Annotated in this window: 49 protein-coding genes and 5 pseudogenes; 26 read left to right on the top strand and 28 right to left on the bottom strand. The window is 66.0% G+C overall.

The window, feature by feature from the left end:
- Nucleotides 1-790 precede the first annotated feature (790 nt).
- The 13 genes from DR046_RS19260 to DR046_RS19310 all read left to right on the top strand — a co-directional run bounded on the left by DR046_RS19260 (nucleotide 791) and on the right by DR046_RS19310 (nucleotide 12,197).
- Nucleotides 791-2,338 carry a winged helix-turn-helix domain-containing protein gene (locus DR046_RS19260; protein ID WP_115384003.1) on the top strand — a complete coding sequence of 516 codons (1,548 nt, stop codon included), beginning with the start codon at nucleotides 791-793 and terminating at the stop codon, nucleotides 2,336-2,338.
- Nucleotides 2,339-2,447: 109 nt separating this feature from the next.
- A complete protein-coding gene (locus DR046_RS19265; RefSeq protein WP_167767190.1) occupies nucleotides 2,448-3,008 on the top strand; it encodes a YybH family protein in 561 nt (186 codons plus the stop codon).
- A gap of 123 nt (nucleotides 3,009-3,131) precedes the next feature.
- Nucleotides 3,132-3,767: a sulfotransferase family protein gene (locus DR046_RS19270; protein WP_115384005.1), complete on the top strand. Its 636-nt coding sequence runs from the start codon at nucleotides 3,132-3,134 to the stop codon at nucleotides 3,765-3,767.
- A gap of 89 nt (nucleotides 3,768-3,856) precedes the next feature.
- Nucleotides 3,857-5,356, top strand: coding sequence for a hypothetical protein (locus DR046_RS19275; protein WP_115384006.1), 1,500 nt, complete (start codon nucleotides 3,857-3,859; stop codon nucleotides 5,354-5,356).
- A 348-nt stretch (nucleotides 5,357-5,704) separates the two neighbouring features.
- The gene (locus DR046_RS19280) at nucleotides 5,705-6,187 is read left to right on the top strand and encodes a hypothetical protein (RefSeq protein ID WP_115384007.1); all 483 of its coding nucleotides are present in this window, start codon (nucleotides 5,705-5,707) and stop codon (nucleotides 6,185-6,187) included.
- A complete protein-coding gene (locus tag DR046_RS19285; RefSeq protein ID WP_115384008.1) occupies nucleotides 6,184-6,840 on the top strand; it encodes a hypothetical protein in 657 nt (218 codons plus the stop codon). The genes DR046_RS19280 and DR046_RS19285 overlap by 4 nt, the downstream gene beginning before the upstream one ends.
- Before the next feature lie 622 nt (nucleotides 6,841-7,462).
- Complete coding sequence (locus DR046_RS19290; protein WP_115384009.1) at nucleotides 7,463-8,083, top strand: DUF6634 family protein; 621 nt, start codon at nucleotides 7,463-7,465, stop codon at nucleotides 8,081-8,083.
- Nucleotides 8,083-8,970: a hypothetical protein gene (locus DR046_RS23795; RefSeq protein WP_167767191.1), complete on the top strand. Its 888-nt coding sequence runs from the start codon at nucleotides 8,083-8,085 to the stop codon at nucleotides 8,968-8,970. The genes DR046_RS19290 and DR046_RS23795 overlap by 1 nt, the downstream gene beginning before the upstream one ends.
- Nucleotides 8,971-8,996: 26 nt before the next feature.
- Complete coding sequence (locus DR046_RS19295; RefSeq protein ID WP_167767192.1) at nucleotides 8,997-9,815, top strand: metallophosphoesterase; 819 nt, start codon at nucleotides 8,997-8,999, stop codon at nucleotides 9,813-9,815.
- Complete coding sequence (locus tag DR046_RS23800; RefSeq protein WP_167767193.1) at nucleotides 9,808-10,134, top strand: hypothetical protein; 327 nt, start codon at nucleotides 9,808-9,810, stop codon at nucleotides 10,132-10,134. The genes DR046_RS19295 and DR046_RS23800 overlap by 8 nt, the downstream gene beginning before the upstream one ends.
- Nucleotides 10,070-10,948 carry a metallophosphoesterase gene (locus tag DR046_RS19300; protein ID WP_167767194.1) on the top strand — a complete coding sequence of 293 codons (879 nt, stop codon included), beginning with the start codon at nucleotides 10,070-10,072 and terminating at the stop codon, nucleotides 10,946-10,948. Before DR046_RS23800 ends, DR046_RS19300 begins: the two co-directional genes overlap by 65 nt.
- A complete protein-coding gene (locus DR046_RS19305) occupies nucleotides 10,945-11,619 on the top strand; it encodes a hypothetical protein (protein WP_115384012.1) in 675 nt (224 codons plus the stop codon). Before DR046_RS19300 ends, DR046_RS19305 begins: the two co-directional genes overlap by 4 nt.
- Nucleotides 11,616-12,197: an HAD family hydrolase gene (locus tag DR046_RS19310; protein ID WP_115384013.1), complete on the top strand. Its 582-nt coding sequence runs from the start codon at nucleotides 11,616-11,618 to the stop codon at nucleotides 12,195-12,197. The genes DR046_RS19305 and DR046_RS19310 overlap by 4 nt, the downstream gene beginning before the upstream one ends.
- A 94-nt stretch (nucleotides 12,198-12,291) precedes the next feature.
- On the opposite strand, the gene DR046_RS25060 is transcribed toward DR046_RS19310, so the two are convergent.
- The 3 genes and pseudogenes from DR046_RS25060 to rarD form a co-directional block, all read right to left on the bottom strand.
- The gene (locus DR046_RS25060; protein ID WP_503100235.1) at nucleotides 12,292-12,588 is read right to left on the bottom strand and encodes a JAB domain-containing protein; all 297 of its coding nucleotides are present in this window, start codon (nucleotides 12,586-12,588) and stop codon (nucleotides 12,292-12,294) included.
- Between the two features lie 435 nt (nucleotides 12,589-13,023).
- Nucleotides 13,024-13,368, bottom strand: a pseudogene (locus DR046_RS19320) (transposase); the annotation flags it as partial.
- A gap of 263 nt (nucleotides 13,369-13,631) precedes the next feature.
- Nucleotides 13,632-14,555 (bottom strand): EamA family transporter RarD, encoded by a 924-nt coding sequence (rarD, locus tag DR046_RS19325; RefSeq protein ID WP_115384015.1) that lies wholly within the window; start codon nucleotides 14,553-14,555, stop codon nucleotides 13,632-13,634.
- A gap of 556 nt (nucleotides 14,556-15,111) precedes the next feature.
- Here rarD and DR046_RS19335 point away from each other — a divergent pair.
- A pseudogene (locus DR046_RS19335) lies at nucleotides 15,112-15,255 on the top strand (IS5/IS1182 family transposase); the annotation flags it as partial.
- A gap of 198 nt (nucleotides 15,256-15,453) precedes the next feature.
- On the opposite strand, the gene DR046_RS19340 reads toward DR046_RS19335, so the two are convergent.
- The 4 genes from DR046_RS19340 to DR046_RS19355 are packed head-to-tail and all read right to left on the bottom strand — an operon-like array spanning nucleotide 15,454 to nucleotide 18,071.
- Nucleotides 15,454-16,461 (bottom strand): alpha/beta fold hydrolase, encoded by a 1,008-nt coding sequence (locus tag DR046_RS19340; protein ID WP_115384017.1) that lies wholly within the window; start codon nucleotides 16,459-16,461, stop codon nucleotides 15,454-15,456.
- Nucleotides 16,462-16,487: 26 nt separating this feature from the next.
- On the bottom strand, nucleotides 16,488-16,703 hold the full coding sequence (locus DR046_RS19345) for a DUF1127 domain-containing protein (RefSeq protein WP_115384018.1): 216 nt from the start codon (nucleotides 16,701-16,703) through the stop codon (nucleotides 16,488-16,490).
- Between the two features lie 33 nt (nucleotides 16,704-16,736).
- Nucleotides 16,737-17,357 (bottom strand): class I SAM-dependent methyltransferase, encoded by a 621-nt coding sequence (locus tag DR046_RS19350; protein ID WP_115384019.1) that lies wholly within the window; start codon nucleotides 17,355-17,357, stop codon nucleotides 16,737-16,739.
- Between the two features lie 54 nt (nucleotides 17,358-17,411).
- A complete protein-coding gene (locus DR046_RS19355; RefSeq protein WP_167767195.1) occupies nucleotides 17,412-18,071 on the bottom strand; it encodes a TetR/AcrR family transcriptional regulator in 660 nt (219 codons plus the stop codon).
- A 133-nt stretch (nucleotides 18,072-18,204) separates the two neighbouring features.
- On the opposite strand from DR046_RS19355, the gene DR046_RS19360 reads away from it, so the two are divergent.
- A complete protein-coding gene (locus tag DR046_RS19360; protein ID WP_115384021.1) occupies nucleotides 18,205-18,486 on the top strand; it encodes a metal-sensitive transcriptional regulator in 282 nt (93 codons plus the stop codon).
- Between the two features lie 23 nt (nucleotides 18,487-18,509).
- Entirely contained in the window at nucleotides 18,510-19,295 is a 786-nt protein-coding gene (locus tag DR046_RS19365) for a MauE/DoxX family redox-associated membrane protein (RefSeq protein ID WP_306418061.1), read from the top strand.
- A 34-nt stretch (nucleotides 19,296-19,329) separates the two neighbouring features.
- Here the strand turns inward: DR046_RS19365 and DR046_RS19370 are convergent, their stop codons facing one another.
- The 4 genes from DR046_RS19370 to DR046_RS19385 form a co-directional block, all read right to left on the bottom strand.
- Nucleotides 19,330-19,713 carry a GNAT family N-acetyltransferase gene (locus DR046_RS19370; protein ID WP_115384023.1) on the bottom strand — a complete coding sequence of 128 codons (384 nt, stop codon included), beginning with the start codon at nucleotides 19,711-19,713 and terminating at the stop codon, nucleotides 19,330-19,332.
- 108 nt (nucleotides 19,714-19,821) lie between these two features.
- Nucleotides 19,822-20,805, bottom strand: coding sequence for a class I SAM-dependent methyltransferase (locus tag DR046_RS19375; RefSeq protein ID WP_115384024.1), 984 nt, complete (start codon nucleotides 20,803-20,805; stop codon nucleotides 19,822-19,824).
- Nucleotides 20,802-21,584 carry a DJ-1/PfpI family protein gene (locus DR046_RS19380; protein ID WP_115384025.1) on the bottom strand — a complete coding sequence of 261 codons (783 nt, stop codon included), beginning with the start codon at nucleotides 21,582-21,584 and terminating at the stop codon, nucleotides 20,802-20,804. The genes DR046_RS19375 and DR046_RS19380 overlap by 4 nt, the downstream gene beginning before the upstream one ends.
- Nucleotides 21,585-21,652: 68 nt before the next feature.
- Nucleotides 21,653-22,462, bottom strand: a complete 810-nt coding sequence (locus DR046_RS19385) for an AraC family transcriptional regulator (RefSeq protein ID WP_115384026.1) — start codon at nucleotides 22,460-22,462, stop codon at nucleotides 21,653-21,655.
- 90 nt (nucleotides 22,463-22,552) lie between these two features.
- Here DR046_RS19385 and DR046_RS19390 point away from each other — a divergent pair, with 90 nt between their 5' ends.
- Genes DR046_RS19390 through DR046_RS24720 form a run of 3 tightly spaced genes read left to right on the top strand, consistent with a single transcriptional unit; the run spans nucleotide 22,553 to nucleotide 24,808 of the window.
- Complete coding sequence (locus DR046_RS19390) at nucleotides 22,553-22,996, top strand: FixH family protein (RefSeq protein WP_115384027.1); 444 nt, start codon at nucleotides 22,553-22,555, stop codon at nucleotides 22,994-22,996.
- 8 nt (nucleotides 22,997-23,004) lie between these two features.
- Nucleotides 23,005-24,408, top strand: coding sequence for a cytochrome-c peroxidase (locus DR046_RS19395; RefSeq protein ID WP_209313622.1), 1,404 nt, complete (start codon nucleotides 23,005-23,007; stop codon nucleotides 24,406-24,408).
- Entirely contained in the window at nucleotides 24,299-24,808 is a 510-nt protein-coding gene (locus DR046_RS24720) for a response regulator (RefSeq protein WP_115384028.1), read from the top strand. The genes DR046_RS19395 and DR046_RS24720 overlap by 110 nt, the downstream gene beginning before the upstream one ends.
- A 104-nt stretch (nucleotides 24,809-24,912) precedes the next feature.
- Here the strand turns inward: DR046_RS24720 and DR046_RS19405 are convergent, their stop codons facing one another.
- Genes DR046_RS19405 through DR046_RS23300 form a run of 3 tightly spaced genes read right to left on the bottom strand, consistent with a single transcriptional unit; the run spans nucleotide 24,913 to nucleotide 27,246 of the window.
- Nucleotides 24,913-25,377 carry a luciferase domain-containing protein gene (locus DR046_RS19405; RefSeq protein WP_115384029.1) on the bottom strand — a complete coding sequence of 155 codons (465 nt, stop codon included), beginning with the start codon at nucleotides 25,375-25,377 and terminating at the stop codon, nucleotides 24,913-24,915.
- 49 nt (nucleotides 25,378-25,426) lie between these two features.
- Nucleotides 25,427-26,623: an FAD-dependent oxidoreductase gene (locus DR046_RS19410; protein WP_115384030.1), complete on the bottom strand. Its 1,197-nt coding sequence runs from the start codon at nucleotides 26,621-26,623 to the stop codon at nucleotides 25,427-25,429.
- The gene (locus DR046_RS23300; RefSeq protein WP_135227336.1) at nucleotides 26,620-27,246 is read right to left on the bottom strand and encodes a hypothetical protein; all 627 of its coding nucleotides are present in this window, start codon (nucleotides 27,244-27,246) and stop codon (nucleotides 26,620-26,622) included. Before DR046_RS23300 ends, DR046_RS19410 begins: the two co-directional genes overlap by 4 nt.
- An 89-nt stretch (nucleotides 27,247-27,335) precedes the next feature.
- On the opposite strand from DR046_RS23300, the gene DR046_RS19420 reads away from it, so the two are divergent.
- Nucleotides 27,336-27,992, top strand: a complete 657-nt coding sequence (locus DR046_RS19420) for a CerR family C-terminal domain-containing protein (RefSeq protein ID WP_167767197.1) — start codon at nucleotides 27,336-27,338, stop codon at nucleotides 27,990-27,992.
- Nucleotides 27,993-28,052: 60 nt separating this feature from the next.
- Here the strand turns inward: DR046_RS19420 and DR046_RS19425 are convergent.
- The 5 genes and pseudogenes from DR046_RS19425 to DR046_RS19440 form a co-directional block, all read right to left on the bottom strand.
- A pseudogene (locus DR046_RS19425) lies at nucleotides 28,053-28,751 on the bottom strand (type I restriction endonuclease subunit R, EcoR124 family); the annotation flags it as partial.
- A gap of 70 nt (nucleotides 28,752-28,821) precedes the next feature.
- Nucleotides 28,822-29,685: pseudogene (locus DR046_RS19430) on the bottom strand (IS5 family transposase); the annotation flags it as partial.
- Complete coding sequence (locus DR046_RS25065; protein WP_503100234.1) at nucleotides 29,649-30,065, bottom strand: transposase; 417 nt, start codon at nucleotides 30,063-30,065, stop codon at nucleotides 29,649-29,651. The gene DR046_RS25065 and the pseudogene DR046_RS19430, both read right to left, overlap by 37 nt.
- A gap of 91 nt (nucleotides 30,066-30,156) precedes the next feature.
- Nucleotides 30,157-30,363: pseudogene (locus DR046_RS19435) on the bottom strand (transposase); the annotation flags it as partial.
- 366 nt (nucleotides 30,364-30,729) lie between these two features.
- A complete protein-coding gene (locus DR046_RS19440; protein ID WP_135227337.1) occupies nucleotides 30,730-31,410 on the bottom strand; it encodes a hypothetical protein in 681 nt (226 codons plus the stop codon).
- A 100-nt stretch (nucleotides 31,411-31,510) separates the two neighbouring features.
- Here DR046_RS19440 and DR046_RS19445 point away from each other — a divergent pair, with 100 nt between their 5' ends.
- Nucleotides 31,511-31,774 (top strand): hypothetical protein, encoded by a 264-nt coding sequence (locus DR046_RS19445; protein ID WP_115384035.1) that lies wholly within the window; start codon nucleotides 31,511-31,513, stop codon nucleotides 31,772-31,774.
- 334 nt (nucleotides 31,775-32,108) lie between these two features.
- Complete coding sequence (locus DR046_RS23305) at nucleotides 32,109-32,537, top strand: hypothetical protein (RefSeq protein WP_135227338.1); 429 nt, start codon at nucleotides 32,109-32,111, stop codon at nucleotides 32,535-32,537.
- Between the two features lie 69 nt (nucleotides 32,538-32,606).
- On the opposite strand, the gene DR046_RS19450 is transcribed toward DR046_RS23305, so the two are convergent.
- On the bottom strand, nucleotides 32,607-33,230 hold the full coding sequence (locus DR046_RS19450; RefSeq protein WP_115384036.1) for a hypothetical protein: 624 nt from the start codon (nucleotides 33,228-33,230) through the stop codon (nucleotides 32,607-32,609).
- A complete protein-coding gene (locus DR046_RS19455) occupies nucleotides 33,227-34,117 on the bottom strand; it encodes an SDR family oxidoreductase (RefSeq protein ID WP_115384037.1) in 891 nt (296 codons plus the stop codon). The genes DR046_RS19450 and DR046_RS19455 overlap by 4 nt, the downstream gene beginning before the upstream one ends.
- Nucleotides 34,118-34,214: 97 nt before the next feature.
- Here DR046_RS19455 and DR046_RS19460 point away from each other — a divergent pair, with 97 nt between their 5' ends.
- Nucleotides 34,215-34,580 (top strand): winged helix-turn-helix transcriptional regulator, encoded by a 366-nt coding sequence (locus DR046_RS19460; protein ID WP_115384038.1) that lies wholly within the window; start codon nucleotides 34,215-34,217, stop codon nucleotides 34,578-34,580.
- Nucleotides 34,581-34,585: 5 nt separating this feature from the next.
- Here the strand turns inward: DR046_RS19460 and DR046_RS19465 are convergent, their stop codons facing one another.
- Nucleotides 34,586-35,272 (bottom strand): TIGR00366 family protein, encoded by a 687-nt coding sequence (locus DR046_RS19465; protein WP_115384049.1) that lies wholly within the window; start codon nucleotides 35,270-35,272, stop codon nucleotides 34,586-34,588.
- Between the two features lie 191 nt (nucleotides 35,273-35,463).
- Here DR046_RS19465 and DR046_RS19470 point away from each other — a divergent pair.
- A protein-coding gene (locus tag DR046_RS19470) for an IS5 family transposase (RefSeq protein ID WP_115384039.1) occupies nucleotides 35,464-36,224 on the top strand; the annotation gives its coding sequence in 2 pieces (ribosomal slippage) (nucleotides 35,464-35,800 and nucleotides 35,800-36,224; 762 coding nt in all).
- Nucleotides 36,225-36,984: 760 nt separating this feature from the next.
- Here DR046_RS19470 and DR046_RS19480 read toward each other — a convergent pair.
- Nucleotides 36,985-37,680 (bottom strand): DDE-type integrase/transposase/recombinase, encoded by a 696-nt coding sequence (locus DR046_RS19480; protein ID WP_115384041.1) that lies wholly within the window; start codon nucleotides 37,678-37,680, stop codon nucleotides 36,985-36,987.
- A 590-nt stretch (nucleotides 37,681-38,270) separates the two neighbouring features.
- Nucleotides 38,271-38,594 (bottom strand): response regulator, encoded by a 324-nt coding sequence (locus DR046_RS19485; protein WP_115384042.1) that lies wholly within the window; start codon nucleotides 38,592-38,594, stop codon nucleotides 38,271-38,273.
- A gap of 59 nt (nucleotides 38,595-38,653) precedes the next feature.
- Between DR046_RS19485 and DR046_RS19490 the strand changes: the two genes are divergently transcribed.
- Complete coding sequence (locus DR046_RS19490) at nucleotides 38,654-39,322, top strand: DUF6915 family protein (RefSeq protein WP_135227339.1); 669 nt, start codon at nucleotides 38,654-38,656, stop codon at nucleotides 39,320-39,322.
- Nucleotides 39,319-40,482: a hypothetical protein gene (locus DR046_RS19495; RefSeq protein ID WP_135227340.1), complete on the top strand. Its 1,164-nt coding sequence runs from the start codon at nucleotides 39,319-39,321 to the stop codon at nucleotides 40,480-40,482. The genes DR046_RS19490 and DR046_RS19495 overlap by 4 nt, the downstream gene beginning before the upstream one ends.
- 28 nt (nucleotides 40,483-40,510) lie before the next feature.
- Here DR046_RS19495 and tnpC read toward each other — a convergent pair whose 3' ends face one another.
- From tnpC to DR046_RS19515, 4 genes are all read right to left on the bottom strand, one after another.
- Nucleotides 40,511-42,133 (bottom strand): IS66 family transposase, encoded by a 1,623-nt coding sequence (gene tnpC / locus DR046_RS19500; protein ID WP_115384045.1) that lies wholly within the window; start codon nucleotides 42,131-42,133, stop codon nucleotides 40,511-40,513.
- 65 nt (nucleotides 42,134-42,198) lie between these two features.
- A complete protein-coding gene (gene tnpB / locus DR046_RS19505; RefSeq protein WP_115384046.1) occupies nucleotides 42,199-42,552 on the bottom strand; it encodes an IS66 family insertion sequence element accessory protein TnpB in 354 nt (117 codons plus the stop codon).
- A gap of 154 nt (nucleotides 42,553-42,706) precedes the next feature.
- A complete protein-coding gene (locus tag DR046_RS19510; protein WP_115384047.1) occupies nucleotides 42,707-43,936 on the bottom strand; it encodes a GIY-YIG nuclease family protein in 1,230 nt (409 codons plus the stop codon).
- Between the two features lie 3 nt (nucleotides 43,937-43,939).
- On the bottom strand, nucleotides 43,940-44,281 hold the full coding sequence (locus DR046_RS19515) for a hypothetical protein (protein ID WP_135227341.1): 342 nt from the start codon (nucleotides 44,279-44,281) through the stop codon (nucleotides 43,940-43,942).
- Nucleotides 44,282-44,540 lie beyond the last annotated feature (259 nt).

Below are 44,540 nucleotides of genomic sequence, written 5' to 3' on the forward strand. Positions count from 1 at the left end.
TGGACGAGGGGACACAGATCGTGATCCTGTTGCCGCTGGTCGAGGACAGGGGGCGGGGCGGACCGCCTGCCTGAGGGACGTTGCCTCGTGGACTGTCAGCATCGTGGCCACCCAGTGATCGAATTTGTCTCACGCAGCGGAATGGGCGCGTTCCGGAGACGAACTTGAGCAATTCTTTTCGGAATCTCGCTCAAGCAGTAGCCAGCAAATAAACTTGGCTTTCACGGCGTGGGAGCACGTGATGCGACTGCGAGAGCCACCCTGATCGACAGCGTCAGTTTGGTCTTGGAGCGGTCTCGTGGCCGTGCACGGCCACGCGCCACTACGGCGTCGCCTCACTTTCGGTTCGGACCTTCGCTCGATGTTTCGCCCGCGTTCCCGGCGAATGGCCGGAGTCCGCCGAATCTGCACGTCGATGTCTTCCACGCAACCGGCCCAAAGCGGACATCGTCCGTTTCGTTGTCTCTGCGATGCGGCGTAAGCCGATCGAATCTCGGCTCCTTTCAACAGGTCTTCCGATGGGTCCGGAGCGGAAGAAACGTCCTGCTCGTGGCCCCGCTTCGATCCTCGACCGCGACCCGGACGATAGGACATGCGTCGTGCACGGAAATGGAAGGGGCACCGTAAGGGCGGATCACCGGGTTGACGTAAGGGCGACCCTGTCGGTTAATGCGTGGCCGTTCCGCAGGATCGCGCAGTTCCCGATGCCCAGCCCTTTGACGAAGGCGCGAAAAGGACCCTCGTTCTGTTCGGGACAATCTGGTGAGCGCAACGAGAGGTCCAAGGCGCCATGGAGGACATCCGCTTCGGAAGCTTCGTTCTCGACCGCCGCAAGCGGCGGCTGCTACGGGGCTTCGAGGTCGTCCGGATCGGAGCGCGGGCCCTGGACGTGCTGGAGGTGTTGGCCGTCCACCGCGACCGCGTCGTCGGCCGCGACGAGATCATGGAGACCGTCTGGCCCGACACGGTGGTCGGTGACAACAATCTCAACGTGCAGGTGGCGAACCTGCGCCGCCTGCTCGGGGCGGATGCGATCGTCACCGTGCCGGGCCGTGGGCTGGCTTTCGCGCTCGACGTCCTGCCGGAGGACCCGGAGCTCGCGCTGCCCGACCGGCCATCGGTCGTGGTGCTGCCCTTCGAGACGTTCGTGGGCCCCTCCGATCTCGACTGGCTGGCCGATGGCTTCGTCGAGGACATCACCACCGAGCTGTCGCGCTTTCGCGACCTGTTCGTCGTCGCGCGCAACTCGGCCTTCGTCTACCGGCAGATGCCGCGCGACCTTCGCGCGGTCGCGCGGGAGCTGGGCGTGCGCTACGTTGTCGAGGGAAGCGTCCGGGCGCGGCCGGACCGCGTGCGCGTCACGGCGCAGCTGATCGACGCTACGCAGGGCGTGCATGTCTGGGCCGAGAGCTTCGACCACGACCTCGCCGACCATTTCGAAACGCAGGCGCGCGTGGCGCGGGCCATCGTCACAAGCCTCTCGCCGCAGATCGGCCGGGCCGAGGCGGAGCGCATCCGAGTGCTTGCCCCTAATGACCTGAACGCGCACGGGCTCGCACAGCGCGGCTGGGAGGTGATCTCCTCAGGCGAAATGGCCTACGACCCCGGCCCGCGCGACCATGCCGAGGCCCTCGCGCGGGAGGCGCTTTTGCGCGACCCTGGCTCCGCCCTGGCCTGGCGCGTACTCGCCTGGGTCGCCTGGTGGAACGTCTACCACGCGACGGCCCCGAGCATTCCAGACACGCTCGCCGCGGGCATCGAGGCCGCGACGCGCGCGATCGAACTGGACAGGACCGACCACTCGGCCCGGCGGCTGCGCGCGCAACTTCACTTCATGAACCAGGACGTCGCGGCCGGACTGCCCGAGATGCGGCAGGCGCACGAGATGAACCCGAACTGCGCCGTGACCCTGTGCTGGCTGGGCTTCTACGAGGCCATCGAGGGCGATCCGGGTCTCGGCGTGCCGCGCGTCCAGGCCGGGCTGAGGCGCAGCCCGCGCGACCCAGCGCGGGGCTCGATGCTCTGCGCCCTTGGCTTCTCACAGTTCGCGGCGCGCGACTACGCGGCGACCTCCGAGGCGGCGGCGCGGGCGCTGTCGGAGGCGGCGCAGGGCGCCACGCCGCTGATCCTGGGGACCATCGGCCAGGTCGGGGAGGGGCGGCTCGGCGCGGCGGCCGCGACCTTCGCGAAGGTGCAGGCGATGGCGCCCAAGCTGGTGGAGGCGCGGCTCGCCGGCCGCTGGCTCAGCGCGAATCCGGACTATCGGACCCGCGCGCACACGTTCTTCCGCGTCGCCGCCGGTCTGCTACCGCCGGAGGCCGCCGAGCCTCTGCGGTGACGAAGCGACGATCGTTTAGAACTTTTTATCTCGTCTGGTAGTCCCACGGGCCGACGGCCTCCTACGCTCCCGTTTGTCGAAACGAGTGATTGGAACACCACGGATGTCCTTGAAGGTCATCGAAACCGGGCTGAGCCGGACGGGCACCATGTCGGCCCGGATAGTCCTGGGCCGTCCCTGCCGCAACTGGGAAGACGGATGCAAACCTGTTGGGAGGAAGACGATGAAACCGAAAGGCGGGACGCTCGCCTTGGCCTCCATGCTCGCGCTCGGCGTTCCCGCAGCATCGGCGCAAACTTTCGCTGACGACCCGCGCCCCGCGGAAGATCGGTGGGAGGCGCTCTGGCAGGCCAAGGACGCGGAAGCGCTCGCGGCGCTCTATGCGACGGATGCCATGCGCCTGCCGCCGCATGGCTCCCGCACCGTCGGCCCCGAAGCGATCGAGGCGGTGTTCGAGGAGGAGTTCGCCGCGGGGCTCGAGAACCTGCAACTGGAGGCCACCGAGATCGGCCATGACGGCAATCTTGGTCGGGCGGTCGGCGATCAGAGTGTCGAGTTTCCCGTCGAGGGCGAGATGATGACCGGAACCGGCACCTCTGTCGTCCACCATCGGAAGGAAGAGGACGGCGTGTGGCGCATCGTGATTGGCACGTGGAACGACGCGCCGTGACTGCGCGGGCCGCGGACCGAACGGGCGAAATCTTTGCTCTGCCGACTGGCATCCATTCGCCGGAGCCTGGGCTCGTGGCGCGTCCTCGGGTCCGCCAACCTCAAATCGGAAGGGGCTGCCGCGATGGCGCTGAAGATCATAGGCTCCGGCTTCGGCCGAACAGGAACGATGTCGACGAAGATGGCGCTGGAGCAGCTAGGGTTCGGCCCCTGCCATCACATGGTCGAGGTGATGGGCGACCCCGAACAGCTTCCATTCTGGAAGGCGCATGTCGCGGGCGATCCCGTCGACTGGCACGCCGCCTTCGCGAAGTTCGACGCGCAGGTCGACTTCCCCGGAGCGGCGGTCTGGCCGCAACTGGTCGCCACCTTTCCGGACGCAAAGGTGGTCCATACCGAGCGGCCGGAAGAGGAGTGGTGGGCCAGCTACTCCAAGACCATCGGCAAGTTCTGGCAGCATTACGACACGCTTCCGCTCCCGCCGGACATGATCGACCTTTTTGGGACGATGGACGAATTGCTCGCCCACGGCGTGTTCGCGGGAGGCGATCGCGAGACCTGCATCGCGGCATACCGACGCAACAACGAGATGGTCCGGGAGACGGTGCCGGCAGACAAGTTGCTCGTCTTCACGCCCTCGGATGGGTGGGGGCCGCTCTGCGGGTTTCTCGGCGTCTCCGTCCCGGCCGGTCCCTTCCCGCGCAGCAACGCCCGCGACGAGTTCTGGGCGCTCTTCGGCGGCGAGCCCGAAGTCGCCTGAAGGCCAATCCGACGAATTTACGCGCCGTCCGACCAACCTGAAACAGTCAAGCAGCTTGCGCCGATCCCGCGCCTATCAAGAGGTTATCCATGACCAACTCCGTCTCCGTCCGCCCGCTCGCTGTCGGCCTGTTCGCCGCCGCCTCACTGGGCGTGCCGCCTGTTGCGGCCCAGATGTCCGACATGGGTGTCGTCGCGTTCGAAACCTCCTGCACCTCCGAGGCGCAGGCGGCGTTCGACGAGGCCATCACCCTCTTGCACCACATGATGTACGTCCAGGCAGAGGCAGCGTTCGGCCGCGCGGCCGCCGCGGACTCCGGTTGCGCAATGGCGCAGTGGGGGATCGGCATGGCGAACTTCCACCCGCTCTGGGCCGGGCAACCCTCGGCGGAGGGCGCCGCGCGCGGGCGGGCGGCGATGGAGCGGGCCGTTGCGCTCGCGCCTGGCTCCGACCGCGAGGCCGCCTGGCTCGATGCGGTGCAGGCGTTCTACGGCGCCGCGGATGACGGCTATGGCGCGCAGCTCGTGGCCTGGGCCGAGGCGCAGGAAAAGGTGTTGGAGCAATTCCCGAACGATGTCGACGCCGGCGCCTTCACCGCCCTCGCCCGACTGGCCACGGCGCCGCGCGATCCGGATTTCGTCCTGCAACGGGAGGTCGGCGCCATGCTGGAGGACCTTAACGAACGCGCGCCAGAGCATCCTGGCGTCTTCCATTACGCGATCCACGCCTACGACCACGGGCCGCTGGCCGAGAAGGGACTGCCCTTCGCGCGCGGCTACAGCGCGATGGCGCCCGAGGTGCCCCATGCCCTGCACATGCAGTCGCACATCTTCACGCGCCTCGGCTTCTGGGACGAGTCCGCGGAATTCAACATTCGCTCCGCCAGGGCGGCCCTGATCGGGGATTCGGACGACGCGACGTCGGCCCACTACGCCCATGCCGTGGACTACGCCGTCTACGCCCTGTTGCAGCGGGGCGACATGGACGGCGCCGCGGCGCTAGTCGCCGAAATGCTGGGGCTGGAGCGCCACCAACAGCATTTCGGTGCCGCCTACGCGCTGTCGGCCGCGCCCGCCCGCGTCGCGATGGAGCAGGGCGACTGGGCGGCCGCAGCGGCGCTGTCCGAGACGCCGCATGACAGCATCGACTGGACGCTCTTTCCGCAGACCCGCGCCAACATCTTGCTGGCCCGCGGCATCGGCGCCGCCCGGACCGGAGACGCGGTCGCCGCGCGCGAGGCGGAAGCCGCCCTAGCGGCGCTGCACGACGACCTCGTGGAGCGCGGCGGCGGCTACTGGGCCGAGCTCGCGGATGCGCAGCGCGGAAGCGTCGCGGCCTGGGCCGCCTTCGCGGAAGGCGACGCCGAGGCGGCGGTGGCGCAGATGCAGGCGGCCGCAGAGATCGAGGATCGGATCGGAAAGTCCGCCGTCACCCCCGGCCACGTCGTGCCCGCCCGCGAGTTGCTGGGCGACATGCTGACCGAACTGGGCCGCGAGGCCGAAGCCCGCGAGGCCTATGAGGCCACGCTCGCCCTGTCCCCCGATCGCCGCCGCAGCAGCTTGGCGCTGTCCGGGCTGAAGGAAGGCTGACGCCCGCACCGGGGCCCACCGCGGGGGAGGGCCTCGGTGCGGGCACGAGGATCAAGATCGAGACCGGAGCATCACCATCACGACGACGATGAAGAAAGAAACTCCGACTATCGATGGCCGCCTCCGGGGCGCGCGCGCCCGGGACTGGCCGCGCGGACCGACGCGATGACAGCCTTCCTGACGCCCTATCTGAAGCGGGACCGAGGCATCTCTTTCGGCGCCTCCGCCCGATATCCGGTCGCCACGGTCTGATCGGGCCCGGGTTCGAGGCTGCGGCGCGAAGGCCCCTCAACAAGCGGCGAAGGCCGCCACCATGCTCTCGCGCAACACCAGTAGGAGGAGACGGATATGACACCCATCGCACAGGCCCTGGCCGTCGGTGTGCTCGCCCTCGGCACGGCGGGCGGCGCCGTCAGCGTCATGAGCCGCGACATCCCCGACCTCGCCGTCCCCGACGGGCCTTGGGAGGCGAGCGCGGCGCTGGACGGTAAGATCTTCCACACGATCGACCGCATCACCGGCAGCGACGAGATCCTGCGCGACGAGCTGCATTTCGTGGGCGGGCGCTTCCAGTCGTTGATGTGCCAGGAATACTGCGATTTCGGCTGGTCCGAATACAGCATCAAGGAGGTCGACGGCACACTGCACGTCACCGCGACCACCCGCTGCCCCGACGCCCCCCATACCGTGGTCTGGTATGGCACGGTCACGGGTGACGACATCCGCTTCGAAGCAACCTGGACGACCCGGCGCTGGTACTGGACCTATCAGATCGAGGTGACGGGCTCGGGCTCGACCACGCCCGCGCCGGAAGCCGGCGCCGACACATGACCGTCTCTCCGGCCCGCCTGCCGTCGCTCCGCGTCGCGCTGCGGCTCGTGGCGCTGGTGGCGCTGGTACTGGCGGCAACCTGGGGCGCGCATCTGGTGCGCGACGCGCTCGACCTGCGGATCATGCCCGGCAACGAGCAGAGCGTGCACCGCGCCATCATGCTTGGCGCGCTCGCCTATGTCGGGCTGCTGGCGATGCCCTTCGTGCCCGGCGCGGAGATCGGGCTAGCCATGCTGGCGGCCTTTGGCGCCGCGATCGCGCCTCTGGTCTACGGGGCGACGGTCCTGGCGATGATGCTGTCCTATGGCCTCGGCTGCGCGCTGCCGCCCGCGGCGCTGGCCCGACTGCTCGCGCTGCTGCGCCTGCGCCTCGCGAGCGATCTGGCCATGCGCGCCGCGTCCCTTCCGCGCGAGGAGCGGCTCGCCCTGCTGCTCGACGGCGCGCCGCCTGGCATCGCCGCGCTACTTCTGCGCCGCCGCTACGTCGCGCTCGGCCTGGCGATCAACGTCCCGGGGAACGGGCTGATCGGCGGCGGCGGCGGGATCATGATGATGGCCGGCCTGAGCGGCCTCTTCGCGCCTGTGACGACCCTGCTCACGGTCACGCTCGCCGTGTCGCCCGTGCCCGTGGCGATCATGCTCTTCGGGATCTGACCGGACCGGTTTTTCACTCCACGCTTATGGAGATGCCGCACCTGCGGCGAACGACCGCTTTCCGCTCTCCTTGCCGAATGCTGCGCTTGCGAAGCCAGCAAACCGGCCATTGCGGCGAACGGCAGGAAGGTCCGCATAGCCGCCCTTGCACCTGCGTCCGAGCAAACCGCGGTCGAGAGGCAGCTTGGGAACCTTGTGTCAGGTGGGGAATGCTAGATCCCTTCAGAACGGCCTAGTCCCACGTCAAGGCGGTCGCGAATCAGCGTGCTTCCTCCCGCCAAACTGCCATTTGGCAGGCTTCGTCTCACGCCAGAAACGCAGGTTGCGGAAAACTCGTCTCCGAGCGGGGCATGGCCCTTGCAGGGTTGGCAAGAGGATCATCGAGGGGCCGTGCGAGAAAGAAAGTAACGCGTATAATCAGTATTTTGGGCGGCTTGAGGCCGAGATTTTTCTTCAGCCGACTGTCCGAGCAGACCGCCGCCAATTTCTTCGTTGCTCCACAAATGCTTGCCGGTTGGTTCGCCTCGCCGCGCGGTGCTTTTCCCCCGTACGCGCTCCGCTACCGGCGTTGACAGGGCGCCCTCGCCCGGGCCAGCCCGGTCGCGAGGGTCCGGAACCTCCCATGATGAACCAGATGTCGGCCCGCCGGCATCATCGGGCGCGGCGCAATGTCCGCCCGCGCAAGGGAACCTGGGAGATGCCGACAACTAGTCTGACCCTACCGGAGGGGCTCTCGACCCTTCTCGACGCGTACGACACCGTCCTGGCAGGGGGGCCGAGCGACGACGAACGCCGGGCCGCGCCACGCCTCGACGATTGGATTGCCAGAATGGGCACGGTCTGGCCCGTTCTGTATGGCATCCCTACCGGGCATCCCCGGTTGACTCGCCGGATGCATACCTCGCCGCTCCTGTACATCGATATCGACCGAGGCGTCGCGCGATGCCTGTCCCGCTGGTACGTACTCGGATCGTCCGGCCGCATCGCGGTCACAAAGAAGCCCGCTGACGCGACGTCGGAGTTCGAGGCCGCCTTCATCGCGTTGCTGCGCGAGCATGAGGAAGACATCGACAGGACAAACCAGTCGGTCGCCGCTGCGATCAAGACCAGTCCAAGGCGGTTGCTGCTGAGGTTTGGAGCCGAGATCGAGGCTTCGGTAGCGGACCGACTTCGGACCCTTGTCGCCTGCTGGCCCGATTGCCCCCGCTGCGTCCTGCGGCCGGACGACGCCGGGACATCGTGATGGACGCCTACGCCACCTCCGTCTCGCACGACGCCGTCCCCGACTTCTCGGGCGCCCAGGACATGAACGCGCTGATCGTGATCGTGCACGATTGGGCTGCGCTCACCGAGCAGGATCGACGGGCCGGCATCCCGAGGCTGGCGCGAACCTACTTCGTCGGCATGCCCACGCTGCCGGGCGTGTCGATCCCGCTTGCGCTGACGTTCGCGCAACCGGAGGTTTCCGTAGTTCTTGGTGGGAGAACTTTCGAGGTCGGCCTTCGCCCTCGACTGAGCTGGCCGGGGGCGACGCAGGGCGCGATCCAGCTCTTCCACCATGATGACTGGCCTGGTTGCTACGGCAGCGCCAACGTCAATCCCCAGTTCTGGAACGGCCGTCCCGCGCCACTCGCCGCGGTGGTCACACGCGCGCGGCTTCTGCCGCATCTGCCCATTCGTTTGCCCGAGCTGCCGGAGGACCGGACGAGGGCGTTCTGCGGCGTGTGCCACGCCCGGACCGATACGCGCTTCGCGTTCGGTCATGGCCGTTGGAATGGGTCGGCGTTCGTGCGGGCGGGTACGGACGAGCTCATCACGACCGTCGACGATCAGGCCTGGATCAGGCGGCTGGACGTCGGCCCGGTCTGCCAGGAATGCATCGATGCGGTGCTGCCGTCCGGGGACCCGCGGCCGGGCGTTCCCGAAGGCCATGTCTACGTTCCGGAGCGCAATCGAGCGATGCTCCCAAACGAGGCACCGAAGCCAACCAAGTTCACATGGCCGGACGACCCCGACCCGCTCCTGCGCGGCCCGGCGTGGTACGGCGGGCAGGCGTTCGAGTGGCGGCACCTGGAACGGGAGCCGGACATCCTGGCGCGGCTGGACCGTCTCGAGGGGCGGGACCAATGAGCACCTCGCCGACCCTGCGCCTTCTCGTGCTCGCGGATCTGCATCTCGACCGTTGGCTCCCCCATGGTCTGGACCCGCTCGACCACCTCTCGAACGAAGACCTTGCGCAGGTCGATATCTGCATCCTCGCCGGAGACCTGACGGACAAGGCGACGATCCGTTGGCCCGGCGCCTTCGACTGGCTCTGCCGGCGCCTCGACCTCGGCCGTGTGCACGTCTTCGAGGGCAATCACGACTACTACGCCGGCCGGATCGACGACGGCGAGCGACATGCTGCGATCGCGGCCGCGCATGGCGTCGGCTACGTCCAGAGATCCGAGATCGTCCGGGACGGTCACCGCTTCCTGTGCTGCACGCTCTGGAGCGACTTCGCCCTCAACGGCGAGCGGTTCGGGGCGATGTACGACGCCGGCCGGGTGATGAACGATTACCGGCGCGTTCGGGTCGGCGCGGAGGGCTACCGGAAGCTCTATCCCGAGTACACCGCCCGCCTGCATTCCGAGCATCGCGCTTGGCTCGCGCAGCGGCTAGCGGACCCGTTCGGCGGGGAGACGACCGTGGTCACGCACCATGCGCCGCATCCAAGCTGTGTCTCGCCCGGTGATCCCCTGGGACCTGCCTACGCCTCGGACCTGACGCATCTCATCGAAGAGCACCGACCGGCGTGCTGGATCTACGGGCACACCCATCGGGCGCATCGCATCACCGTCGGCGACACGGAGATCGTCTGCGCGAGCGTGGGGCGGCCTCAGGATCGCGACGATCCCGACGGACCGGCGCGGCCGGCCATCATCGATCTGCCGACGACCGGACGACACGACACGGAGGACGACTGCCATGGCTGACCCGAACGATCTCACGCGCGACGAGCTGATCGCCCGGACCGTGGAGCTTCAGGCGCGATGCGACCAGCTCATCCGCATCCTCCGGCATCTCCTCCCTGAACGGTCGGGGCTGTTCTTCATCTGCGGGGAGGGCGGCGAGCAGGACGAGCATGGTCTACCCGAGGCCGTGGAGATCTGCCCGACCTACGGTGCTGACTGGTCCGTCCTCTACCGTCGGGAAGGTCCGCGATCCGAGCGCGTCCCCTTCGAGGCTGTTGACGCGGGATCGCTGGAATTCGACGTGCCGCCCTCGGAAGGCGGAGGCGACGGACACGGCTGACCTTCGCCTCCTCGTTCTCCCGGATCTCCATCTCGACCGCTGGATTGCGGCCGGACGTGATCCGCTCGATCACCTGACGCCGGACGACTTCGCCGGCGTCGATCTGTGCATCCTGGGTGGCGATCTGACGAACGAAGCCATCAACCGCTGGCCTCGCGTCTTCGGCTGGCTGGCCGAACGGGTCGAGCCGTCGAAGACCTTCGCCTTCGAGGGCAACCACGACTACTACTTCGCCTCGATCGACGACCGCGGCCGTCACGCCGAGATCGCTGCCGCGCATGGCGTGGGCTACGCGCAAATGGGCGAGATCGTCCGCGGGGACCATCGCTTCCTGTGCACGACGTTATGGACGAACTTCGAGCTCCATGGCGATCCGCGCGGCGCCATGGTCGCAGCCGAGCGTCTCATGAACGACTACACGATGATCCGGGCCGCCACGGACGACCATTCACGGCTTCGACCGGAGCACACCGCGCGCATTCACGTGCGGCACCGCGCCTGGCTCGAAGCCAAGCTCACCGAAGACTTCGACGGCGAGACCACGGTCGTGACGCACCATGCGCCGCACCGCAGCTGCGTGCCACCCGCGGTTGCGAACGGACCGGCCTACGCGTCGGATCTGTCGAAGATGATCGAGCAGTACCGCCCCGCCCGATGGCTTTATGGCCATACGCACATCCCTCATCGGACGACCGTCGGTGTGACGGATCTGCGTTGTTGCAGCGTGGGCTACCCCTACGAGGACTCCCGCGGCCGACTGCCCAGCCGCCAGGACGTCATCGTGCTCCCGCAGCCGCATAGGAGGTCATCATGACCAGGATCGAGAGGCTCATGAAGCCGTTCGCGATGAACAGATGCCTCCAACTCTACCATAAGCAGCTGTTCCTCTATCACACCATCGATCATGGGACCGATCCGGCGAGCTACGACGCGCTCCCTCACCTCGTCGAGCTGAAGACCTGGCTGACCGCGAACCTGCCGCCGGACTGGTCGATCAACGATATGGTCGTCGGCGTCGTGAACCGCCCACCGCCAGAGCCATACGAGTACTATCCCGATCGGCATTGGGCGCGTGTCGACGCCATGCAAGAGAAGCTTGAGCAAGCCGGTGTTGCTGGCGCGTCCGAGGTGGTGTCCACGATGGCTGGGTGGGCGACTCCAATGGAGATGGCGGTCGACGGCATCGTTCGAAGGATCGCGCTGCACGAGGGTCCAGCGACCGTCGGAATCCAGCAGATCAAGGAGAAGCTAGGGACGCTACGGTTCTACGTTCGAACGAGGGAAGCGGCGCTTCGGGACGATATCGCTCAGATCGCCCACTGGGCCGAACTCTGCTCGCTCGACAGATGCGCAGCGACCGGGCGGCCGGGGGAGATCTCCGGGCCGGGCTGGCTCTTGGTGCTGTCGCCAGAGATGATCGCGCTACGCAAGACGGATCACGCGCGGCTGGCGCGGATGCTGTATCCGCAGCGAGATGAGCGGTGAAGGTTCACCGCCTGTTGCGGCATCTCGACGGGATCCGGGCCATCTGCTTCGACGCCTTCGGGACCCTCGTCGAGATAACCGCGCGGCGTCATCCATACCGGCTGCTGCTCAAGACCTTGCCGCCTGAAGCCCGGCGCGAGTTCCGGCGGCGCGCGATGCGGGAAGATCGTCCGACGCCGGAGTGGCCGAAGGCCCTCGACGCCGACGTCCCCTCCGAGGTCATGGACGAGGTGATCGATGCGATCCGCGCAGAGGCCGCATCGATCTGCCTCCGGGCGGGCGTGAAGGCCACGCTGACCCATCTCAGGACTATCGGCATGCCAATCGGGATCTGCTCGACCCTTGCCTCGCCCTATGGGCCGCCGCTACGCCGCGCCTTGACCATACGGCCCGACTTCGAGTGCTTCTCTTACGAAGTCGGCTTGGTAAAGCCAGAACCAGCCATTTATGGGATGGTCGCCGACGGGCTCGGAGTGCCAGGTCCGCAGATCCTTTTCGTCGGGGATACTCGGGCGGACGATGTCGATGGACCGCGCCGTAAAGGCATGAGGGCGGTGCAGGTTGGCGCGGTGAGCTAGTAGCCGCTTCGGCTCGGATAGCAAAGCGGTTCAAGGTCATGCTCGGCGCCGCTCGTTCAGCTGCCTTCCGACTTCGGGGGAAGATGCCGCGCCCTCAGGCGTCGAGACCGCCCATCGCTACGTCGAGCCCTTCCATTTGCCCCTCGGACCGGAAGGACGTCACCCCGCTACGACCGATGATGAGACGGTCGTGGACGACAATGTCGAGCACCCGGCATGCTTCCATCACCTTGAACGTCATTGCTCTGACTCCCGATAGCTCCTCCATCTGATACTGGAGTCCGGCCCAATGACAGGACCGGACCATGAAGAGATCGAAGTTCACCGAAGAGCAGATCGTCATCCCGCCGCTACCGTGGCCGACTTTCTCACCGCCGTTCTCGGTCTTCATGTGACCGATAGCGGGCTCGATCGCGCTGCGGCGTCGCAGGGCGCGCTTGAGGGCTCGGGTCATGCCGCGGCGCTGGCCGGAGATGAAGACCTCCGGTTCGGAGGACGCGTCGACCCCGTGACCATCCGCCGGATCCTGAGGGACAACGGCTTTCCCCCGGATCTTCTGTCCGACGCGATCTGGAAGGTCGTGCAGCAGGCAGAGGTGCTGGCGCAGGAAGTGGCCCGGGCCCGGATGCGGGCAGAGAGAGGGGTCTCTGTACATGATCAGGGCGGGACCCTGGATGGAGTGTCCTTGGCCGGTCACGCTTGATCGAAGGGGATCAAGAAGATACCCTCAACCTCAGCAAGGCCAGCATTCTACCGGAACGAACCTTTAGAAACCTCATCAGAGGAATTTCGAAATGGCGTCTGCGGCTGCACTCTCCCGCATTCCCGGGCCGCCCGAGCCCTGGTAGGGCAGTTGCACCGCCAGCGTCCTCTGGCGGCGGCACAGCGTCGCGTAGTCAGGCACCGGCCAGTCCAGCCCAGCCAGCTTCAGCAGGCTTGCGACGAAACCCGTCGTCTGACGGAGCGGCAGGCCGAAAAGCACCTTCACCGTCAGGCAGGCCTGGATCGCAGCGTCGCTATAGACCGGCTGCGCGCCGCGCTTGCCCGAGGGCGCCGCATGCCATGCCGTCGACGGGTCAAACCAGACCGTCAGCGACCCACGCCTACGCAATGCGGCATTGTAGCTGGACCAGTTCAGGGTGCGGTAGCGGGTGGGCGCAGGCTTGGACATCCCGCCCAGCTATGTCCCTGGACTCCCGATGTAACTCCCAGGAGCGGCTTCGTGCAACAACGCACTGAGCCTGTCGTTCCAGCGGGGCGCGGAAAGAAGGCCGCGAGAGAGACGAGCCCTCCGCGTTTCGCGGTTCAGCGTCGAAGCGACTCCCTCCCCCGTACGACTTTGGGTCGAAGACCGGCCTCGGAGAAACTGCATGATGCCGCCAATTCCGAACATCGGCGGTGCGGGCCGAAGCCGCCGTCGGACCGCCCGCGCCGTCAGACCGGATCGGCCGCCACGACCTCGGTCGGGCGCTTGCGCCGCGACTGGCGGATCAGCGAGACGGTGTAGATCACCAGCGCGGTCCAGATCATCGGGAAGGCGATCATCCGTGCCGTCCCGAACGGCTCGCCGAAGACGAAAACGGCAGTCAGGAAGATCATCGTCGGCGCGATGTATTGCAGGATGCCGATGGTCGAGAGCCGGAGCAGCTTCGCCCCCGTGGCGTAGACGATCAGTGGCACCGCCGTCACCACCCCCGCCCCCAGCAGCAGCCAGGTATCCTGCGGCGTTCCTGTAGCAAAGTGGCCTTCGCCGGTCATGCCCGTCCACACGATGAGCGCCAATGCGGGCGGGGTCAGCAGCATCACCTCCAGGAAGAAGCCCTGCGCCGGGCCTACAGGGAGGCTCTTCTTGAAGTAGGCGTAGAAGCCCCAGCTGAAGGTCAGCCCGAGCGCCGCGACGGGCACCTGCCCCGCCGCGACCGTCAGCACCACGACCGCCACCGCCGCCAGCGCGATAGCAAGGAGCTGCGCGCCGCGCGGCCGCTCGCCGAGCAGCAGGGCGCCGAGGCCGACGCTGAAGAGCGGGTTGATGTAGTAGCCGAGCGCCGCGTCGAGCGCGTGGCCCGAGCCGATCGCCCAGACGTAGATCCCCCAGTTGACCGAGATCAGCGCCGCCGTCACCGCCGCCATACCCAGCGTCCGCGGGCTGCGTAGCGCAGCGCGGATGTCGGCCGTGCGCCGCATCGCGAGTAGGATCGCCGCCGCGATGGGGACCGACCAGATCACCCGGTGGGCGATCACCTCGGTCGGCGGCACATGGGCCAGAGCCTTCATGTAGAGCGGCAGGAAGCCCCACATGACGTAGGCCGCAACGGCCAGCGCCAGGCCGCGGGGGCTGTCCTCGTTGGTCGCCGTCATGGTGGTCCTCCGTCCGCACCCTTTGCGGTGTCCGGGGAATGCCCGGAAAGCGCAAGAAGCACCGCGGCGGAAGGGTCGCTGCGTCGTCCCGCATCGGCGGGGGCCTGGACGGGAGGGCCGAGGGAGGACGTCCGCTCCGGCGCGATGCCGCCGGGGCCGAGCATGGCGTTCGGCGCGGCCTGGCTGCGGGAGCAGCGTTCAGCCTCTTGTTCGCCGCCTCCGTCGTGGCATGGAAGGAGTGGACCGTGCTCATCGATCCGGCACGCTCGGACGTCGCCCGGATCGAGCATTTGCCGCACGAGCCCGTCCACCGGGATCGGAAGCGGATCGGCGGGTGGCGCCCCCGGGGGATTGGGTCGCACGCCGTGCAGCTCTGCGCCGTCCCCCACTATCCTCTCTGATGCACTCGCCCCCGGTACCATCCGGATCCCCTGCCCTGCCCTTTCGATGGGCCGCAGGGCGACGGGACCGGCGAGCCTGCGCGGGCAGCCCTTCCCCGCGGCCTCCTTTCGTTTCGCATGATGGGCCTGGCCGGATCGCGCGCGGCCGTGCCCTCCGGGTCGGTGAGGCGATCATCCCACCGCGTCGGAACGCCAAGCCGTGGAAGAAGGACAACCCCGGCGCCCCAGGGCGCAACGAAGCCCTGCGCGCCATCAAGCGCTTCGGCCGGACGCTCTGGCGCCGCTGGAGCGGCTACCACTGTTGATCGGCTCCGAACTGTGACCCTTGTGAGACTGCTGTAAGCCATCGATTGAAAGCACAATTCTGCGCCTAGGGTGGGGTTCCGATTGGCGCCGACGGGGCCCTGCCTAAGACGAGAATTGTTCTGTATCATCTATGCCTTACGAGCTTTCAGCATGGGGTCCGACCCCCAAGCCGATCCACACCCGCGACAACTTCAGTCGATGGCCACGCCCGCGAAGGTGGCGATGAGGCGTGCAAGTTCTGCGCCCTGTTCCCGGTCCGTAAGGATCGAGAAGTGGTTTGCGGCTGACATGACGATGTGCCGGCCCTGGTCGGAACCTTCTGCGAGCGCGACGTGGAGCGTCGAGAAGGCTTCGGCGAAGTCGGGTTGGCCTTTCACCGAGGCGCCCGCAGTGACCGCGAGCACTGGCAGATCGCGAGGCCGCTCTTGCTGTCGGACGCGCGCGGAGATGTCGTCCCAATGCTCCATCTCGTCGGCTGAGGCCGCGAGGTGCACGCGGTCACCTGCGAAGGCCTCGGCCGCACGCAGCGCCTCGCCTTCGAGGCCTTCGGCTCCGGCGGCGATTGGGTTCCAGAGGTTGAGAAGACCTGTGGCGGAGAGATGCGACAGCATGCGGAGCGTGTTCGGGAAATTCCGCGTCATCTCGGCAGCGTCTTCGGGCATTATCGACAGCTGATCCTCGTGCGACGAATCGACGAAGACAAGCGCCTCGACGTCCTGCGGATACTGCGCGGCGAAGTCGCGGATCAGGAAGCCGCCAAGGGAGTGCCCGACGAGAATGTAGGGGCCGTCCTCGCCCGACACCGTCAGGGCGGCGTGTAGGTCAGTTGCAACTCTGGCCGGGTCGAAGCCATCGGGTGACGGGTCGCTGAGACCCATTCCCGCGCGGTCGTAGGAACAGACGCGCGCGTCGTCGTCGAGAGCGTCCTGAACCCAGGTCCAAGTCTCGGCGAAGCCAGTGGCACCTGCCTCGAGGATGTATTTCCGGTCGCCCGCACCGGAGCAGACAAGACGCAGGTCGCGCCCGCCGATATCGACGAGGCTCTCCTCGACGGACAGCGCGATTTGGGTGGTCCTGCGGTGGATCTCCTGCGCCGCGCCGCCGGCAACTGCGATGGCGGCGACCGAGGCCAGCAAGTAGCCGAAGCGGCGCAGCCTTAGGGGTTCGCGAACGTGTTGAATCTGGGAGAGAGTGGTCATTGGTATGCGTCCTTTAGCGATGATGTTCAGAACAGGCCGAAGCCGACGGCTGGAAAGGTGGGATGTGCGGGGTCCCGTGGAGGAAGGCCGATGTCGGCCCGCATTCGGTCTGACATGTGCGCGAGGTCGCTCGCGGCGATCCGTTCCGCCCGACGGGCGAGGAAAACGGACACGAGCGAGCAAAGCGTGCGCCACATGGCGTTGCCCGCGGGGGCCGGCGGGGCAAAGCAGAGGATGGTCATGGGGTACGGTCCTTTGGTCGCTTAGGCTTCCGGTTAGGTCGGACGCCCAGCGCCGAGGAAGGTGAAGGCGCCGATTTTCGGAACGCCGGCAAGGTAGCCAGTCTCGAGCGTCTCAAGCGTGAAGCCTGCAATCTTGATGGCCCGGTCGGGACGGCGGTTGATGTTGCATCCGGCGCCGAGGCAGCGGTTGAGTCCGTTCAGGCGGTCCTGCCAACGGCGGACGCGCCCGTTTGGAGCGGCGCCGTGCTCGCAGAAAAGAAGCCGGCCGCCGGGCTTCAGAACACGCCGGATCTCGGCGAGCGCCCTCTGTTCATGCGGCACGGTGCAGAGCGTGTAGGTCGTGAGCACAGTGTCGACGGAGGCATTTTCGAGCGGGATTGCCTCGGCTGATGCGGCGAGCCAGTCCGGCCCGACCGGCGCATCAGCGATTCGGGGCTGGGCCAGCCGGCGCATGGCGGCGTCAGGCTCCAGGGCCCAGAGATGCGAAACGCGCGCGGGGTCGTAGAAGGGCAGGTTCAGGCCCGAGCCCGCGCCGATCTCCAGCACGCGACCCTCGGCCTCGGGCACGATGCGCCGGCGGTTCGGCGTGACGGCGTTGCCGCCGCAGGACCAGTCGATGAGGCGGGGGGCAATATGCCGATCGTAGAAGGACATTTTCGATCTCCATATAAATACGGACGTCCGTCCGCTTTTTTGGGCAAAAAAGAGTCAGCCGAAGCGCATCATCTTGAGCGCCGTGCCAAATGCCGGAAGGTCCACTTCCTCGCCCAGCGCGAGTGACATCACGAGGCCTTGGTAGGTGGTGTAGATGAGGTCTGCCAGCACCGGCGCGGGATGCGCCTGCCAACTCGGCTCGGACGCCTGCTTCCGCTCAACGAGCCGGACAAGTGCCGCCTTGATTGCGGCGCGGTTCTTCAGGACGGACCGGCGCACGTCGTCGTTCGCAAGCGCCTCGGTCACGATCATGATGTCGACGCGCGGCACAGGCGTGTTTGCCAGGCCTTGAAGCTCCGTAAAGAAGTAGTCGATCACCTCCTCGAGACGCCTGCCGTCAGCGCCCTGCGCATCGAAGGCCGACAGCGCATCGCCCATGCCCGCCTCGGTCACCGCGAGGATGATGTCGTCTTTCGACTGAAAGTAGTTGTAGACAGCCCCGGCGCTCAGGCCCGCCTCTCGGAAGACGTCGCGGAGAGTGGCGCGCGACAGGCCCTTCTCGGCGAATACGCGCATCGCTGCCGCAACGATCTGCGCGCGACGTTCCTGCATGGCTTCCGGTGCAACCTTCGGCATCGACTCACTCCCTAAAACGGACAACCGTCCTATAATCCGGCAGCGGGCGGACGGCAAGCGGCAGAATGATATTCCCATTCGCGGCTGGGGAGCGCCGAAGACACGCGTCCGCAAGCAGATCCAGCCAACTCGGCTATACCCGGCCGGGGTATATTGACACAGAACGGAATCAGTACAATATACCCCCCACGGGTATTTGCAGGACAGTGAAATGACGCAACACGACGACAGGCGCGAAGCCAAACTGAAGCGCCTCAACCGCATTGCAGGGCAGGTGCAGGGCATTGCGCGCATGGTGGCGGAGGACCGCTACTGCATGGACATCCTTACGCAGATCCAGGCGGTGAAGGCGGCGCTGGCGAAGGCCGAGGGCGAAATCCTGCGCGACCACGCGGCCCATTGCGTGTCCGAAGCCATCACCGCCGGTGACGCGCCCGCAACCAAGCAGAAGCTCGACGAGCTTATTGACCTTTTCGACAGGAGCCGCCGCTGAGCGCGGTAAGACAGGAGACGGACATGACGACCGCAACAACTGACCTCGAAATGAGGGGCGACAGCTCTGCGAAGCACGCCGTGATCTGGCGCATGGCAATGCCGGAGCATGTCTGCCCCTCGGGCCTCAAGGCGCTCCACCTCCTCAAGCGGAAAGGCTTCCAGGTGGAGGACCACCCGCTCCGCTCGCGCGAGGAGACCGACGCCTTCAAGGACCGCCACGGCGTCGCCACGACGCCTCAGATCTGGATCGAGGGCGCGCGCGTCGGCGGCCATGACGACCTCCGCCGACATCTCGGTCTCGCCGTCCACGACCCGAAGGCGACGACCTACATGCCGGTGATCGCGATCTTCGCGATGGCAGCCGCGCTGGCCTTCGCCGTCGCGTGGGCCATGGGCGGCGCCGCGGCGCTCCTGTCGCTGCACACGCTCCAGTATTTCCTCGGCTTCGCGACCGCTATCCTCGCACTCCAGAAGCTCAGGGACGTCGAGGGGTTCGTGAACGGCTTTCTGGGCTACGATCTCCTCGCGCAGCGCTGGCCGCGCTATGCCTATGTCTACCCCTGGGCCGAGGCACTGGTCGGCTTGCTCATGATCGCCGGTGCGCTGATCTGGCTTATGGTGCCCGTGGCGTTCGTCATCGGGGGCATCGGCGCGGTGTCTGTCTACAAGGCAGTCTATGTCGACCGGCGCGAGCTCAAGTGCGCCTGCGTGGGCGGAAACTCGAACGTGCCGCTCGGCTTCGTCTCGCTCACCGAGAACCTCGTCATGGTCGGCATGGCTGTCTGGATGGCCCTCTGGATGTTGTGATCTGGCACGACATGACCGAAACGATCCGGCGCCCTCATGGCGCCGGATTATTTTCTTGCAGGGGGCAGCCGTCTCCCCTGACGGTGACCCACCGCTCAGCCGTATCCCCGAACACCGCAACCTCGCCCGATCGGGCCATGCCGATGGCCGAGGCCACGCGCCTCGAGGCGGCGTTGTCCGGCGGGATGTAGCTTACGACGCGGGAAGACCGGACAGTGTCGAACGTATGCGCAAGGACGGCTGACGCCGCCTCTCGCGCATAGCCCTTACCCTGGTGCTCGGTAGCAATGGTCCAGGTCGCCTCGGGCTCCGGCCAGCCTTCGGGCTCGATGAGGCCGACGCTGCCGACGAAGGTGCCGGTTTTGCGGTTGCGCACCGCGAAGAGGCCGAAGCCCCGCAGCGCCCAATGCCCGAGGATGTTTGCGAGCCCGCCTTAAGCTTGCGCGCGCCGTTCAGCTTGAAGATCGGGCCAGAGAAGACCCGGAGCGAGGGGACGTCTCCCGCATGCGAAGGTAGAATAACACGTTCAGACATTTGTATTTCCCTTAGTCGTGCCATACGGCAGAGCGATCACGCAGGCGGTCTGGAAGCGGAATCCGTCGGGCGCAACGACGGGTAGTTCGCGACGCCGGACGAGCCACTGATCGGCGGGAAGAAGGTCTTCCAGAAACGGCAGCGCCGGCGCATAGCGGAAGCTGCCGCCGGGCTTCAGCGAAGCGAGGATGCGCATGTAGGTGCGGGCGTGGCGAGTTGCCGTCGTGTCGGGGCCGTGCAGATGCGCCCGAAACGCATGCAGGCTAAAGGAATGGTGTGCAAGGATCGTGCCCCAGGCGGCCGGCGTGAAGCGAGCGTCATTCCAGTCGCCTCGGAACAAGTGACCGTTTGTCTCGCAGAGCGCGTCCAGGCCCCAGGCGTCGATCCGCCCGAGGCGGTGGAGTTCGTGAACCAGGGCGGCGTCTTCACCACAACCGAGATCGAGGACAGGGCCCGGCATGTCTGTCGGCGTGATGTCCAGGAGGCGGAGCTGCAAGCCCGGGCTGTAGTGGGCGCACAGGGGTTCATCAGCCGCCGTCGCGCCGGCCTCGCGGGAGGCGAGCAGAGCTCGGAGACGAGCCTGGTGCTTGCGGAGCAAGTTGGCAGCCTTTCGTTCGAATTGGGCTGCGGAGGGAAGTGCGTGTAGGAGATCAGCGTAGAGAGCCTGCGCTTCGCGATCCCAGTCCCGCGGGAACGCGAGATATTGGTTCCTGTGCATCATGTATCGAGTGAGGGCACGGCCCATCAACGCACCCAGTCGCTCCGCACCCTCACCCCGAAGTTCCTGCCAGAGCTCGGACGCGCCGTTGGTCAAGGAGGCCTGAAGCGAAGGCGTCAGGCAGACCAGAGCAGGCACGCCCGTGCGGATGGCCCACAGCGGCAGGTCGGCCGTTTCCGACAGACGCAGCGACAGCAGGTGCGCCGCAACCGGAAATGATCGGCGTATCTCTTCCCGATCCGGCGCAGCCACAGTCATGCCGTAACGATCCGCAATGTTTGCGCCTCATCCACGAAGCGGGCAAGGCCGGCGCTAATCGCGGCTACCGTCTCGGCAGAAGCGGTCTCTGGCGATCCACTGTCGAAAGGCGGTTCGGGATCGTATTCGGAGATCAGCTGGATTGCCCGCGCCGCCTCTTCTCCCCGCAGCTCGGCGGCAAGGGCCAGCCCGAAGTCGAGCCCCGCCGAAACTCCGCCGCCGGTGATGAGCCCGCCGTCTCGCACGACGCGGCCCGCCGTCGGGATCGCCTCAAACTGGGTGAGCAGGTCGCGGGCGATCCAATGCGAGGTGGCGCGCTTGCCGCGCAGCGCGCCGGCAACCCCGAGGATCAACGATCCGGTGCAGACACTGGTGACATAGCGGGCGCGCGCGGCACGGTCGCGCACGAAGGCGATGGTGTCAGGGTCGCGCGCGGCGGCGATGGTGCCTCCCGTTCCTCCTGGAACGAACAGCAGCGTCAGATCCTTCGGGCAGGTCTCGAAGCTCATGGTGGGCTGAATCGCCAGACCGAGATCGCTCGGCACCGGGGCGAGCGACGGGTCAGCCGATACGAGTTCAACTCGAGCTCCGGTGGAGGCGAGGAAGTGATACGGCCCGACGAGGTCAAGGGCAGTCATGCGGGGATAGAGCAGCATCGCCACTACCTCGCTGGAGGTGTGGGTCTCCGGACTCTGCTGTCCACGGACTGCGGTGGCCAGAGACGGGGCGAGCGCGAGGCCCGCAATGGCATGAAGGGCGGCGCGGCGAGCGAGTTTCATGAACGTAGGCTCCTGTGAAGATGGAGCAGATCTACGGACTTTCCGGCGCCCGCGCTTGAACGAAGCAGCTAAGCGTCGGACCGGGCCAGTTCGAGCGCGGCGGCGGGCAACCCGAACATCCGGTGGAACGTCCGGCTGAAATGCGCGGAATCGGCAAAGCCCGCCTGGTGCGCGGCAGCAGTCAGGCTGTCTCCGCGAGAAACCTGGGCCACTGCGCGCATGAGCCGCCGCCAGAGGAGAAAAGTCCGAAACGGCAGGCCCACCTGCTCGACGAAGAGATGGCTGAACCGGCTGGGCGACAGGCACGCGATGCGTGCCGCCTCCGCAAGGGCAGCGCTTTCTCCGTCGCGGCCCTCCATCCAATGGAGAACCCGCAAGATGCGCGGGTCGAGTGCGGCCTCTGCCTCCTCGTGCCCCAGGATGTGCTGAAGGATCTCCTGACCGATACCGGCAACGTCGGCTCCGAGTGGCGCGGGCGCGTCCCAGACTCGCGCAAGGACCTGTTCGAAACGAGGATCGGGCGCCAGGCGGGCAATGGGCACCCCGCCGAGCAAGTGGCGCAGTCGCGCGCCTGCGCGACTTTCGGGCTCGACGAAAAGCAGCGCAATACGTCCCTCCGGTTCGATCGCGTGCGGAACATCCGGCCCGATCAGGATGACCGGTCCTTCGATCAGGCTATCCGGCGTGCGGATATTCGCGATGCCGCCCGCGGAAAGGGTGAGTTGGAACGCGTGGTGCGTGTGCATCCGGTTTACGCGCTGCTCCCCTTGCGGCAGCACGTCGAAGGTCCAGAGGCTCGCGCCTTCCCAGAGAACGATCCGACCGTCTCTCGTAACTTTCGTCGCCATCGATATTCTCTTCGCGAGGGCGCCCATCATTTACTGCCGGTCAATCTTTAGCCGTTCCGTTCAAGCGGCCCATCGAAACCGGCGGTATATGCGGCTCTTCAGTTACCCCTGGAGGCAACAATGCCCTACTTTCCCACGCGCCGGGCAATTTTGTTCGGCATTCCGGTGCTCGTTCTCGCAACCGGCGTCGCCGCCGGATTTTTCTCTCGATCCGTTCCGAGCGATCTCGATCTGGCAATGTCCAAGGCGACCGCTTCCGGACTCTATCTCGCAGCGCTCGCGCCCGTGACCGAACCCGTCACCGTCGGTCCGATGCACTCCTGGACGGTGTCACTCACCGATGCTGCGGGCGCACCGATCGAGGCGGCGTCGATTTCCGTCGATGGCGGGATGCCCCAGCACGGGCACGGGCTGCCCACAGCTCCGGCCGTGACCCGCTCGATCGGCAAAGGGCAGTTCCTCATTGAGGGCATGAAGTTCAACATGTCCGGCTGGTGGGTGATCGACCTGAGCATCGACAGCGCGGCGGGTGCCGATACCGTCACGTTCAATCTCATGCTGTGAGACCGGGGATGCGCATACTCCTCCTGACAATTCCTGCGGTCGCCGTCGCGGGTTCGCTCGTCCTGGCTCTTCCGAGCGGTCAGCGCTGGAGCGAGACCGAGGTCGCGCTCGTGCGCTCCCTCTCGCTGGCTGCGCTGCCCGCGTCTCCGGTAGATCCCTCGAACCGGGTCGCCGACGATCCTCGTGCGGCCGAACTGGGCCGCGCCATCTTCTTCGACACCCGTTTCAGCGGAAACGGGAAGGTCGCCTGCGCCACTTGCCATCTTCCCGAACGCCAGTTCCAGGACGACCTGCCGCTCGGGCAGGGCATGGGCCGGACGGACCGACGGACCATGCCGCTGGCCGGCATGGCGCATGCCCCCTTTCTGTTCTGGGACGGGCGCAAGGACAGCCTGTGGTCGCAGGCCCTCGGTCCGCTCGAGAGCACGGTGGAGCACGGTGGAGACCGCACGCTTTATGCGCATCTCATGAAAGAGCATTACCGCATGGACTACGAGGCGATCTTCGGCCCATTGCCGGAGCTATCGGATCTTCCCCGCAGGGCCGGTCCGATCGCCGACCCGGCGGCCGCGACTGCGTGGGCGAAATTGGGCGAGGAGAACCGCGAGGCCGTCAATAAGGTCTTCGCCAATATCGGCAAGGCCGTCGCGAGCTACGAGCGAACAATCCTGCCGCCGGAGACGCGCTTCGATGCCTGGTTTGCTTCGAGCAAGTTCCCTGAGCCGGGCATCCTGAGCGAGGACGAGATCGCGGGGCTCCGGCTGTTCGTCGGCAAGGCCGAGTGCGTCAACTGCCACAACGGCCCGCTCCTGACCGACAACCACTTTCACAACACCGGCGTGCCGGCTCTGCGGGATCTCCCCGAGGATGCAGGGCGAGAAAGTGGCGCGCGTCACGTGCTCGAAGATCCGTTCAACTGCCTCGGTCCCTACAGCGACGCGGCTGAGAAGGACTGCACGGAGCTGCGTTTCATGGCCGAACCGGATCACGACATGCTGCGCGCGTTCAAGACGCCGTCCCTTCGCGGCGCCGCGGATCGGCCTCCCTACATGCACGCTGGGCAGATCGGAACGCTGGACGAAGTCCTATCACATTATATCGCGGCGCCCGCGGCTCCGGCTGGACATAGCGAGCTCCGGCCGCTGGATCTCGGCCAGAGGGAATTGAGCCAGCTCAAGGCGTTTCTTCAAACGCTCGATCCCATCCCAGGCGGAGAGGAGGTCGACAGTCCTGCCCCGCCATCAGGCGCATCTGCTCACCAGGTGAGACTGCGTCGGCAAAGGCACGGGCCTCGGGCTCTCGATGGTCCACGGGCTGGCCTCTCACCTGGGTGGTGGGCTTACGATCACCAGCCGACCGGGCCAGGGCACCACTGTGGACCTTTGGCTGCCCATCAGCGCCGTCGCCGTTGAGACAGACAATAAGGGGCCAAGCACCATTACGTCCCACCAAGCGCTGGGCACGGCACTCCTTGTTGACGACGAGGACCTCGTGCGCCTGAGCACGGCCGACATGCTGATGGACCTGGGCTACGAGGTAGTGGAGGCGGCCTCGGCCGAGGAGGCGCTGCGCCTCGTGGAGGAGGGTCTCGCGCCCGACCTCGTGGTCAGCGACCACCTTATGCCGGGCATGAGCGGCGTGGACTTGGCACGTAGCCTTCGCGCCCATCGACCCGACCTGCCGGCGCTCATCATCTCAGGCTACGCCGAGATAGACGGGATCGCGCCCGGCTTCCCGCGGCTCACCAAGCCGTTCCAGGCCGGAGAGCGGGCCGCGAGCCTTGCCGCGCTGAGCCCCGCCGAAGCAAAGTAGCCGCATGCAACGCAGCGGCGACCGCACATCGCACTTGCATGGTCGTGCAAAAATCAAAGTTTACGCAAATCCACTCTTGCAGGCTCATCTTGGGCTCTGCCTGTTCAATCCGACTTCCCAATCGCATGAGCGTAGCTGGCTCGGAGTACATGCCTGACGACCGCCGCTTCCTGCTCGTCGCGGGGCGCATAGACGAGGATTTCGTTGATGCCCCGGTGCTTCCACGGATGAGCTTCGCCCCAGCCCTTGGCCAGCACTTCCGCCTCGTCCCTGGGCGAAAGAGTCAGGTGCAGGCTGCCGTCCTCGTGAAGGTGCGCGAACTCGCGCGAGCCTGGAGGTGGCATGAACGCTCCTGGCGCTACGGCCCAAGCTTCGTCCAGCCACAGCGCCCGCGAGCTTGGCACCGAGATCCGCGTCGCCTCCTCCCTCACGCCAGGAAGCGCTCCCGAGAAGGCCCAGGCGGCCATCGCCTCGCGGATCGCCACGGGGCTCGTCTGGCTATGCTGGAGGTGCGGCGGCTCGGCACCGGTGACGGGTCTCTTGCCGGAGCGCGGTTCGAGTTGGAGCATCAGAGCTCTCCTGTCTTGAAGGTTGCCGGGTTCAGATCGTCAGCCCCGCTCAAGCGGCGTCCAACATCGAGAGCCTGCGGGCGACGAGGCGCTCGATCCCGGCGGCGCGCGCGAGTCCTAGGCCCGAGAAGGCCAAGCCACGAAGCCAGGCGGGCGCTGTCTCCATGGTCTCCAGCGCGTCGGTAAGACCGCGCACGTTCTGATCAAAGGACGTGATCCGCTGCGCCTCATAGTCCCGCAGAAGCCGGCCCGCCTCGGCTGGCTGCGCCAGCGCCATGGCCAAGGTTTGGGCGAGGGCCTCGGCGTCAGCAAGGCCTGCGTTGAGCCCCTGCCCGCCGGCCGGGCTGTTGAGGTGCGCAGCGTCGCCGGCCAGCACGACGCGGCCGTCGACATAGCGCGGGGAGCGGCGCTCGTGCTTGCGATACGCGGCTGTCCAGAGTGTGTCGCGCCAAGCGCCTGGTCCGAACAGGCTCTCGGTCAGCCGCTTTGCCCGCCCTGGCAACTCCGCGTCCGTGACGGTGTCGGGCACGGCCGACTCGATGATGCGCCAGGTGTCGTCGGCAAAGCGGATCGCGATCGTGAAGGAGGACGCCTTCGGGTCGGCCAGCCAGCCTTCGGCCAAGCCGCGCTCCAGCGCGACGCGCACGTCGGCCAGCACGGCCCGCGTCGGGTAGGTCTTGCCTTCCAGCGTCCAGCCCAAGGCGCCACGCACGGCCGAATGTGCGCCATCGCAGCCCACGAGATACTCGGCCTCGACCATCTGACCTCCCGCTAGCACGCGCAGACTCTCCCCGCCCTGCTCGAAGGCCTCGAACGGCGTGCTGAACTCTACCTGGACGAGGCCCGTCGCGCGCACCGCGTCCAAGAGGATCTTCTCCGTCCGGTCCTGCGCCAGTGCCAGTGCGAACGGCGTGGACGTGCGGGAGGCCGGTGGGGCGAAGTCGAAGGTGAAGAGCGGCCTGCGGTCGCCTGCACGCAGGATGCGGATGGCGTCGTTTCGTTGCCCCTGCGCCAGAAGGGCCGGCATCAGGCCGAGCTGGTCAAGGAACTGGAGGCTGCGGGGCACCATCAGGGTCGCGCGCGAGTGGGGGTCAAGAACGGCCTTCCGTTCCAGCACGAGTGAGCGCACGTCGGCGCGTGCCAGAGCCAAGGCCAGCGTCAGCCCCACGGGGCCCGCCCCTGCGATCACGACGGGGGCGGTCGAGGGAAAGTCGCCGGTGGAGCCTGGGCGGAGTGCCGAGGTCATGAGCGTTCTCCTTGGAAGGCTACGAGGTCGTAGGCGTGGTAGTCCGTCCGGATCAGCCCGGCGGTCATGCGGGCCGCCGCTTCGTTGATCGCGTCGGTGCTGTCGACCGGGTGGCCTGTCGTCGCCGTGAAGGCCGCTGTGAAGTCGGCCACCGTCCGCCAGCGGGCGTAGGTGGCAATCCGACCCACACCCAAGCCGCGCATCACAGTTGTCGATACGCAACCCGGCTGACGGTTGAAGCCCTCGCCGTTGCGGGCGTTGAAGAGCGACACGGGACGTACGAGCGGGCGCCAGACGGGGAAGGTGTCGATCACGATAACGCCCGCCTCCGGGTCGTCGACGGGAGTAGGCTTACGCCCGCCGGTGGCGACCCAGGCGAAGAGACCCACCCCAGGCTCTCGTGCATCCGGGTCCTGGCGGAATGCGTCGGCGCTGTTCCAAGCCTCCACGGTGACGACCCGCATGCGATCATGAGCGAGGTGAACGGCCCAGGCGCGAAGGCCTGGCGCTCTGGTGGCTCGGCGCAGAACCGCGGCTTCTTCTGCCGCTGCCACAGCTTGAGCGGCAGCGGGCTCGACACGCCGCTCGCGAAAGGCGTGCGGCCGATGACGGTCGAACAGCATGAGGACCTCGCTTGCCCCAATCGGGGATGTCGGCTATCTTGGTACAGACGTATAAAAAGATACGGTCGTATCAAATGTCAAGAGCGACGTTGCCGAAGAATGACGAGGGCGGGGCGAAGGCAAGCAACCGTCGGGGTGAGGAGACGCGCGCGCGCATGGTCGCCGTCGCGCTCGAGCTGTTCGGACAGCGAGGTTACGAGGGCGTCGGGGCGCGCGAGTTGACTGAGGCCGCCGGCGTGCCGTTGGGGGCTCTTCCCTACCACTTCGGCACCAAGGAGGCGCTCTATCGCGCCGCGCTGGAGCAGGTCCGTGATCGCCTGGCGCAGGCGCTCGCTCCGGCGGCAGCCGAGGCCGCCGAAGCGCTCAAGGGCCCGCCCGAAGCAGCTGATCAGGCACTACGGGTATTTCAGGGAGCGCTGTTCGATGCTCTTGCCACCACTCCGGAGGCGGAAGCCTGGGCCAAGCTCCTCCTTAGGGAGCATCTCGACCCGAGTCCGGCGTTTGACCTGGTCTATGAGGACGCTGCGCGAGGCGCGGTCGAGCTCATGGCCGCTCTCCTCGCCCATGCCTCAGGACGCATCGCGAACGATCCTGACGTGCTGCTGGAAGCCTTCGCCCGAATGGGTGAGGTGCTGACCTTTCGCATCTTGCAGGCGGCTGTCGTGCGGCGCCTCGGCTGGACGGCGCTGGGGCCGGACGAGGCCGCGCAAGTGCGCTTGGCCGTGTTCAAGCTGAAAGCGAGCTAGGATCGGTGCGTATTCCTGAATGACGCACGTCCACAGGGGCTATCCGCAGATGCGCCGCCTTCAGGTCTCCGCAAGATCCCCAATGTTCTCATCGAAGAGGTTGATGAAGTCTCCAACCGCCTGAAGAACCCGGGCCACGACCTTCTTCCGCTCCAGAATGCCTGGCGGCTTGATCATGGCATCCACGATCTCTTGGCCGAGTGGTGGCTTCCCTGTGAAGTGCATGCGACGCATCACGCCGTCCAGGCGCTCTTCGTCTACGCCTTCCTGGGCGCAGAGCTCGGCGAAGGCGTGGGCTCTGGCTTCGTCCCAGTAGATGGCGAATGCGGTAGCGATGTCGTCCTCGCGCCCAAGGCCAGGGAGACGGTCGCGCATGAACCCTTCGATCAGAGGCCGCTTCAGCCGCAGCTGCATCTGATCCCGCAGAAGATCGTTGATGCGCTGAGCTGTGGCCTTCGCCTTCCGGGATTCTGCCCCTTCTGCATGAACGGCGACGTTCAGGGCGGCGATTAGGGCCACGATGTAGGCCACGTTGATCTCGTCTCGCCTCAGGAGCTCCAGCTCAAAATCGAGGTCGACGAGAGGGCTGTCCTCCTCGTCGTCGACCTTCTTGCTCCGGATGGTCTCCAGGTCGAGATACTTGCTCTTGAAACCCTCGAAGTCCTGCTCGGACAGCGGCAAGGTCGCAGGGTCGAATTCCGAGTAGCTGGCCAAGATGTTGCGCAGTCGCAGAACCTCACGGAACGCCTTCCCGATCTGCCGGGCGTCTGGGCAGCTTGATTGCGCAGTTTGCCCTGCCGGCCGAGGCGCCTGAGCGGCCCTGTCGCCGTCACCCTGCGAGCAGCCGAGGCAGCCTTGCGAGGTTGTTGGCGGCCATTGTCAGGATGAAGCGGGATCGGACGCGTTCGAGGCCGCGGTAGACGGTTTGCGCCATGCCTCCGACGGCCTTGGCCCATCCGAAGGGCTCCTCGATCCGTTTGCGATGCTTCTGCGACAGCGCATAGCCCGCATGCCGGGTGGTGCGCCCGTCGATGGCCGAGTGCCGGGCCTTCTGCGCCACGTGTGGGGTGACGCAGGCCTGGCGGAGGTCGCGCACGAAGTCGGCGCTGTCGTAGCCCTTGTCGGCGCCAAGCGTCAGCCGCCGCGTCGAGCCTGGGCAGTGATCGTGGATCATACCGAGCGCGGCGCGCCGCTCGGCATGGCCGTCGGCCCGTGTCAGGTCGGCCTGCACGACCAGGCCCGACCGGTTCTCCATCAAGGCATGCCCCATGAAGCACAGCACGGCCCCCGTGCCGGCCGACTTGCGGTAGAGCCGGGCATCCGGGTCGGTCGTAGACGCGTGCGTGGCGTTCGAGCGCTTCTGCCCCCGGAAGTCGACCTCGGCGTTGCGGCTGGAGCGGCGGGTCTGGAGCATCGGATCGGTCTCGGGCTTGGCAGGGGCTTTGTCGGCATCGGCGGGGGCGGTATCCAGCGGCGGTCCGCCTGAACTACCGTCGCCGCCCGGCGGCTCGTTCCCGGACCGGGGCTGGAAGCTTTTCATCGACGCCCACGCCTTCACCAGCGTGCCATCCACCGAGAAGTGCTCGTCGGACAGCAAGGGCGCCACCTCGCGATGCGCCAGGATCGCCGCCATGACCTTCCGCGACATCTCCGTCGTCAGCAGCCGGTCGCGGTTCTTCGTGAACACCGTCGGCCTTCGCCCCGGGGCTCCGCCCGTTCAGGGTTGAATTGATCCGCAGGATCAATTCCCAGACGCCCTTCACCCCACACCGGGTCGTCAATGCCCAGCCCCACGAACCAGCGGAACAGCAGGTTGTAGTCCATCTGCTCCATCAGCTGTCGCTCGGACCGGACCGAGTAGAGCAGCTGCAACAGGCTCGCCCGGATCAGCCGCTCCGGCGGGATCGAGGAGCGGCCATGCGCGGCGTAGGGACCTGCGAACTCGCCGCCCAAACTCGCCAGCGCATCGTTCACCCCCCGCCTGATCGTGCGCAACGGATGCCGCGGCGGGACGCGCTCCTCCAGGTCAACGTAGCTGAACAGCGTTCCCCTCGTCCGATCCATCCCGCGCATTCCAGCCCCCGCCGTGAACCACAGCGAAAGTGAATCATGTCCCGAAAAGCACGTCGAGGGCGGGGTTTTTCAGCAGCCTGCTAAACACAACCAGCCGGTGAACGGTGTTCTTGCCGCGACGGGTGTCGCGCAGCGCCGCTGACGCAAGATCGGACAGCCCGAGCGCAGCGTCGAGCTCTCGCATCACCAGAAGACTGCCGTCTGAACTGATCTGGGCGCTCCGGAACTCCAGCCGCACCCGGCGGTGGAATTCGACCCGATCACCCCGATCAGAACCCGCACCCTCTGGGTAATCCATGGAACCCGCCCCTCCCAGCCGTCAACACCATGACCTTTATAGGAAATACCGAAGTCAGGGCGGACAGATCAAGGACCCACTTGGGGAATGCGGGTCGAAATGGCTTTCGCCGTGGCGACTCTGTCGTGACATTCCTACTCCGGACTTGTTTGCTTGCGGGACATGGCGGCCCACCCTATGCGACCCCACGAGAGGCTTAATCACCTGCCTCGATACGCCGCCTTCTCAGGCCCGATCACCCATTTCCCGGCATAGCTCACCCCTGGAAAAGTTGGAGCGCAATCGGACTGGGAGGTCCTTTCCAAAGGAAGCCTTCTAACTAAAGATCAGCGACCGCGTCCCCGTGGCAATGCTGATCCTCGCTCATTATGCAGTCATTCTCTCGTTCGGAACTGCTCGCACGGGCTTCCTGCTCAGCGGATCATCCGGCCAAAGGATCCGAATATTCAACTTCACGAAATCGACAAGAACCTCCTTCTCCGTCCGGTAGTCCGTGTAGTAGAGGACGTCATTCCGTGTGATCTGCATTTCGTGTACACCGTCGCTTGAGCCGTACCAAGCCCGGTGACCTTCATCGGCTTCGACGGCGACCTCCTGATCCAGCGTCCAGGAAATCCCGAGCCTGTCGCCGCCCCGATAAACCGTGAACGTATCGGAATGGATCGGCGGAAGGCCAAGCCCCTTCTCGTTGCGGATCTGCCTCAGCATGTCCAGCAATCGTCTCACCGAGATCGCGCGATTGAAATGCTGTTGGGTCAGGCCAACGTCCAGGGCTGCCTGCCAAGCGCCGATCGGCGCGCCCATTTCGTAAAGCCACGCTGCCCACGAAAGACGCTGATAGTCATGAAGCCGGACACAAAGCGCCGCCGATTCGTCGTAATCACCATTCAGCGCAGCGGCGATCCTTGCTTCGCCTACACGAAGATGAAATCGAGGTTGATGACCTTTCAAGAGCCTGGCGACCTCTGCGGCTTCGAGGTCGTCCAACGCTTTGACAAGGTCCTCCGCATTCGGGTCGAGCTTAGGCATCAGGGTTGTGTCGATCAAGGGCATCATTTTTCGGGGCTCCAGGGCAGTGCAAGAAGCCAGCTATATTCGATTCTTGGGCTCGCAAGATGCTTCTTGCGCCCGACCGTGGCGCTAGCTGTTGATCGGCTCCGAACTGTTCCTCGACCCCTACTGGGTCGTAGCGAAGCAGCAAGTGCGCGAACGCTTCGCCAGCGCGGAATCGCAGAGCTTCATCTCGATCGCCGAGATCATGCGCCACCTGGACCAGGACCTTCTTCGCCGCGACCAGATACGCGCCACGATGTTCGATGCGCTTGAGGCATCGAAAGGAATGGGTGAGCGCAGCCGTTTGTCCGATCGGGTGGCCGTAGCATTTGTGTCGCCGGGCCGCCGACTGAACTGACGTGGGCCATCTCCCGTGGTTGGATCATCCGTGGCACAGACCAGCGTCCACGGCGTCAACCTGAGGGTGCGTGCCGACGGCGTCTAGACCGACGCCTTCAGCATTTTTCCATCGTCCTGTGCAGACCATGGCTGACTGCGATGCCGAGTGCGTCAACGTCAGCGTCGTGGCTCAAGCTCTCGCCATCCATGCACCGGGCGCAGTTCATCCATGATCACCGAGAAGCTGAATCGCAAGCAACTTTCCGCTCAAAGGGGATGTACCCCATCGGCTTGCCCGATGGACCCCGCCTCGAGACAGACCTATCGACGAAATCTCAAAAAAGGAGACGAAGATGCAATTCAGTGTTGTTCGTATAATCGAGTCGAGGAAGTTTGTGGGTTTGTTCGCGGCGGAAATTGAAGACGATCTTGCCCTGTTGGTTGATGAATGCTGCGCGCCGTATCGCTGTGAGTATGCACCAATGCCATCTGGCGGCATGATGGCAGTCTGGCCAGAAGTTCCTGTAATTCCTTTCCCCTTCCCACCAGAGGAGCAGATGTGCTTGAGTGATTTTTTGCCGAAGTATAGTATAACTGGCGACGTCAGGGACGCTCTCTGTGACAAGAACCTGGAATCGAATCGGCTTGATCCAGACTGTCTGCTCGTCGGATCAATGATCGATTACGTAATTGAAAATGCGGGCCTTGAACGACTGAATCAGCTCATCAAGAAAGGCGTCTTCGTGGACCCGGAGGGTCCGCACATATCAACATTGGTCTAATGTTCAGCCGCATTTTGTCTGCTGATCTGGCGAGGTCTGAAACATAGACGCCGCCAGAAAAGGCTCGGTTCATTCCACGCTGACTTTGGCCTTGATGAGTTCGACAAGAACATCGGGATCGTAAGTCAAGTCGACCGGCCGCAGATCGTCGCTGGGACCGATCAGCAACGAAGGATATGATTCAAGCCCCAGCGCGCGGGTCGCTGCGAACTCCCGCGACAGGGCGTCACTGATCTGCGTCGGTGCGGGGAGCATGACATCGAGCTTGATGTCCAATTGCCGCATGATCCCGGCATAGGTCGCCGGATCGTTGAGGTCTGACCCATCGCGGAAATGCGCGATCTGGATCGCTTCAGCCACATCAGGCACACGGTCAGGGGCCGCTTTCCGGACCTGCAAGATGACATCGCAGGGCGGAACGGAGCTCGAAATAATCGTCGGGTCGGCAAGGATCTTCGTCTTGAACGCCTCACCCAGCGCCACCCCTGTCACCGCCTCCAGCCGGGCAGACGCCCTTGTGATGTAATCGGCAGCTTCGCTATACGGGCCGATGCGCTCGCCGATCAGGAGCCCGCCCATCGCTATGTCGATCTGCAACGCGGGCATGGCCGCCCGCAAGGCGCGCAGCGCGGGGGCAAAGCCGTAGCACCAGCCGCAGAGCGGGTCGAAGGCATAGATCAGCCGCGCGCTCATGTACTTGCATCCCCGAAGACCGCCGCATGACGGCGCGCGAAATCTTCCATCGGAACGGGCGTGATGTTTAGTGTCTCGGACAAGGCCGCATAATCGATACGGCTGGAAAGGATGCCGGGATTTGCATAGACGGCCTCGTAGAACGCCGCTGTGCTGTCGCCGCCGCCGCCGAAGGCGCTGTCCATGATGGCACCGAACTCCTTTGGCGGCATAGGGCGGAATGTGATCGTCCTGCCGAGGGCCTTGCCGAAGCGATCGGCGATATCCTCTCCCGTCAGTGTCTCGGGGCCGCAGATCTCGATCCGGTGGCCGCCTGCGGTCAACTGATCGAACGCGGCGACGACAAAGGCGGCGGCATCCTCGTGACTGATCCATTGCAGGCGGACGCTGTTCGGGATCGGGTAGGCAAGGCTGTCCTTGGCGGCCACCTCGGGCGCAGTCCATGGGCCGAGCAGGTTCTCCATATAGACGGCCGGTTGCAACGCCGCGAAATTCACCCCGCTCGCCTCCAGATGCGCGACGATCACGCGCCGCATGTCGATGCCGGGATTGCCGGTATCGACCGGCATGATCGCGCCCGACGCGTTCCACACGATCCGCCGCACGCCCGCGCGCGCGGCAGCGTCGATGGCGTTGATCCCATATTCTGGCCTCGGATCGAGGAACGGCACCAAAAGAAACACGCCCGCGACACCGGCACTGGCCCGTTCAAGGCTGTCGGGGTCCATCATGTCGCCGATGACGGGCTCAGCGCCGAGGGCGATCAGATCGGGGGCCCCTTCACCCTTGCGCAAGAGAATGCGGACGTCATGGCCCGCTGCGATCAGTTGGCGCGCGACAGGGCGGCCCTGGGCGCCGGTGGCACCGTAAACGAGGATGTTGGTCATGAAATATCTCCGGTTTCATTGACAGCCCCGGAGGTATCCCTTTAGATGAATTCCACAAGTACGCTTTATTATCTTATATACTACGGAAAAACATACCATGAAACATCCAGTCGCGACAGCGGACGCTCCTTTCACCGAAGACACTTGTCCGGTCACGCGCGCGGTGCGTGTCATCGGCGGGAAATGGAAGCTCTTCATCGTCTACCACCTGATTGACGGCACACGCCGGTTCGGAGAATTGCAGCGCCTGCTGCCGGGCATCACCCAGCAGATGCTGACCGCCCAGTTGCGCGAACTTGAGGCGGACGGGCTTGTCCGCCGCAAGGTCTATGCCCAGGTGCCGCCAAAGGTTGAATACAGCCTCACCCCTGTCGGCAGGGCGCTGGAGCCGGTCACACGCGAACTGGCCACCTGGGGCGAAAAGGTTTCCCAACGGGCAAAGCCGGACGGAAAGGCGGTCTGACGCCCTTATGGAAGGAACATCAGCCCGGGTATCAGAACGGCCCCGCTGACCAGAAGGATCATAACGCAAAAACCCATGATGTCGCGCGCCGACAGCCCGGCCACCGCCAGCGCGGGCAAAGCCCAGAATGGCTGGATCATGTTGGTCCAGGCATCCCCCCAGGCCACGGCCATGATAACCCGCGCCTCGTCGGCGCGGAGCGATCGTGCCGCTGCCATGATGATCGGGCCTTGGATGGCCCATTGCCCGCCCCCAGACGGCACCACCAGATTGACGACGGCCGTCGACAGGAACGCAAGAAGCGGCATCATCGCGGCACTTGCGCCGGACACGAATGCATCCGTGAGCGTTGCCGCAAGGCCCGAGCCGACCATCATCCCCATCACGCCTGCGTAGAATGGGAACTGGATCAGAATTCCGCCGACCCCCTTCACCGCCCCTTTCAGCGCGTCGAGAAACGCTGCCGCTGAACCATGCAAGGCAAGCCCCAGGAACAGAAAGACGTAATTCACCGTGTCCAGGGTCAGTGAGAATACTCCGCCGACGATCTGCGAGGCGGTGTAGGACAGGCCAAAAAGTCCGATCAGGACACCAAGCCAACGCGCGTGTTCCAGCCGCGCTGCCGGTGACATTGGCTGTTGCCGCACGGGCTTAGGCTCCAGACCCATTAGCAGGCTGCTGAAAAAGGGCATGAACTCCAACAAAGTGTGCGGGACGGCCACGGACGGAGACAAGATGTTGATTTCTAGTAGATTCTGAATCAACGTGATGTGCCGGCCCTACACCGGAAGACAAGCACCGGAGACTTTTTCAGCAGCCTGTTAGCCGCCTAGCCTTTTCAGCCTGTTCATGATTCATGGCGGCCATCCTGGAGGGGGTGGCCATGTCCGAGAACCTGTTCTGGCTGAGCGAGGCGCAGATGGAGCGGCTGCGGCCGCATCTGCCCGACAAGGTCCGCGGCAAGCCGCGAGTGGGTAACGGCCGGGTGATCTCCGGCATCGTCCACGTGCTGCGGTCGGGGTGCCGGTGGGCGGACGCGCCGGCGGCCTACGGGCCGCGCAAGACCTTCCACAACCGGTGGCGCCGGTGGGCGGAGAAGGGCCATTGGGTGCGCATCTTCGAGGCCTTGGCCGATGCGGGCCGTCCACCCGCGCAGGTGCTCATCGACAGGTCCGCCGTCTCCGCCCACCGCTCGGCCAGCGGGGGAAAAGGGGGGAGGTCGCGCAAGGGATCGGGCGCTCGCGCGGGGGGCGCACGACCAGGCTCCACGCACTCGCGGACCGCTGGTGCCGCCCCGTCCGGCTGATGCTGACCGGCGGCAATGTCGCCGACTGCATCGCGGCCGAGGCGCTGCTGCGCAGGCTGCCGCCCGAGGCGCTCGTGGTGACCGGGGACAAGGGCTACGACAGCACCGCCGTGCGTGACCAGGTGAAAGGGCTCGGGGCCTTCCCCAACATCCCGCCGAAGCGGAACCGCAAGCGCCGCATCTTCTGGTGTCGCGACTTCTATCGCAATCGCAACGCCATCGAGCGCATGTTCGGACGGCTCAAGGACTTCCGCCGCATCGCCACACGCTACGACCGCAGAGCCGACGTCTTCCTCTCCGCCGTCGCCCTCGCCGCAACCGTCACCTACTGGTTATGAGTCTGGAGCCTAAGACGAGGATAGTTCTGCATTCGCTATTCCTTACGAGCTTTCCGCATGGGGTCCGACCCCCAAGCCGATCCACAACGGGGCGCGCGCCGCGCGGTCTCTCCGCAGGATCGCCTGCATCGAAAACCTTCACCGCGCCTCGGTTTTCTTCGCCATTGGCGTCATCCTGTCGGATTTCTTCACCCTGGCGGCGACTCTTGCGACCGCCAGCAGACCGATACTCCGGTCTCTTAGCCCTTCCTTAATCGAATCCGGCTTTCATCGCCCTCGGCAGAAGAGAAGCTGCTTCAGTAGACGTAACGAGTTCATGGTTGGTCCAACTCATGTGTGACACCTGCGAAGGATATGGGCTCGTCTACGAGCTCGATGATCTCCCGGGACGCAATCTCAGGATCGAGATATGCCCGGAAGGCTGCGAGCAGTCGGAGCGGCCTGGCCGGCTTCTGCGTGCTTCGGACAGGCTCTGGGAGCCCATCACGGATCCCGCCCCGTTCGACGCGCTGCGACGCCCCGGCACGCGCTATGTCAGTTTCGTCGCCCGCATGCTCCAGGAGAGACATGGCGGCGCGACGGTGCTCCATCTGCCTTCCGCACGCCGGGATCGGGAGCTCCGCCGGGGCAATCACGGCGCTATTACAGATATCCGCAGAGCGCCTGCGCGGCCCGCATCGGATCCGCCATGTGACCGGTATCCGGCCAGACCACGCCGCAATCGGTCACCGGAACGAACGGTGTATCCGCGACTGTGGTACTAGGTGTTCGGTCCCGTCATGTGGTGGCGCGGGTCGATTTTGAACCGCTCCCGCTCGTCGGTCCAGCATTTGACGACGTGCTCGTATGGCGTGAGGCCGCGTAGTGTCTTGAGCTGCCGGGCGAAGTTGTAGGCTGCGACGAAGTCGGCGAGATGGGTGCGGAGTTGGTCGTGGCTGCCGTAATGGTACCGCTTCACGTTCGGCCGTCGCCGATCCCCCGGATCGGCTTGGGGCCTCACCCTCCTTGATCGTCCGGTCATCCGCTCAACCTGCCCGTTAGGCCACGGATGGTTCCCCTTCGTCGGCCGGTGCTCGATTCCGTGCTCGGCACAGGCGATCCTGAAGGCGTGGGCGAAGGCGTATTGGTCCCTCAGGCGATTGGTGAACTGGATGCCGTTGTCGATCAGAACCGTGTGGACGCGGTGGCGTTGGAACAGCCGATGCAGGGCGGACCGGCTGAGATGCGGGATCGAGGCTTGAAGCGCGTAGAGGCAATCGTCCAGCGGCAGCAGCGTATGCCGACGGAACGCGACGCACATCGCCTCTTCCTCTGGGCTCAGAACGGAGGAGCGCACCTCCTTCGGATCCATCCGTGCGTCCTCGACGGTGGGCCGCTTGCGCCACTTCCGAACCGTCTTCTCGTTGAGCCCGTAGCGCCCGGCTAGCTCCGAGACCGAAGACTGCGATCGCTGTATCGCAGCTCAGACGGCGTGCGTGGTCGTGGCGCTCCCGTGCAGAACCAGGCCCATAGCGCGTCTCTCCTCAGATGATGGCAATCTGCCACTACACCACGGGACTGAACAGGCAGCCGGCTGATGCGAGCCGGATGACAGCGGGAATGGAGCACAGGCTCGCGCCGTCGTTGCAATCGGGCGTCAGTGGTCGCCTTGCCAAGTCAAATGCTCTGACCGGTATCGGCCCACAGCGGACCTTCATGTATTCCGCAGCAGAGGTCCGATCCGAGCCCAGACTAACGACCCTCCTCGAAAGTGGGTTCTCACTTGCAGCACAGCTTGTCTCAGCGAGGCCTGCCCGTAGCCGACCTTCGCTCCGCGCGCGGTGCCAGTTCGGAGCCAGCCCAACCGGTCGTTCGTCCGAGGTGCGGAAGATACTGTCCTTACTGTGCGAGAGGCGGAGAACGGGGCTTCGCCGCTTCAGCACCAACTTTCGGAGCAGCCAAATAGTGAAGCACCGGGAAGCGGCCTCTCCGGTCTCAGGCAGTCAATGCGGCGAGCCGGTAGCCGATCCCATTCAGAAGGCGTGGCCCCTCGCCCCCGAATTACTGCTACGGAGTGGCATCCAGCATTGATGAGGTGGCGTCCAGTGTTGCGCGAAGCAGCGTGGGCGTGACGGGCTTCGACAACAGACCTAGCGGCTCCAGAGCGGCGAGCTGCTCACGCATCATCCTGTCGAGACTGCCGGACAGAAACGCGCAGCGGATTCCGAGGTCGCGGTAGAGATCGGCGGCGGCGTCCGTGCCGGAGGAGCCGTCGGCGAGGCGGATGTCCATCAGCACGAGGGCTGGGCGGATGCGTCGTGCCTCTACGACGGCCTCGGCGGCCGTCCTGGCTGTGCTGACGACCTGGTGGCCGGCCGCCTCAACCTGCATCTCGAGATCCAGGGCGATCGTAAGCGCTGTCTGAGCCCCATGACCCCGTCGAGGAGGCGGTGTATACCGAAGCCTTGACGTTGGGGGGCTATGGCGTGCGTCCGATTCAGCATGCGCGGTCCAGCGCGCGAGGATTGCGAAGCTGGCGCGACGACCTGCCCGTGCACGAGTTCCTGGACGCGACGAAGTTCGCTTGCGCCGATCGTCGGCACAGGGCGGTCCTGCACCATGTCGATCTTGGCGCCGAGATCACCCGAGCGGCCTTTGCCGATCGCGACGGTGTCGACGCCATCGTGCAGGCTCATGTGAGAGAAGATCTCGGACGAGCTGCGACGCTGGCGGACTGGTTCACCTTGTGCGACCTGGATGCGATGCCGCAGCCGGTCGCCCGAAGGGTGGAGGGCGGAGCTGCCGGGGTCGCAGCCCGCGTCCTGCCGCGGTTGACCGGGGGCGCGGAACCCATGGTGGCATCGGTCTGCGCCTTCCTGTTCCGCCCCTGCGCGTTCCTGCCCGAGCGTCCTCGGGCAGCGCTTCCGCTCCTGATGAACTGTGCAGGTCCGATGATCGTTCGTCGCGTCTTCGGGCCGCCGGTCGAGCTTGATGACGGCGGGGTCGCCGATCCCGGCTGGATCGCGGAGGCCGCGATCTATACGGCGTTCGGGCGCATTCCCGATTTGGGCGAGGTGGTGCGCTGCTGGCGGGCGGAGCCGACGGGAGACGACCAATGACTGGGTTCTCGATTGACGGCCGCAAGGCGAGTTTGGCCGATACCACCAAGCTTGAAGTCGTGGGGGATGAAGCGGCGGTAGCGGCTCTCGTGAAGATGCTCGATGCAGCGGCCGAGAGGGCCGAGGCGATCGGCCCGTCGCCCATCGTGCTCGCTGAATGCCCGCACAAGTTCAATGATGCCTGGTATGATGACGTCTGGCATGCGGTCCAGTCGGGGATGACCTGGTGGGAGCAGTCGCAGTTCTTCGAGAACTACTCGCCGCCATATGTCGAGGAGCGCGGCCGGTTCGAGCCGGACACAGACACGGATGGCATACGGGCTGTCGGCGCCGAACTGGCGGGGGAGCGGATCGCGGCCCTGCGGGCCGTGCTGCGAGGACTGCAAGTCGACGGCTGGCGCGCCGCCATCGAGGCGGCGATTGCGCCGTCGCGGAACCTCTGCGCGCTCGTCGTCGAGCACGGACAGCGCTGGCTCGTGCTCGAGACGCCCAACGTCCATGACGCAGAGATTTTCGCCTGGGACAGAGACGGGCTGTTCACGGTCGGGACGACCGAGCGCTTCGATCAAGCAGCATGCAGTCTTGAACCGTTGCGCTTCGAGACCGTCGTGCGTGGTGCTCTGGATCGACTTTCGCCCGATGGCAGACGCTACTTCTTCCCGGAGGTCGTCGATGAGGACGCTGCCGTGACCCTGCATCGACTTCTCTGGAATTCCGTTCGGCAGGTTCGCGCGGCCACTAAGAAGGCCGCCTCCCTCGTATCAAGAGCCGACCGTCAGTCGCCTCAGTCCTATTCGGAAGACCTTCGTCCCTACGAGGGCGAACTGCGCAAGCCGAAAGACGGCGTCTGGCCACCTTACCGGCCATCTCGTCGATTACCCAGAGGCGAGGACGATCCTCCGCTGTCGGATCTCGCGAAGGGGCTCCACCTGGCGCTCGGCCCGCTGGAGGATGCCCGCTGGCGCGAGCTCTACGGAAAGGCCTTTGGGGAGGCGCTCGGCGGGCAGCAGACGCTCGCCTTGTTGGTCCTGCCGGACCGGGCCATGCTGATCCGTGACAATGCCATCCTGCTTCTCGAAGAGGACGGCCTGAAGCCGGTGGGCATCTGCCCGTCTTGGCTCGCCTTCAGGCCGGAGGCGGCGCACACGGTGTTCGAATGATTCGATCGTTCGCAGCCTAGACTGCGGTCTAGGCTGCGCTCTTGGTCGACGTTGCGGCGAAGGCCCAGGGCATGAGGGCGTCAATGTCGGCGGCAGGATGGCCGCGGGCGATGGCTTCGAGGGTGGCGGTCAGGTAGGCGAAGGGCTCGACGCCGTTGAGGCGGCAGGTGCCGACGAGGGAGGCGAGGCGGGCCCAGGTCCGGCCGCCCTCGTCGTGGCCGGCGAAGAGCGCGTTCTTGCGGCCGAGGGCCAGGGGACGGATCGCGTTCTCGACCGCGTTGGTGTCCATCTCGATCCGACCGTCCTCGGCGAAGCGGGTCAGGCCCTCCCAGCGGGCGAGGATGTAGGCCAGGGCGCGGCCCATCTCGGACTTCTTCGACAGGCGGGCGGCGTGGAGGTCGAAGGCGGCGCGGAGGGCCTTGAGGATTGGCTTGGACCGTGCCTGGCGCTCGGCCAGCCGAGCATCGGCGGACGCACCGCGGATCGTGGCCTCGATCTTGTAGAGCGCGGCGATGCGGCCGAGCAGGTCTTCCGCGACCGGCGATCCGGCGTTGGGCATGGCGCGGATGATCTCGCGGCGGGCGTGCGCCCAGCAGTAGGACAGCCGCAGCGGGTCGCCGCCTTCGCGCCGGTCGTCGGCCAGACGGTTGTAGCCGGCGTAGCCGTCGACGTGGAGGATGCCCTCGAAGCCCGCGAGCATCCAGTCGGCGTGCTCGCCCGAGCGCCCAGGGGCATACTCGAACACGACCGCCGGAGGGTAGGCCCCGCCGTAGGGCCGGTCGTCGCGCAGCATCGCCCAGAGGTAGCCGGTCTTGGTCCTCCCCCGCCCGGGATCGAGCACCGGCGCGGTCGTCTCGTCCGCGAAGAGGCGCGGCCCCGTCTTCACGTGCCTGGCCATCCGATCGACGACGGGGCGCAGGTGGAAGGCGGCGCGGCCGGTCCAGTCCGACAAGGTGGCGCGGTCGACGGGCGCGCCCTGGCGGGCCATGATCTGCGCCTGCCTATACAAGGGCAGATGGTCGGCGAACTTCGAGACGACGACATGGGCGAGCGTGGCCTCCGTCGGCAGCCCGCCCTCGATGATCGCCGGCGGCACGGGCGCCTGCCTCACCCCCGTCCGGCCCTTCGGGCAGGCGTAGCGGGGGCGCACGGTGACGATCACGCGCAAGCGCGCCGGAGCGACGTCAAGCCGCTCGGAGCGATCCTCGCCGATCCGCACCATCCGGCCGCAGCCGCACGGGCAGGTCAGGTCGCCGGGCTCGATCACCCGCTCCTCGCGCGGCAGGTCCTTGGGCAGCGCGCGAGACCGGCGGTGCGACTTGGACGCGCCGTCCGGCTCACGCGCGGGCCCAGCGGCCGCGCCGGCTTCGGCCTGCATCTCGACGATCGCCGTCTCGATGTCCTCGAAGGCCATCTCGAGCTGGTCGGCCGACAGCTTCTCGGAGCTCCTGCCGAACCGCGCCCGGCGCAGCTCGGCGATCAGATGCTCGAGGCGGGCCACCCGCTCTGCCATGTCGGCCCGGTCGCGCTCGGCGCGCGTGCGGGCTTCGCGTTCGGCATTCACCACCGCGGCGACCTGAGCCTCCACGGCATCGTGCAGCTCGGGCGGGAGCCGGTCGAGAAGCGCGGGGTCGAGGGCGGGCGGCGACATGCCCGAAGCCTACCCGACAAGGCCGTAGCGCCCAAAGGAATGCCGCCACTGAGAGCCCTTGTGATTCAACTCGCCGCAGCCGGCGCCCGCACCCGTCGCACCATCGTCCGTCGCCAGTCCAATCCGGAAAACAAGGCTTCGTATTGCGCCCGGCTAATCCGGATCACGCCGTCCGTCACCGAAGGCCAGGTGAACGCCCCTTCGTCGAGCCGCTTGTAGACCATCACCAGTCCGCTCCCGTCCCAAACCAGGATCTTCAACCTGTCGCCGCGCTTCGACCGGAACACCACCGTCAGCCCCGAATGCGGGTCGAGCCCGAGCTCGTTCTGGACCGTCGCCGCCAAACCGTCATGCCCACGGCGGAAGTCCTCAGGCTTCGTCGCGATCACGATCGGCAGCCGCTGGTCCGGGACGATCACGTGGAAGGCCCGCCGATCGCGTCCCGCAGCCCTCGGACGACCTCCTCCCTCAACAGTTCAAAGGAGGATACGGCGCCGCAAGGAGCGCCCGCGAGATCAGATCAGAATGGGGCTGGGGCAGCGCTTACGGCACTCTTCGGAGATACGCCGGATCTCAGCCCCTGCGGACGATCCTCTGTGTCTCCGGATCGTAGCGGAGCTCGTGCAGCGTGCCGTCCTTGATCGCCTTCACGGCGCGGCTGACATGCTCGGGAAGCACGTAGAACCACTCGCGGGGGAAGATGCGCTTCCCGAACCGGTCGGTTATCCAGAGATCCCGCGGCCGTGCTGCATCGAAGAAGCGGTGGAGGAGATCCTCGACCTTGCGCCGGGAGAGGTTTCGCAGCTCGTAGGTCGCCACGATATCGACAGGCGCGAGCAGGAAGGTCGGATCGTTGCGGGCGTCGGCGACGCGCCGATGTACGTCCTGGGTCGTGACTCCGATCTTCAGAAGGATGTCACGCACCTCCGCGATGGCCGGCTGCTCGGAGCGGCTTCGCGCCACGTAGATCGTGCCGGTGAGATCGAGCTGGTCGGCTTCCCAATCTGGATCGAGGGGGCCGAGGCCGGGGCGATGAACGACGCGCGCGGTCGGATCTGAGGCCAGCGCCTTCCGAAAGGACGAGATCAGGGGATCGCTCTCGGTGCCGTTCGAGAAGATGACGCGGAGCCGATGGTCTCTCTTGCCGCCCCGCGCAGTCATCTCGGTCTTCTCCGCGATGTAGGCCAAGAGGCCATTGCGGATGAAGTAGCTGCCCTCCTGAACGTCGATGACTTCCCTGGAGCTGATGGCGGTTACTTCCCTGACTCCGGCCTCAAGGTCGGCTTGGAGCTCTTCGAAGGCGGGCTGGAAGGTCTCGAAGTCAGGGCAGGGGAAGAACTCGGCCCGGTGGTCCGGAAGGTGCCGCTCGGCTACGGGCGTGATGTTGCGGATCTGGGTGAAGGCCTCGGGGATTTCGCCTTCGTCTTCATCGAAGATATCGTCGAGGCTCTCAGGTATCTCGTCTTCAAGGGGATCATCGCGCCAGTCCCGAGCTTGAGCCGGCTCCTGTGCCGGTCCGGGTGCGGCCTCCAGTAGCCCGTTGGGATCGACGTCGGCGAAGACACCCGGGTCGGCACGGCCGACGAGGCCTCGCCAGATGGTGCCGAGGCGCATCTCGTCATGGTCGGTGGCGTCGTCGCTCGGAAGACGCCCGTGCAGGTCATAGAAGTTGTTGACCTCGCGCACCACGCTCGCGTCTCGCTCGAGCTCTGGCGGCCGGGTGCCGCGCGGCTTCAGCCGAACCTCCAGCAGTCCGAACTCGTCCGGCTCGTCGAAGATGTCGTCGAGGGTCGGGCGGGGCATGCCTTACTCCGCTGCGGCGGCGCGCAGGCGCTCCGCCTTCTTCGCGCGGATATAGGCCAAGGCCTCGGCGATGCGCTTCTCCAGGGGCTCGGCGGCATGTGGGTTCGGTTCCCGGCCTTCAGCCTCGCGGAAGCGCTTGATGCGAGGCCAGAGCGTGCGTGCCTCATCCTCGGTCATCTGGATGCGCTGAGCGACCATGGCGCTCTGGATCTGCTTGAGCAGCGGGGTGTCGAGGGCTTTGGAGGCGACATCGAAACCTTCCCGGAATGGATTGATCCCGTCGATGAGGTCGATGTCGAGTTCGCGGACATTGATGAACTTCTTGACCATGTTGATGAGGTTCATGCCGTCGGGAAGGCTGTCCTCGTCGTCATCCGCACCGCCTTGTCCCGCGGGCGCGCCGGCTGTGTCCTCCTCGGCCTGTCGCCGTGCCAGAGTGACGATGTTCATGCGGGCCGCCAGGTCCTGGCGAATGGCCTCGGTTGAACCGCGCCGGGTTTGCCGGAGGCTCCAACTTCTGAGTAGGGTGGAGCATCATGAGCAAGACCACGAACAAGTTTTCTCCTGAGGTGCGCGAGCGGGCGGTGCGGCTGGTTCTCGACAG

The organism is Jannaschia formosa (assembly GCF_003340555.1).
Taxonomy (GTDB): Bacteria; Pseudomonadota; Alphaproteobacteria; order Rhodobacterales; family Rhodobacteraceae; genus Jannaschia; species Jannaschia formosa.

Bases quoted from the DNA above. Each gene is read 5' to 3' on its own strand.
- DR046_RS19340 (WP_115384017.1), bottom strand. From the start codon at position 16,461: ATGACCACTCTCTCCCAGATTCAACACGTTCGCGAACCCCTAAGGCTG.
- DR046_RS23305 (WP_135227338.1), top strand. From the start codon at position 32,109: ATGCAATTCAGTGTTGTTCGTATAATCGAGTCGAGGAAGTTTGTGGGT.
- DR046_RS19385 (WP_115384026.1), bottom strand. From the start codon at position 22,462: ATGATGGGCGCCCTCGCGAAGAGAATATCGATGGCGACGAAAGTTACG.
- DR046_RS19465 (WP_115384049.1), bottom strand. From the start codon at position 35,272: ATGCCCTTTTTCAGCAGCCTGCTAATGGGTCTGGAGCCTAAGCCCGTG.
- DR046_RS19405 (WP_115384029.1), bottom strand. From the start codon at position 25,377: ATGCTCCAACTCGAACCGCGCTCCGGCAAGAGACCCGTCACCGGTGCC.
- DR046_RS19410 (WP_115384030.1), bottom strand. From the start codon at position 26,623: ATGACCTCGGCACTCCGCCCAGGCTCCACCGGCGACTTTCCCTCGACC.
- DR046_RS25065 (WP_503100234.1), bottom strand. From the start codon at position 30,065: ATGCGCGGGATGGATCGGACGAGGGGAACGCTGTTCAGCTACGTTGAC.
- DR046_RS19455 (WP_115384037.1), bottom strand. From the start codon at position 34,117: ATGACCAACATCCTCGTTTACGGTGCCACCGGCGCCCAGGGCCGCCCT.
- DR046_RS19345 (WP_115384018.1), bottom strand. From the start codon at position 16,703: ATGACCATCCTCTGCTTTGCCCCGCCGGCCCCCGCGGGCAACGCCATG.
- DR046_RS19390 (WP_115384027.1), top strand. From the start codon at position 22,553: ATGCCCTACTTTCCCACGCGCCGGGCAATTTTGTTCGGCATTCCGGTG.
- DR046_RS19355 (WP_167767195.1), bottom strand. From the start codon at position 18,071: ATGGGAATATCATTCTGCCGCTTGCCGTCCGCCCGCTGCCGGATTATA.
- DR046_RS19365 (WP_306418061.1), top strand. From the start codon at position 18,510: ATGACGACCGCAACAACTGACCTCGAAATGAGGGGCGACAGCTCTGCG.
- DR046_RS19515 (WP_135227341.1), bottom strand. From the start codon at position 44,281: ATGAACCTCATCAACATGGTCAAGAAGTTCATCAATGTCCGCGAACTC.
- DR046_RS19495 (WP_135227340.1), top strand. From the start codon at position 39,319: ATGACTGGGTTCTCGATTGACGGCCGCAAGGCGAGTTTGGCCGATACC.
- DR046_RS19375 (WP_115384024.1), bottom strand. From the start codon at position 20,805: ATGACTGTGGCTGCGCCGGATCGGGAAGAGATACGCCGATCATTTCCG.
- DR046_RS19280 (WP_115384007.1), top strand. From the start codon at position 5,705: ATGACACCCATCGCACAGGCCCTGGCCGTCGGTGTGCTCGCCCTCGGC.
- DR046_RS19510 (WP_115384047.1), bottom strand. From the start codon at position 43,936: ATGCCCCGCCCGACCCTCGACGACATCTTCGACGAGCCGGACGAGTTC.
- DR046_RS23795 (WP_167767191.1), top strand. From the start codon at position 8,083: ATGGACGCCTACGCCACCTCCGTCTCGCACGACGCCGTCCCCGACTTC.
- DR046_RS23800 (WP_167767193.1), top strand. From the start codon at position 9,808: ATGGCTGACCCGAACGATCTCACGCGCGACGAGCTGATCGCCCGGACC.
- DR046_RS19270 (WP_115384005.1), top strand. From the start codon at position 3,132: ATGGCGCTGAAGATCATAGGCTCCGGCTTCGGCCGAACAGGAACGATG.
- DR046_RS19360 (WP_115384021.1), top strand. From the start codon at position 18,205: ATGACGCAACACGACGACAGGCGCGAAGCCAAACTGAAGCGCCTCAAC.
- DR046_RS19290 (WP_115384009.1), top strand. From the start codon at position 7,463: ATGATGAACCAGATGTCGGCCCGCCGGCATCATCGGGCGCGGCGCAAT.
- DR046_RS23300 (WP_135227336.1), bottom strand. From the start codon at position 27,246: ATGCTGTTCGACCGTCATCGGCCGCACGCCTTTCGCGAGCGGCGTGTC.
- tnpC (WP_115384045.1), bottom strand. From the start codon at position 42,133: ATGTCGCCGCCCGCCCTCGACCCCGCGCTTCTCGACCGGCTCCCGCCC.
- DR046_RS19485 (WP_115384042.1), bottom strand. From the start codon at position 38,594: ATGCAGGTTGAGGCGGCCGGCCACCAGGTCGTCAGCACAGCCAGGACG.
- DR046_RS24720 (WP_115384028.1), top strand. From the start codon at position 24,299: ATGGTCCACGGGCTGGCCTCTCACCTGGGTGGTGGGCTTACGATCACC.
- DR046_RS19275 (WP_115384006.1), top strand. From the start codon at position 3,857: ATGACCAACTCCGTCTCCGTCCGCCCGCTCGCTGTCGGCCTGTTCGCC.
- DR046_RS19350 (WP_115384019.1), bottom strand. From the start codon at position 17,357: ATGTCCTTCTACGATCGGCATATTGCCCCCCGCCTCATCGACTGGTCC.
- DR046_RS25060 (WP_503100235.1), bottom strand. From the start codon at position 12,588: ATGAAGACCGAGAACGGCGGTGAGAAAGTCGGCCACGGTAGCGGCGGG.
- DR046_RS19460 (WP_115384038.1), top strand. From the start codon at position 34,215: ATGAAACATCCAGTCGCGACAGCGGACGCTCCTTTCACCGAAGACACT.
- DR046_RS19450 (WP_115384036.1), bottom strand. From the start codon at position 33,230: ATGAGCGCGCGGCTGATCTATGCCTTCGACCCGCTCTGCGGCTGGTGC.
- DR046_RS19260 (WP_115384003.1), top strand. From the start codon at position 791: ATGGAGGACATCCGCTTCGGAAGCTTCGTTCTCGACCGCCGCAAGCGG.
- DR046_RS19380 (WP_115384025.1), bottom strand. From the start codon at position 21,584: ATGAAACTCGCTCGCCGCGCCGCCCTTCATGCCATTGCGGGCCTCGCG.
- DR046_RS19395 (WP_209313622.1), top strand. From the start codon at position 23,005: ATGCGCATACTCCTCCTGACAATTCCTGCGGTCGCCGTCGCGGGTTCG.
- rarD (WP_115384015.1), bottom strand. From the start codon at position 14,555: ATGACGGCGACCAACGAGGACAGCCCCCGCGGCCTGGCGCTGGCCGTT.
- DR046_RS19305 (WP_115384012.1), top strand. From the start codon at position 10,945: ATGACCAGGATCGAGAGGCTCATGAAGCCGTTCGCGATGAACAGATGC.
- DR046_RS19285 (WP_115384008.1), top strand. From the start codon at position 6,184: ATGACCGTCTCTCCGGCCCGCCTGCCGTCGCTCCGCGTCGCGCTGCGG.